This is a genomic window from Acinetobacter rudis, from assembly GCF_000829675.1.
In the GTDB taxonomy this organism is placed as follows: Bacteria; Pseudomonadota; Gammaproteobacteria; order Pseudomonadales; family Moraxellaceae; genus Acinetobacter; species Acinetobacter rudis.
Window position 1 is genome coordinate 1 of the sequence record NZ_BBRX01000009.1, and the last position, 47,954, is coordinate 47,954.

General features: G+C 39.2%; 47 protein-coding genes and 3 pseudogenes. 27 read left to right on the top strand and 23 right to left on the bottom strand.

The genetic code is table 11. The annotated features are described in order from the left end of the window. Window positions 1-47: 47 nt before the first annotated feature. Genes Aru01_RS01750 through Aru01_RS01760 form a run of 3 tightly spaced genes read left to right on the top strand, consistent with a single transcriptional unit; the run spans window position 48 to window position 1,328 of the window. On the top strand, window positions 48-326 hold the full coding sequence (locus Aru01_RS01750; RefSeq protein WP_016656341.1) for a holin: 279 nt from the start codon (window positions 48-50) through the stop codon (window positions 324-326). After that, a complete protein-coding gene (locus tag Aru01_RS01755; protein ID WP_016656340.1) occupies window positions 313-819 on the top strand; it encodes a lysozyme in 507 nt (168 codons plus the stop codon). Before Aru01_RS01750 ends, Aru01_RS01755 begins: the two co-directional genes overlap by 14 nt. Continuing rightward, window positions 819-1,328, top strand: a complete 510-nt coding sequence (locus Aru01_RS01760; protein WP_016656339.1) for a hypothetical protein — start codon at window positions 819-821, stop codon at window positions 1,326-1,328. The genes Aru01_RS01755 and Aru01_RS01760 overlap by 1 nt, the downstream gene beginning before the upstream one ends. A 191-nt stretch (window positions 1,329-1,519) precedes the next feature. On the opposite strand, the gene Aru01_RS01765 is transcribed toward Aru01_RS01760, so the two are convergent. From Aru01_RS01765 to Aru01_RS01780, 4 genes are all read right to left on the bottom strand, one after another. Further along, window positions 1,520-2,326 (bottom strand): AraC family transcriptional regulator, encoded by an 807-nt coding sequence (locus Aru01_RS01765; protein ID WP_016656338.1) that lies wholly within the window; start codon window positions 2,324-2,326, stop codon window positions 1,520-1,522. Between the two features lie 13 nt (window positions 2,327-2,339). Beyond that, window positions 2,340-2,741: a GlcG/HbpS family heme-binding protein gene (locus tag Aru01_RS01770; RefSeq protein WP_016656337.1), complete on the bottom strand. Its 402-nt coding sequence runs from the start codon at window positions 2,739-2,741 to the stop codon at window positions 2,340-2,342. Between the two features lie 65 nt (window positions 2,742-2,806). Then, the gene (locus tag Aru01_RS01775; RefSeq protein WP_016656336.1) at window positions 2,807-3,598 is read right to left on the bottom strand and encodes an SDR family oxidoreductase; all 792 of its coding nucleotides are present in this window, start codon (window positions 3,596-3,598) and stop codon (window positions 2,807-2,809) included. A 464-nt stretch (window positions 3,599-4,062) separates the two neighbouring features. Next, complete coding sequence (locus tag Aru01_RS01780) at window positions 4,063-4,980, bottom strand: LysR family transcriptional regulator (protein ID WP_016656335.1); 918 nt, start codon at window positions 4,978-4,980, stop codon at window positions 4,063-4,065. Between the two features lie 89 nt (window positions 4,981-5,069). Between Aru01_RS01780 and Aru01_RS01785 the strand changes: the two genes are divergently transcribed. After that, window positions 5,070-5,564: a GNAT family N-acetyltransferase gene (locus tag Aru01_RS01785; RefSeq protein ID WP_016656334.1), complete on the top strand. Its 495-nt coding sequence runs from the start codon at window positions 5,070-5,072 to the stop codon at window positions 5,562-5,564. A gap of 231 nt (window positions 5,565-5,795) precedes the next feature. Here the strand turns inward: Aru01_RS01785 and Aru01_RS01790 are convergent, their stop codons facing one another. From Aru01_RS01790 to Aru01_RS01815, 6 genes are all read right to left on the bottom strand, one after another. Next, a complete protein-coding gene (locus Aru01_RS01790) occupies window positions 5,796-6,539 on the bottom strand; it encodes an SDR family NAD(P)-dependent oxidoreductase (RefSeq protein ID WP_016656333.1) in 744 nt (247 codons plus the stop codon). A 495-nt stretch (window positions 6,540-7,034) separates the two neighbouring features. Further along, entirely contained in the window at window positions 7,035-8,234 is a 1,200-nt protein-coding gene (locus Aru01_RS01795) for an acyl-CoA dehydrogenase family protein (protein WP_016656332.1), read from the bottom strand. Window positions 8,235-8,257: 23 nt separating this feature from the next. Beyond that, on the bottom strand, window positions 8,258-9,553 hold the full coding sequence (locus Aru01_RS01800) for an acyl-CoA dehydrogenase family protein (protein ID WP_016656331.1): 1,296 nt from the start codon (window positions 9,551-9,553) through the stop codon (window positions 8,258-8,260). 308 nt (window positions 9,554-9,861) lie between these two features. Then, window positions 9,862-10,353 carry a GNAT family N-acetyltransferase gene (locus Aru01_RS01805; RefSeq protein ID WP_016656330.1) on the bottom strand — a complete coding sequence of 164 codons (492 nt, stop codon included), beginning with the start codon at window positions 10,351-10,353 and terminating at the stop codon, window positions 9,862-9,864. Between the two features lie 91 nt (window positions 10,354-10,444). Next, entirely contained in the window at window positions 10,445-11,830 is a 1,386-nt protein-coding gene (locus tag Aru01_RS01810; protein ID WP_016656329.1) for an ABC1 kinase family protein, read from the bottom strand. A 119-nt stretch (window positions 11,831-11,949) separates the two neighbouring features. After that, window positions 11,950-12,255 carry a hypothetical protein gene (locus Aru01_RS01815; protein WP_016656328.1) on the bottom strand — a complete coding sequence of 102 codons (306 nt, stop codon included), beginning with the start codon at window positions 12,253-12,255 and terminating at the stop codon, window positions 11,950-11,952. 170 nt (window positions 12,256-12,425) lie between these two features. Between Aru01_RS01815 and Aru01_RS01820 the strand changes: the two genes are divergently transcribed. From Aru01_RS01820 to aroC, 3 genes are all read left to right on the top strand, one after another. Further along, window positions 12,426-12,650 carry a hypothetical protein gene (locus Aru01_RS01820; protein ID WP_016656326.1) on the top strand — a complete coding sequence of 75 codons (225 nt, stop codon included), beginning with the start codon at window positions 12,426-12,428 and terminating at the stop codon, window positions 12,648-12,650. 179 nt (window positions 12,651-12,829) lie between these two features. Continuing rightward, a complete protein-coding gene (gene prmB / locus Aru01_RS01825) occupies window positions 12,830-13,840 on the top strand; it encodes a 50S ribosomal protein L3 N(5)-glutamine methyltransferase (RefSeq protein WP_016656325.1) in 1,011 nt (336 codons plus the stop codon). Between the two features lie 12 nt (window positions 13,841-13,852). After that, the gene (gene aroC, locus Aru01_RS01830; protein ID WP_016656324.1) at window positions 13,853-14,944 is read left to right on the top strand and encodes a chorismate synthase; all 1,092 of its coding nucleotides are present in this window, start codon (window positions 13,853-13,855) and stop codon (window positions 14,942-14,944) included. Between the two features lie 74 nt (window positions 14,945-15,018). On the opposite strand, the gene Aru01_RS01835 is transcribed toward aroC, so the two are convergent. Then, window positions 15,019-16,239, bottom strand: a complete 1,221-nt coding sequence (locus tag Aru01_RS01835; protein ID WP_016656323.1) for an alpha/beta fold hydrolase — start codon at window positions 16,237-16,239, stop codon at window positions 15,019-15,021. A 100-nt stretch (window positions 16,240-16,339) separates the two neighbouring features. On the opposite strand from Aru01_RS01835, the gene Aru01_RS01840 reads away from it, so the two are divergent. Beyond that, a complete protein-coding gene (locus Aru01_RS01840) occupies window positions 16,340-17,185 on the top strand; it encodes a LysR family transcriptional regulator (protein WP_016656322.1) in 846 nt (281 codons plus the stop codon). 218 nt (window positions 17,186-17,403) lie between these two features. Here the strand turns inward: Aru01_RS01840 and Aru01_RS01845 are convergent, their stop codons facing one another. Next, window positions 17,404-18,129: a glutamine amidotransferase gene (locus tag Aru01_RS01845; protein WP_016656321.1), complete on the bottom strand. Its 726-nt coding sequence runs from the start codon at window positions 18,127-18,129 to the stop codon at window positions 17,404-17,406. A 236-nt stretch (window positions 18,130-18,365) separates the two neighbouring features. Beyond that, the gene (gene exaC / locus Aru01_RS01850; RefSeq protein ID WP_016656320.1) at window positions 18,366-19,877 is read right to left on the bottom strand and encodes an acetaldehyde dehydrogenase ExaC; all 1,512 of its coding nucleotides are present in this window, start codon (window positions 19,875-19,877) and stop codon (window positions 18,366-18,368) included. A gap of 395 nt (window positions 19,878-20,272) precedes the next feature. On the opposite strand from exaC, the gene Aru01_RS01855 reads away from it, so the two are divergent. Then, window positions 20,273-21,454 (top strand): sigma-54-dependent transcriptional regulator family protein, encoded by a 1,182-nt coding sequence (locus Aru01_RS01855; RefSeq protein WP_016656319.1) that lies wholly within the window; start codon window positions 20,273-20,275, stop codon window positions 21,452-21,454. A gap of 20 nt (window positions 21,455-21,474) precedes the next feature. Here Aru01_RS01855 and Aru01_RS01860 read toward each other — a convergent pair whose 3' ends face one another. After that, window positions 21,475-22,449 carry an alpha/beta hydrolase gene (locus Aru01_RS01860; protein ID WP_040331287.1) on the bottom strand — a complete coding sequence of 325 codons (975 nt, stop codon included), beginning with the start codon at window positions 22,447-22,449 and terminating at the stop codon, window positions 21,475-21,477. Window positions 22,450-22,637: 188 nt separating this feature from the next. Beyond that, window positions 22,638-23,810, bottom strand: a complete 1,173-nt coding sequence (gene mdh / locus Aru01_RS01865; RefSeq protein WP_016656317.1) for an iron-dependent methanol dehydrogenase — start codon at window positions 23,808-23,810, stop codon at window positions 22,638-22,640. A 371-nt stretch (window positions 23,811-24,181) separates the two neighbouring features. On the opposite strand from mdh, the gene Aru01_RS01870 reads away from it, so the two are divergent. Beyond that, window positions 24,182-25,894 carry a DEAD/DEAH box helicase gene (locus Aru01_RS01870; RefSeq protein ID WP_016656316.1) on the top strand — a complete coding sequence of 571 codons (1,713 nt, stop codon included), beginning with the start codon at window positions 24,182-24,184 and terminating at the stop codon, window positions 25,892-25,894. Between the two features lie 42 nt (window positions 25,895-25,936). Continuing rightward, entirely contained in the window at window positions 25,937-26,305 is a 369-nt protein-coding gene (locus Aru01_RS01875; protein ID WP_016656315.1) for a 5-carboxymethyl-2-hydroxymuconate Delta-isomerase, read from the top strand. 75 nt (window positions 26,306-26,380) lie between these two features. On the opposite strand, the gene Aru01_RS01880 is transcribed toward Aru01_RS01875, so the two are convergent. After that, complete coding sequence (locus Aru01_RS01880) at window positions 26,381-26,686, bottom strand: Rieske (2Fe-2S) protein (RefSeq protein WP_162183596.1); 306 nt, start codon at window positions 26,684-26,686, stop codon at window positions 26,381-26,383. 11 nt (window positions 26,687-26,697) lie between these two features. Then, window positions 26,698-27,708, bottom strand: coding sequence for an adenosine kinase (locus Aru01_RS01885; protein WP_016656313.1), 1,011 nt, complete (start codon window positions 27,706-27,708; stop codon window positions 26,698-26,700). A gap of 309 nt (window positions 27,709-28,017) precedes the next feature. On the opposite strand from Aru01_RS01885, the gene Aru01_RS01890 reads away from it, so the two are divergent. Further along, entirely contained in the window at window positions 28,018-30,957 is a 2,940-nt protein-coding gene (locus Aru01_RS01890; RefSeq protein WP_016656312.1) for an insulinase family protein, read from the top strand. Between the two features lie 18 nt (window positions 30,958-30,975). Then, entirely contained in the window at window positions 30,976-32,142 is a 1,167-nt protein-coding gene (locus tag Aru01_RS01895) for a phospholipase A (protein ID WP_040331210.1), read from the top strand. A gap of 67 nt (window positions 32,143-32,209) precedes the next feature. On the opposite strand, the gene Aru01_RS01900 is transcribed toward Aru01_RS01895, so the two are convergent. The 4 genes from Aru01_RS01900 to tusD form a co-directional block, all read right to left on the bottom strand. Beyond that, window positions 32,210-32,521, bottom strand: a complete 312-nt coding sequence (locus Aru01_RS01900) for a TusE/DsrC/DsvC family sulfur relay protein (RefSeq protein ID WP_016656310.1) — start codon at window positions 32,519-32,521, stop codon at window positions 32,210-32,212. Between the two features lie 78 nt (window positions 32,522-32,599). Further along, window positions 32,600-32,893, bottom strand: a complete 294-nt coding sequence (locus Aru01_RS01905) for a hypothetical protein (protein WP_016656309.1) — start codon at window positions 32,891-32,893, stop codon at window positions 32,600-32,602. A 6-nt stretch (window positions 32,894-32,899) separates the two neighbouring features. Then, window positions 32,900-33,250, bottom strand: coding sequence for a hypothetical protein (locus Aru01_RS01910; protein WP_016656308.1), 351 nt, complete (start codon window positions 33,248-33,250; stop codon window positions 32,900-32,902). 43 nt (window positions 33,251-33,293) lie between these two features. Further along, entirely contained in the window at window positions 33,294-33,662 is a 369-nt protein-coding gene (gene tusD, locus Aru01_RS01915) for a sulfurtransferase complex subunit TusD (protein WP_016656307.1), read from the bottom strand. Window positions 33,663-33,738: 76 nt separating this feature from the next. Here tusD and Aru01_RS01920 point away from each other — a divergent pair. The 3 genes and pseudogenes from Aru01_RS01920 to Aru01_RS01930 form a co-directional block, all read left to right on the top strand. Beyond that, a pseudogene (locus tag Aru01_RS01920) lies at window positions 33,739-34,737 on the top strand (NAD-dependent epimerase/dehydratase family protein). A gap of 123 nt (window positions 34,738-34,860) precedes the next feature. Continuing rightward, window positions 34,861-36,255 (top strand): class II fumarate hydratase, encoded by a 1,395-nt coding sequence (gene fumC / locus Aru01_RS01925; protein WP_016656304.1) that lies wholly within the window; start codon window positions 34,861-34,863, stop codon window positions 36,253-36,255. Window positions 36,256-36,573: 318 nt separating this feature from the next. Beyond that, a pseudogene (locus Aru01_RS01930) lies at window positions 36,574-36,966 on the top strand (phage capsid protein); the annotation flags it as partial. 28 nt (window positions 36,967-36,994) lie between these two features. Here Aru01_RS01930 and Aru01_RS01935 read toward each other — a convergent pair. After that, window positions 36,995-37,450, bottom strand: coding sequence for a hypothetical protein (locus Aru01_RS01935; RefSeq protein WP_016656302.1), 456 nt, complete (start codon window positions 37,448-37,450; stop codon window positions 36,995-36,997). 87 nt (window positions 37,451-37,537) lie between these two features. Between Aru01_RS01935 and Aru01_RS01940 the strand changes: the two genes are divergently transcribed. The 7 genes from Aru01_RS01940 to Aru01_RS01970 are packed head-to-tail and all read left to right on the top strand — an operon-like array spanning window position 37,538 to window position 43,033. Next, window positions 37,538-38,101, top strand: coding sequence for a phage connector family protein (locus Aru01_RS01940; protein WP_016656301.1), 564 nt, complete (start codon window positions 37,538-37,540; stop codon window positions 38,099-38,101). Then, window positions 38,101-40,185: a phage nozzle protein gene (locus tag Aru01_RS01945; RefSeq protein WP_016656300.1), complete on the top strand. Its 2,085-nt coding sequence runs from the start codon at window positions 38,101-38,103 to the stop codon at window positions 40,183-40,185. Before Aru01_RS01940 ends, Aru01_RS01945 begins: the two co-directional genes overlap by 1 nt. 2 nt (window positions 40,186-40,187) lie before the next feature. Then, window positions 40,188-40,646: a GNAT family N-acetyltransferase gene (locus Aru01_RS01950; RefSeq protein WP_016656299.1), complete on the top strand. Its 459-nt coding sequence runs from the start codon at window positions 40,188-40,190 to the stop codon at window positions 40,644-40,646. Beyond that, the gene (locus Aru01_RS01955) at window positions 40,639-41,130 is read left to right on the top strand and encodes a hypothetical protein (RefSeq protein WP_016656298.1); all 492 of its coding nucleotides are present in this window, start codon (window positions 40,639-40,641) and stop codon (window positions 41,128-41,130) included. Before Aru01_RS01950 ends, Aru01_RS01955 begins: the two co-directional genes overlap by 8 nt. Continuing rightward, a complete protein-coding gene (locus Aru01_RS01960) occupies window positions 41,130-41,606 on the top strand; it encodes a hypothetical protein (RefSeq protein ID WP_016656297.1) in 477 nt (158 codons plus the stop codon). Before Aru01_RS01955 ends, Aru01_RS01960 begins: the two co-directional genes overlap by 1 nt. Continuing rightward, window positions 41,606-42,547 carry a hypothetical protein gene (locus Aru01_RS01965; RefSeq protein WP_016656296.1) on the top strand — a complete coding sequence of 314 codons (942 nt, stop codon included), beginning with the start codon at window positions 41,606-41,608 and terminating at the stop codon, window positions 42,545-42,547. Before Aru01_RS01960 ends, Aru01_RS01965 begins: the two co-directional genes overlap by 1 nt. A 30-nt stretch (window positions 42,548-42,577) precedes the next feature. Further along, the gene (locus Aru01_RS01970) at window positions 42,578-43,033 is read left to right on the top strand and encodes a hypothetical protein (RefSeq protein WP_040331209.1); all 456 of its coding nucleotides are present in this window, start codon (window positions 42,578-42,580) and stop codon (window positions 43,031-43,033) included. Window positions 43,034-43,176: 143 nt separating this feature from the next. Here the strand turns inward: Aru01_RS01970 and Aru01_RS01975 are convergent, their stop codons facing one another. Then, on the bottom strand, window positions 43,177-44,151 hold the full coding sequence (locus Aru01_RS01975; protein WP_155757958.1) for a hypothetical protein: 975 nt from the start codon (window positions 44,149-44,151) through the stop codon (window positions 43,177-43,179). Between the two features lie 190 nt (window positions 44,152-44,341). Between Aru01_RS01975 and Aru01_RS01980 the strand changes: the two genes are divergently transcribed. The 4 genes and pseudogenes from Aru01_RS01980 to Aru01_RS18520 all read left to right on the top strand — a co-directional run. Next, a complete protein-coding gene (locus Aru01_RS01980) occupies window positions 44,342-44,650 on the top strand; it encodes a hypothetical protein (protein ID WP_016656293.1) in 309 nt (102 codons plus the stop codon). Continuing rightward, window positions 44,650-46,329, top strand: coding sequence for a phage terminase large subunit (terL, locus tag Aru01_RS01985; RefSeq protein WP_016656292.1), 1,680 nt, complete (start codon window positions 44,650-44,652; stop codon window positions 46,327-46,329). Before Aru01_RS01980 ends, terL begins: the two co-directional genes overlap by 1 nt. Before the next feature lie 3 nt (window positions 46,330-46,332). Next, window positions 46,333-46,776 carry a hypothetical protein gene (locus tag Aru01_RS18515; protein WP_016656291.1) on the top strand — a complete coding sequence of 148 codons (444 nt, stop codon included), beginning with the start codon at window positions 46,333-46,335 and terminating at the stop codon, window positions 46,774-46,776. 126 nt (window positions 46,777-46,902) lie between these two features. Continuing rightward, window positions 46,903-47,954, top strand: a pseudogene (locus Aru01_RS18520) (SGNH/GDSL hydrolase family protein); the annotation flags it as partial.

Sequence of the window (47,954 nt, forward strand, 5' to 3'; positions counted from 1 at the left end):
CAACAAACCCCACTAAATCCTAAGCTTAAATGAGCTTGGGATTTTTTATGGGACAAAATAAAGTGTCTGAGAATAAAAATGCTCTGTTTGAGATGGCAACAACGTCATCACCATCAGTTGCAACACAAACAACATACTGGTCCACAGTTGGTGGCCTAGCGGGCTACCTCGCTCAAGTCGATGTTATCGCATGGTTTGGTATTGGTATCGCGCTATTTACGGCAGCAATCAACTGGCATTACAAGCGTCAAGAAAACAAACGTGCTAACCAGATCCACCAACTAAAGCTTAAAGAATTAGAGGGGCAGTGCAATGTCAAAGACTAAATATGCCGTTACCTTGGCCACTGCTATTTCTGCTGCAGGTGTTCTATTTACATCGAACTACGAGGGCTTTAGCTCTAAGCCTTATTACGACTCTGGAAAGGTGGCAACAATCGGTTATGGATCTACAGTGCATCCAAATGGCCAAAAGGTAAAAATCACGGATAAACCGATCGATAAAAAGACCAGTATGGAATATCTGCAGATCCACATGACCAAAGATGCACAACGATTTAATAAATCGTTGCAAGGCGTAAAGTTATCCCAAGCTGAATATGATCTGTATATGGATTTCACCTATCAATTTGGTACTGGAGCTTGGTCTGGATCTTCAATGCTTCGTAACTTGAAGTCTGGCCAACACGCTCGAGCATGCAAGTCATTGCTCAAGTGGAAGTACGTCAGCAAGAAAGACTGCAGTATTCGTTCAAGCAATTGCTATGGCGTTTGGACTCGTCAGCAAGCACGTTATGAAAAGTGCATGGGGGAGAACTAATGCAGATCCTCGCATTTATTTTAAATAACAAACGTTGGACCATGATTATTATTTTGTTGCTGTATACAGTTTGGCAAACCGCCCAATTAAACAGCTTAGCTGGTGATATTAAAAAGCTAAAAGTTGAATGCCAAGACAAAGTAAAAACCGAAGTGACCAAAGCAGTAAAACCATATGAGCAAGCCATAGCTAAAGCACAAGCCGAAGCCTTGGCCAAGCAAAAAACATATCAATCCAATCTATTAAAGGCAGAACAAAATGCTAATCAAAAAATCAAAGCTGCTAACGATGATGCTCTTGCTGCCGATCGTGCAGCTAACAGCCTGTCAAAGCAACTCAGTGAAGCAAAGCGCAGTTTGTCCAACGCTTCCCGAGAAACCATTATTAAGTACATCATCATCCAGTCAGACGTATTCGAGCAGTGCACAGCAGAATATACAAAAATGGCAAGAAGCTGTGATGCAGAGCGAATTGATAAAGAGAAATTGATAGACGCTTGGCCCGAATAGGCATGATATTATTGGCTTAATTACATGGTGTTAACCTGTGGATAACTATGTGTTTACGCCTGATTTACGCCAATAAAATATAAGTTATTGATTTTGAAAATAATTAAGTACCTAAATTAGGCGCTTTTTATTTGTTTTATTGCCACCTGTAATTAAGTTTCGTTTTAACTGTCCATAAGGTTTTAAAAGATTTAAATGAGTTCGGAAGTTGTCAGTCCAAACTTTTTTTTAAATACATAATAGAAATGTGATAAGTTTTCAAAACCCAAATCAAGGTAGAAATCTACAGGTTTTTCTTGATTATACTTGATACGATACATTGCTTCTTCAAGCCGCTTATCTCTTAACCATTTTCTGGGAGAGGTGTGAAATATTTTTGAAAAATCACGCTTAAAACCTGAAATGCTTCTGCCTGTTAATTGTGCAAATGTTGTTATAGGTACGTTGAACATATAATTTTGATTCATAAATTCTTCAAGATCAATTTTATAGGGTTCAGAAAAGTCAAATAGAATATATTTAAAATCTGGATTGGATTGAAGTAAAAGCTCAATTGCTTCCCTAATTTTTAATGCTGCCAATTTAGGTGTAGCTTGTTTGGTTTTATGAATATATGGACTGAGTGACAGAAAGTATGTGTTCAAAAAATCATTTGCTTCAACAATCATTATCGGTTCAATATCATATTGGTCATCGATGATGATTTTATTCTCGAAGGCATATTGATAAAGTTCATCATGATCTAGCGTGATGGAAATAAACTCATATTTTCCAGATAAGGAAGGATATTTAATTGTTCGTATGAGCTGATTTTTTTTTACCAAGATAATGGTATTTTCTTTGATGACAATTTTCTGATCTGCGTGGAAAGCATGGGTTTCACCTGAGACTTGAAACCCAAGAAAATATTCTGATATAAAATCCTCAAATCCTCTATATTGCTTAAAGGCACAGGAATACACTAATTTATCAAATATAATTTCTGTTTTTGCTTCCATCTTCTTCAATGCTTTAAATTAATGAAAAAACTTTTGCACCCGTAGCTGCAATTTCCTTATCCTGTTCAGGGGTTCCACCTGATGAACCAATCGCACCAATAATTTTCCCTTGTTTATCTTTTATAACAACGCCACCTGCTACGGTTAAAAGCCCGCCATTGCTGTTCAGCATACCATAGCTATTCATTTCTGCACTATTCATAATATTTCCCATGATATCGCTATCTAAACCGAACATCATTGCAGTTTTAGCTTTTTTAATTGCAAAATCTACTACACCGTACACACTATCGAGTCGTGCCAGTGATAATAAATGTCCACCTGTATCAACCACAGCAATGGTCACAGCAACATTGAGTTGATTTGCTTTTGCTATAGCAGTATTTAAAACATTTGAAGCATCATCATAGGTCATCGTTATTCTCATTGAATTGATCAAAAAAATACACTGATTATGGTTTTTTGCTTAGATTGAATAACTTAACTTTTAGCTATCCATGCATCTGCTTGTAATTGTTTCACAAAATCTTCAGTTTCTTTAGGATGCACATTTCTGAAATAACACTGATCATCCAATGCAACATGAATAATGGTGTCTGCCATTGACTGCGGATCCAATTGATCATGAAGTGATTCAGCTATGTCATCAAAAACTGCAGCTGGGGTAAAGTTTTTTTCAGGGTTATACCAACGAAAAATTGAATCCACACCACGATCATTAAATCCTGTACCAAATACCCCTGGATTACAGGTTGCAATTTTAATATTGAACGGAGCAAGCTCTGTTTTTAATCCTTCAGCAATAGACTCCATCGCATGCTTAGATGCACAATATGCTGCAACATAAGGCACAGTCCAAAGTCCTCCCATTGAAGTTGTAAAAACAATTTTTGCTGGTTTACTTTGTTCAATCCATTTTTTGATAAAGCCCTGTGAAAGTTTAAGACCACCAAAAACATTCACCTCAAACATAGAGCGAATCAAATCCAAGGGTTGCTCAGCAATTGGTCCACCTTCCATAATTCCCGCATTACTTATTAGGATATCGATTTCATATTTCTCTACGATATATTCAATATCACGAGCATCTGTAATATCTAATTTATCAACGACAAGCTCAAGACCTAATTCCTTGGACTCTCGGATGAGATCACTCATTTGAGGGTATACTTCTGTCGTTGCAATAACATTGTATCCTTTTCTGGCCAAGTCAAAAGCAGCAATTTTTCCAAAGCCACTTGCAGCACCAGTAATTAAAATAGTTTTACTCATTCTCTAAATTCCCTAATGCACATTGCGGCATGGTTGAATATTGATTTAGAGTATCGCATGTTGAATTGACGATCTTATTTTCAAAAAGCCCAAATATGTATTGCTAAAAAGCTCAGTAGACAGGTAAGTACTTGTTATGCTCGGATATACAATGATTTCATCTTTTTTTAATGAGGCGAGATGTATTGCTGATGTAATATGATGAGCTAATCCCTAATCAGAATAAATATTTAAACTTATTTTGGTTTTAACTAATATATTTAATGAAACAATAAATAGTGAAGCATAAGGAGTGTTGTTAAAATTTAAACAATGCTTTAAAAGCAATCACGATGAATAGATTAAAAAAATATTCGAGGTGATTTTCCTTATAAAGAATGAATATTTGGGGCAAGCTCAATCTATAACAACTATGGATTGTTGAGCAATATTTGCTTTAGAGTCTAGAGTTAAGATCGTCTTATCTATTGCCAGTTTAAATCTTTAATTTGATTGATTAGCCAAGTCTGAGCGGGGTTCAATTCGTCTTGTTTTACTGAAAATATATTAACTTGATATTCTGGAACACGAAAAGGTAATTCAAAAAATTCTATAGAATAAAAGTCTTGAAGTACAATTGCTGCTTTGTACGGTAATGTGATAATTAGATCTGAGCCTTCTATTAGGTAAGGGCTACTCATGATGTTAGGTAGTTCAACGACTATATTTCTTTTTAGTCCAATTTTCTTTAAGGATTGATCAATAATTCCATTGTGTTCATGCCATGCATTAATACGTATATGATTCGCTTGGATATATTCTTCCAAATTAATAGATTGATATTTGCCTTTAGGCGCAACTACAACATACTTATCTTTAAAGCACTTAAATGACTCTAAATCCTTGGGCAGCTCTTCGACTTGTTCTGAATAACCAATAGTAAAATCAATTTTTCCCAACTGCATATTTTTAAAAGAATTTTCTCTACTTTCATGAATAATCTTCAGGCTAATATTGGGTGCTAATGTTCTACATCTTTTAATCAGTGAGGGTAGAATACTAAAAATGGTATATTCTGTTGCTGCGATAGAAAATTTATAACTGCTTTTCTTATAATCGAATTCCTCATTGTTAAATAATTGAGTTGATAGTATTTCAAGGCTATCAAAAATTGCTGGAGCTATTTTTTCAGCTATTTTTGTTGGTTTCATTTCACCATCAACTCTTACAAAAAGAGGATCTTGTAATGCGGATCGGAGTCTATTTAGAGCATGGCTAAATGCTGATGGGCTGATAAATAAGGACTCTGCAGCATGACTGACATTTCGGTGTTTATACAAAGCACTAAATACGATGAGCAGATTAAGATCAAAGTTATTTGGAATGAAATGCATAATATTCATTTTTTAAAACAATAAATTGCATCTTACACACTCTAAAAGTATTTTAAAATATCAAGATTTCTTCTTTTACAATGAGTAAGGTGCTTTAAATGAATCTTTCAACCCGTCAAGTTACACCAAGTGATATTGATCGCTGCTTTGAAATAGAGTCTTCAGCTTATCCGCTAGAGGAGGCTGCTACTCGTGAAAAAATTAAAGTACGGGCAGAGCAATATCCAGAAGGGTTCATTGTTTTAGAATCGGATCACAACATCATAGGTTTCATTAATAGTGGATGTACAGATGAGGTTGTGATGTCTGATGAAAACTTTAAAGAGCTAATAGGTCATTCGTCTACTGCTGCGAATGTTGTAATTATGTCTGTGGTAATTGATCCCGTGTTTCAGGGACTTGGTTATTCTTCTCAATTGATGAATGCGTTTATAAAATCAGTAGTCGATTTAGAAAAGAGAGCAATACACTTAATGTGTAAGGATCAATACGTTAAGCTATATGAAAAGTTTGGCTTTAAATATAGTAAAGTTTCTGAATCAAGTCATGGTGGCGAAAAGTGGCATGAAATGCTTCTAGAAATTTTGAAATAGTTTCAGAAAAACGATATTAGATTTCTCCTATTTATTTGCAAAAAAATGCAGCAAAAACTGTCGATGGATAAACTTCAATAGCTTCTTGTGATTTACTTATTGCTGTTTTAGTTTTTAGTATTCATACGAGATAGGGCAAGATCATCTGCTAAGACAACAGAGATCTTGTCTATACCAGATATAGTGTATAAACATTTATACCCTGGTGAAATAAAGTGAAGTGAATGTCGATTATTGTGCTGTATAACCACCATCGACCAATACAGCTGTGCCATTCACAAATGAGGCTTCATCACTGGCAAGGAAAAGCACTACATTGGCCACTTCTTCTGGTCGACCGAGGCGACCAATTGGATGAAGCTTTGCAAGATTTTCTTTTTGTCGAACATCGGCTGCACTTAATAACGGTGTATCAATATAGCCTGGGCAGACAGCATTAATACGAATTCCTCTACTGGCATAATCAATCGCTAGTGTTTGGGTTAAAAGTTTTACTCCACCTTTTGCGGCTGCATAAGCTGTTACGCCTTTTTTACCCACCCAACTATGTATAGAGCCACAGTTCACAATGATACCTGTTTGTTCTTGAGCTAACCAATATTCAATTGCAGCTTTATTGAGTAAGTAGACAGAGGTTAAATTAATATCGATGGTTTTTTGCCAACGGTCTAAGGGGAGTTGGTCAATTGGCCCGTCAGCAGCAATTCCGGCATTTGCATATACAATATCTAAAGCAGCAAAGGTTTTTATTGTGTATTGGATTAAATCATTATTTTCTTGTTCATTACGCACATCAATTTTAAAAAATGTCGTGATATAACCTTGCTGATTGAGATCATCACTGAGGATTTGACCTTGTTCATTTAAATCAGCGATAACTACTTTAGCGCCTTTTGAACAAAAAGCACGGACTGTAGCTAAACCAATGCCACTTGCACCTCCAGTGACAATCACAACTTTATTATTAAAATTCATAGCGTTTTTACTCTTATATTTTAGATGATTGCTTTGATCATAACCTAGCTTAGCATTGAGTCAAATCAAAACATGTCAATCTAATGAGTTCGAAGGTGCTTTGCCTTTATTTTTTAGGCTTACAGCGAGTCACAATCCATGAAATTTCATCAATAGAGAAAATGGTACTTCGACATCATTCATTAGCATGATTTTGATTTCAGTTGTGCTTACCGCGTGTAGTTCCGCAGCAATAAATCAAACAACCGATATTTTTCAATATTATTGCTGGGAAATCTTCTGGCTATAGACATACACAGGGATAGCGTCAGCCACAAGTGAGTGCAGCACAAGAACGCCATGCCAATATTGAGGCATATTGCAAGGCGACAATAGGGCATCGTAAAGAGCTGGAATAGTTCAGGCTGTGGGGAGCATCGTTAAAATAGATTAAAAAAGAGACCAAGTTGAGTAAGTTAGGGTCTCTTTTTTAATCAATATCTTAGTGGTTTTTGCTTATTTTAATTCACTAGAGGATTTGCCCAGTTCACGGCGAGCGATAATCAATTGCTGAATTTGCTGTGTCCCCTCAAAAATATCTAAAATTTTTGAATCTCGTGCCCATTTTTCTAACAGCTCAACTTCGCTGTATCCCATCGGCCCTGCAAGTTCGACACATTTTAATGTGATTTCATTGCAAATTCGGCCCGCTTTTGCTTTGGAAATAGACGCTTCTTTTGAATTAGGCTTGCGATTATCAGCCATCCAAGCGGCTTTTAACATGAGTAAACGTGCAGCTTCCCATTCAGCCTCCATACGATAAATTTGTGCAGCAATATTGGAACAGTGTAAATAGGGGGTTGCATAGTCTGGATCTAAATCATCTTTAAAAATTTCTTTGATACGTTCTAATGAGGCTTTGGCACAGCCCACAGCCATGGCCGCAACCAAAGGTCGAGTATTGTCAAAAGTTTCCATGACCCCCGCAAAACCTTTGGCAACATCAATTTCAGCATTGCCTAACAAATTATTGGCTGGAATGCGACAGTTAACAAAACTAATCGCTGCAGTATCAGAAGCTTTAATCCCAAGTTTATGCTCAAGACGTTCAACTGTCATACCAGCTGTACCGTGCGGTACCACAAAAGATTTAATTGCCGCACGGCCTAATTTTTTGTCCAAAGTTGCCCAAACCACCACCGCATCAGCACGCTCACCTGAGGTAACAAAGATTTTTTCTCCATTTAAGATGTATTCATCGCCGTCTTTTTGCGCCGTGGTACGAATGGCCGCAGAGTCAGAGCCGCAATCAGGTTCGGTGATTGCCATTGCTGCCCATATGCCATGAAAGCGTTTTAATTGCTCTTCATTGGCGACAGCAGCAATGGCTGAGTTACCTAAACCTTGGCGTGGCATTGAAAGCAATAATGCTGTATCGCCATAGCACATCTCTATTACACTCAATGCGGTCGACATATTGACGCCATTTTTATTTTGCTCATCTTGTGCACCACGTTTGCCTACAGCAGCACCTGCATTGAGACCATCACCGCCCTCATTCATACCATCCACTAAAGCAGCAAGCATATCGAGCTCTTTGGGATATTGGTGCTCAGCTTTATCGTATTTTCTAGATATTGGGCGTAAAACATTGATCGCGACTTCATTGGCCTGATCGAGTAACATTTTAAATTTTCTAGGTGTTTGTAAATTCATGGTTATTCCTTTAAAGCTGTGAATTAGGCATGCAAGCCAGCATGTAAAATTGCAGTTGCACGAAGGTCGCGATACCAACGTTCAACAGGATGTTCTTTGGTATAACCATGACCACCTAATATTTGTACGCCATCTGTTGCAATTTTCATGGCTTTCTCAGCACAGAGTAACCTTGCTAAATAGGCTTCACGATGAAAAGTTTGATTTGTTTCAGCTAGACTTGCAGCATTGAGAACCAAGACTCGCATGGCGTCAATTTCTATTGCCATATCAGCAATCATAAAGGCAATACTTTGTCGATGTGAGATCGGTTCAGCAAAGGCAGTTCGTTGATTGGCATAATCGATACAGTAGCTTTTGACTGCCTCACAACAACCCACAGCCAGCGCACACCACATGAGATTGCCAAGATCTACAAAAGCAGCATAATCAAAATCTTCGTCGCCTAAACGTTGTGCTGGTGTTTGGCTAAAGATCAGATCTACGGTTTCGGTTGCTTTAAGGCCCATGGCAGGTGATTTTTTACATTGGATCGTTGCATCACGCTCAACAACAAAAACTTCAGGTTGTTGATTAAACTCAGCACTAACCAATAGAAAATCCGCAGTTTCTCCAAGTAATACGAGTGTTTTTTCACCATTGATATAAAACTGTCCATCCTGACAATGTGCTTGGGTATTTAAGCGAAATGGATGAAAGGCGGGAGTCGCTTCTTGCACAGCAAAACTGGCTTGCAGATTTTCTTGGTCGGCAAAAGCTGAGAGATAAGTATTTTGAATCTGTTCTGAGCCCCACTGTGAGATACAGTTAATCACACTAAAGTTGCACAGTAGAGCTGCAGCTAAACTAAAATCTCCCCGCGCGAGATGTTCAGCAATAAGTACATGGGTCACCATTTGTTTTTCTGCAGCAACACCTTGATAGGCTTCGGGAAGGGCATAAAAATTGAGTCCAAGATCTTGGGCGTGTTGCCAAAGTTCTGTTGGAAAAGTTTCATGTTGATCTGCTGCATGAGCAAGAGGGTAAAGCACTTTTTGGGCAAATTGTTGCATAGCGTCACAAGTCATTTGTTGTTCAGGACTGAGGCTAAGATCAAACAAATCGCTGTGCGTGCTGATGAGACGTTGTTTTTTTTGCTGGTTGTTAGGTTTTAAAATTTTTTGTGTGTGAGATAAGGTTTTAAAACCAGTCTTTGCGCCATGGTACAGTGATTTCTCAATGATCTTTCTCAGTTTGAGTTGGTCAACTACATCACTTCCTGCGATCTTTGAAAGAAAGGCCAATCCTATACCTTGTGCTTTCTTCGTCATGTTGGTCATCATTGAGTCCTGTGTAATTATTCGACGAGTAAGCGAAATAGTGACACGCTCTTTGTTTAAAAACTATGTCAGGCTTGACGATATATCGATGCAAATATCAGTGAATTTAATACACTTTTTAAAATTGATATCCATATGAATTAAAAGAATTAACTTGTTTTTATCTCGATGATTTTTTTTGTGGAATTGGCCAAATTGACAATTATTGAGCAGATCTTAAAAAATATTGAGGTCATTGATCTGCATTGTTAGGACAGCAGTGCTCTATAACATCGCAATTGTGTTTGAAATAGCTTTCTGTAATGCGGCTATGCAGTCGTGTGGATCCAAAACCGTTGTTCGAGCCGCTTTGTTCTTGGGTTTTCTAAAGGAACACTGCTTCGCAGCCATCCTTGACGCTCATAAAGCCTTATGGCGTTCATATTGTCGCAATAGACATTCAGATATACGCGGTTAAATCCTTTGCTTGCGGCGATGGGCAATAACGCGCTCAGTAATTTTTTACCAATATTACGCTGCCAATATAGAGGATTTACACCCAAATAGACCAGCTCAGCGGATTGTTGTTCATCTAGATGTGGTGCAAGCGCGGCAAAGCCAACAACATTTTCGTGGACGATGGCCAGCAGCAAAAATGCAAGTGGAGAGCGTGAAAGTACCTTTAGAATCACTGGACGTGCTTGTTGTAATGTGGCTGGTTCGCTGTCTGCATCACGTGCAGCTGTCGCAGCAGCCCAAATCAAAGCTGCATGATCAAGATAATCACCGCGCTCATCAACAACAATATCTATATGATCCATTCGTTGTATATATCCATTTTTAAGTTGAGCAACGAATTAAAAAAGCCGTAAAACTTGTTTTACGGCTTGAGTCGTATTTTGTTCAGCTATTTTAGCTTGTAACACCGATAAAAGGCTGGATCATTGCACGAACATTAGTTTTCGCTTCAATGACAGTCATAAAGGTATAAGCACCTATAAACTTACGACTTATAAACATGAACTCTTTCGGGGGGATGCTGAAATAACGTGAGGCCATTGATTTAGAAGCACGTTGCATAACACGACTATGCAATTGACTTTTCTTCCAATCATAGCGATGTTGTTCATCCATGACCCCCGCAGGTAGCTCTGGATTATTTTCAAGGCTACTAAATGCTTCAGTTGCCAATAAAAACACTTTTGCCATATCTGGTTTAATACTATGCGGCATAGCATCAAAAAATGTATATCCTGTCATCGCATTCACCATGGCTTGTGAATCATGGTCATAGCCTGCAATGATCAGATTGCGTGCAACTTGAAGTAATTGTGGGTCAAACTGACGTATTGCACCAAAATCGAGTAATACAATTTGATCAGGCTGCGTATCACCGTCACCTAAACGAACCAAATAGTTACCAAAATTTGGATCTGTTTGCATCTCACCCCATTCAAAGATTTCTCGAATTGCGATTTCAAGAGAAGCTTCGCCCAATTGATTCCGGCGTTGTTGTGGGAGAGAAAGCATGACTGGGCTATTAATTGGCACGCCTCGCTCAAAGGTCATACAAAGCACTTGAGGGGCACAGTATTGATCAATAATTTCAGGCACGATATAACGTGGGTCATCCGTTAAGCGTGCAGCAAAGCGTCGTGTTGTATCTGCTTCTAAGGCATAATCTACTTCACGGTGCATCATTTCACGCACTTCTTCAAACCACTGATCAAACTCACGTGTTTGCGGTACGATTCGTGTGAGTTTAAGCATATTTCTAAATAGATTCATATCTGAATCTATTGCATCTGCAACACCTGGGTATTGAACTTTGAGTACCAGCTCCTGACCATCTGATTTACGTGTTGCACGGTGTACCTGTGCCAATGAGGCTGTGCCTAATGGTTCAGGATCAATAGTGAGTTCATTTAATTTGCCACCCAGTTGCATGTGTAACTGTTGTTGAATCACAGGCCAATCCAATGCCACAGTCTGGTTGTTCAAAGTATTGAGTGCTTGAGTAACCTCTTCTGGTAGAAAATGTTCACCATACAAGGCCATCATTTGACCAATTTTAACAATTGAACCTTTAAGTTTGCCAATCTCAGAAACTAAATATTCAGCTTGTTCTTTGAGCGCTTTTTTTCGATTCAGTTCCTTATCTTCTTCACTTGAAAAAAAATGGCTTGCGCTTGATGCTGCCCAGCGGGTTCCAGCAAGTAAAGAGGCTTTAGCCAATGACAGGCGTCTATCCATAGAGGAGGTTTTTAACTGTTTCAGCTTCTCTTTTTGATCTGACATGAACATTAAGTCCTTTATACAAGCGGCAGATAAGTGGGTCTAAGGCATCTTACAGCTTATCTGCGCATAAAAAAAGTTTAATCCTCTGAACAACGCAGGCAAATTAAAAAATAGCTGCTTTAAATCCGAAACTTGATTTTCATAATTTGGCGTTGAGATAGCTGGACTTTGTGTGCATGAACAAAATCTAAAATCATATTTTTAACCAATTGATTGGTAAAACCTAACGCATAACCTTTAACGATAATGATACTGGGTAGGGAGAAAAAGAAGTATTTTGCATCATCGATACTGGCTTCAGTAAAGATTTGATATTCATTAAGCAATTGTTGAAAATATTGCTTTTCACTTTGCACGCGTTCTGAGTGTTCATCACCCCAATAACTTTGGCGCATCGCCAATAAGTCATTATGTTTGTAGCTCATTAAAAAGTTTCATTTCAAAATTTTGACTTAGTATAAGGTGGGGATGAATTTTGTGAATACAATTTATGTGAAAATAATTAATCAAATGTGTGAGCTGGGTGTATTTCATGAAAGTGTAAAATATGAATGTTATAAAATAAATATCTTGAATACACCACGTTGTTGAATAAATGAAAGATTTAAATACTGATGCAGTGAATCAACTTATCGAAGAGTCTAAAAAAGCAGGGAATACACCAAGTAAATTGGAGATAGGCTTTAAGACTTATGCACGCCTAGTTGAAGATGATCAGTTCTATGTTCATGTGACTAAATCAGAAGATTCTAAATCTCGTTTGTATAAAGGTATAAAAATCAAACTAGTAACTGAAAAATATCATTTAAAACTGAAATAAAAATAACAATAAAAAATATAGAAATTGGTGTTGAAATCGTGGTGCTGTACTTACAGCACCATTTTTATTTGAGCTGATGCATATTTTTGCTTTGTAGTTTGTGCAATAGACATTAAAAAAACACATAAAACAAGGTATGATAAGGCGTTTTGAATCACCTGATCTTGGAGACGCCCTAAGTGGATCGACCGACTATAAGCCCTGAACAATTACAGGAAGCCGCTGAACACCTCGTGAGCATACGCGATTTTATTCGTTTTGGGGTGTCTGCATTACGTCAATATGATGCACACTTGGGTCAAGGTACGGAAGATTATTTTGCTGAAAGTTCAGCTTTGGTATTGCAGACTTTATCACTCGATTGGAATGCTGATGCTGAAATCTTAGATGCCAAATTACTACCGAGTGAAAAAGCTGAATTCTTGGCACTGTTAGAGCGCCGTATCAATGAAAAAGTGCCGACTTCATATTTGTTAAACTTGGCATATTTCTGTGACAAACCATTTTATGTAGACGAGCGCGTACTGATTCCTCGTTCGCCTATTGCTGAATTAATACAACAACGTTTTGCACCTTACTGTTTAGATGAACATGGTCAAATGCGCGAAGCACGAAATGCCTTACCAGAAAATAGCAATCCACAAACACCACGTCGTATTTTAGATATGTGTACGGGTTCTGGCTGTATCGCGATTGCCTTGGCTTATGCTTTCCCAGATGCAGAGGTAGATGCAACTGATTTATCGAAAGAAGCATTAGAAGTTGCTTCAATTAATACTGAGCACCATAACATGCAATACCAGATTGCTTTGTTAGAGTCTGATCTGTTTGCTAAAATTCCAGCTGAAAATCAATATGATCTCATCGTGTCTAATCCACCTTATGTGGATGCTGAAGACATGGCTGATTTACCAGAAGAATTTCATCATGAACCTGAAATGGCTTTGGCAGCAGGTCAAGATGGCTTGGATTTGGTGCGTAAAATGCTGGCTCAAGCTGCTGACTATCTCACCGAAGATGGTTTGATTGTGATTGAAGTTGGTAATTCTGAATGGGCAATGCGCCAAAACTTTAATACCGTTGATTTGCATTGGCTACAGTTCGCTAAAGGCGGTTCAGGTATATTTGCTTTGACTGCTGAACAATGCCGTAAATATCGTGATGTGTTTATTCAATCTGTTACTGCATAAGGAGTTATGCATATGGCCGGCAATAGTATAGGTCAACTTTTTCGTGTGACCACCTGTGGTGAGTCACATGGTGTAGGTCTTATGGCCATTGTTGATGGTGTACCGCCAGGACTTGAACTGTGTGAACAGGATCTACAGTATGATTTGGATCGTCGTAAACCAGGAACTTCAAAATTCGCCACACAGCGTAAAGAAGCAGATCAAGTCGAAATTATTTCGGGTGTATTTGAAGGGAAAACTACAGGTACATCAATCGGTTTGTTAATTCGTAATACTGATCAGAAATCTAAAGATTATGGCAATATTGCTCAAACATTCCGTCCTGGTCATGCCGATTATACGTATACACAAAAGTATGGTTTTCGAGACTATCGTGGCGGCGGTCGTTCAAGTGCACGAGAAACCGCAATGCGAGTTGCAGCGGGTGCGATTGCGAAGAAATATCTTGCCGAGAAGTTTGCAATCTTGATTCGTGGCCATGTGACACAAATTGGTACTGAGAAAGCGACTAAACTGGATTGGAATGAAGTGTCTAACAATCCATTTTTCTGTGGCGATGTTGATGCAGTACCACGTTTTGAAACATTAGTGACTTCATTACGTGAACAAGGTACCAGCTGTGGTGCGAAGTTAGAAATTTTAGCTGAAAAAGTACCTGTGGGTTGGGGTGAACCTGTTTTTGATCGACTAGATGCTGATATTGCGCATGCGATGATGAGTATCAATGCGGTCAAAGGCGTGGAGATTGGTGATGGTTTCGCGGTCGCTGAACAGTTTGGTCATCAGACGCGTGATGAAATGAGCAGTGATGGTTTCCTTGCTAACCATGCAGGGGGGATCTTAGGTGGTATTTCATCGGGACAAACCATTCGTGTTGCAATTGCACTGAAACCTACGGCAAGTATTACTACCCCAGGTAAAACCATTGATATTCAAGGTCAAGATACCGATGTATTGACCAAAGGTCGTCATGATCCCTGTGTTGGTGTACGTGCCACACCTATTGCTGAAGCCATGTTAGCTATTGTATTAATGGATCATTTTATGCGTCACCGCGCACAAAATGCTGATGTGGTTCCACCGTTTATGGCAATTGAACCTTAATACTGTGTAGTCAAATGTTAAAGAAGCCGATCGTTATATCGGCTTTTTTTAATATATGTGAAAACCTGTATGGATCATGATTCGTGAATATGATTTAGGATGTTGCAGATGATTTGAGGCGATTCGCTAGGGATTGAATGGGTGGCCTGAGGAAGTACCTGATGTATCGCATTTGGAATTAGCTGAGCAATTTCCGCACCGAGTTCAATAGGTGTTGCAGTATCCATTGCTCCTGAGAGTACATAGGTCTTTGCTTGGATCGTAGTGATCTGTTTTCTAAGATCAGCCCGATGGAGTACCGCAGCCGCGAGTGCTTTGGCTAAATGTTCATGATTTGCTGTCATGAGTCGTGTAAGTTCAACTTCGCGTGTTTCCTGATGCTGATTTAAGTCTTGTTGACCATACTTGAGTTGCTGGATTTCCTTAAAAAGTTCTAGTTTATAACATGAGTTGCTGAGCAAAATTTTCTCTCGTTCACGCCAAGTCAGCAACCGCTCTGGATATTCTTCACGAGCTGATGTATTCATCAATATCAGATGAGTAATAAGCGCTGGATGTTGCGCTGCGATTCGCATTGCAATCATGCCACCTTGACTATGTCCAACAAGCGTGACTTTTTCAATGCCATATTCTTGAATCCATAACACAATATCTTGAGCAATGGCATCTAAATTGAGCTGATCACGCCAGCCACTTTCACCATGTCCTGGCAGATCAAAGCAGATGTGACGGTATCCTGGTAAGGCTTGAACGATAGGTCTCCAGAAGTTTCGATCTAAGAAGAGCCCATGCAAATAAATGATGGCTGCTCCGTTTCCAGTATCATTCCAAGCATAAGTCGTGGTGTTAATCATAATCTGACGACTTGGACTTGAGTCATTATGAACATGAGATAATAAAAGTGAATCTTCAAATATTTGATAACGTATTATTTTAGCTTCTTGAAGCGTAAATTTAATGATGTAATCACTATCAACGATGGTTTGCGTTGCTAAGACAAGGTGTCTAAATCGTCCGACAACCAAAACATCTTGTTCAGCGCTGAACATCTGGGTAATTGAAAATGTTAAGGGTTTAAATGCCTGTGGAAAATCTTCTAACCATTGTTTAATTGCTTGATGGCCTTGAATAATTCCCACTGTTTTGACTATGGGATCACCATCAATATGCCAAACAGCATTTGGGTGAATGTACTGTAGTGCTTTTGCAGTGTTATTTTGGCCAAAAGCAGACAAATAGCCTTGAACCACATTTATTTCTAGGTTTTGTGATTCTGCATTTATTTGACTATTCATTTCTCATCCTAAAGTTTTTGGGGTTTTAAAATGTTAGGTTTTTCTTATAGGTTTATAAATGGATTAAAATAAATGACTATTTTCCAAAAATGGAAAGAAAATGAATTGGGATGATCTACGTTTTTTTAGTGCAGTCGTACAGTATGAAAATATCAGCCATGCTGGAAAAGCGCTGGGTGTGAGCCCACAAACAGTTGCTCGCAAAATAACAGCACTTGAACAAAAATTAGCGACGACTTTATTTGTTCGGCATCCGCGAGGATATAAAGCAAATGCGGATGCGATGAGCCTTATTGAGGAAGTAAAAAATGCAGAAATGGTATTAAATACGCTGCAAAATAATTTCATTAATAAATCTAAGAAATTGGTTGGGACTGTACGTATTGCTGCACCTGAGTTAATTGCGACAGAAATTTTATTACCTGCTTTAAAACCATTTCTTGAATTATATCCAGCAATCAGTATTGAACTTATTACAGGTATTCATACAGTTGGGATTGCCAAAGGGGATGCTGATATTGCTTTACGCTTGGTTAGACCTGAACAAGGTGCATTAACCGTCAAAAAAGTGGGTGTGATGTCGAGTGGATTGTATTGCGCTATAGAAGGACAGGTAGATCTTGGTACCTCAAGATTAATTGGATGGGATACTCATATTGATTTACCTTCTGTACGTTGGTTGAGAAAAATAACCAGTCGAGAAGCGAACCTGAAATTAAATAGTTTGGCTGCACAAAGAACAGCGATTCAAGCGGGTTTAGGGGTAGGGATCTTACCGTGTTTTATTGCTGAGGGCTTACAACGCATTGAGCAACCTTATGTATTTGAAGAGTCTATTTGGTTGCTCACTCATGCGTCGAATATATCTACACCACGTATTCGCTTGGTTTACGATGAAATATCAGAAATTATGGCTAAAAATAGCTTTAGACTACGACAAGACTAGAGTTTTTCACATCGTCGCGATGCCACTGAGCGACAAGACAGTATTAATAGTTTTGTGGCACAGCGCAAGATTTAACCCCCAGCAATACATGTATAACGCTGGCAGGCCGATGTTTTAGAACAGGAAGAAGGCGCGGGCTCAGTTTTAAGTCACCATCAATATCGGCCTGAGTTTGACCGATTGAATTAATGTCCTGATATTGGCTGTATCCTTAAAATTCAGCCAATACTTAAATTTAATTTTTTCAAATAGCCTTCAAGAATTAAAGCAGCGGATTGTTCTAACGGTGCTGCATATTTTTGGTTCTCTTCACGCAGTTGTTTAATATCTATTTTAGCTTGATCAAGTTCAACACAGTGGCCGATGAGCCATTTTTCTAAATCCTCACCCATTACTTCAGCATGAAATTGTAAAGCAAGAACATTTGAACCATATTGGAAGGCTTGGTGTGGATAATGCTCAGAGCTTGCAAGGAGCTGTGCATTTTCTGGCAGGTCAAAAGAGTCGCCGTGCCAATGTAGGACTTTAATATTTTCTAAAGGGGCCAGTACATTATCCGCTACAGAAGCCAGTTTCAGCTGACTCCAACCAATCTCTTTGGTGTGTCCAGGATAAACATCTGCACCTAAGGCTTTGGCAATCAGCTGTGCACCTAAGCAAATACCTAAAGTCGGTAAGTTGTTCGCTAGGCGCTGTTTGAGTAGATCGATTTCTTGGCCAAGAAATGGAAAGCGATCTCGCTCATAGGCACTAATCGGACCACCTAAAATAACAGTGAGTCCGGGATGTTCCAAAGCAAGTTGCAGGTCATCTACACCAGCATCAAAATAGCGTACTCGAAATCCACGCTGATAAAATATGTCTTCAAAAGCGCCAAGGTCTTCAAAAGCCAGATGTTGGATTGCATAAACTGTTTTCATCGAATTAAGATTGTGCTGGGTCATAAATGATTACTTGTTTTAAAATGAGCTACAGTGACAGGGTAAAATAACAATGTCGAAAAGACCAATATCCGTTGTCATATCATCTGCTTTTACGATTTATTTGTCTAGAGATTTACAGCAAAACACAGGAGTTTATTCATAATTTGAGTTGAATAATCAAGCACAACCATGAAAAAGTTCTACACATAAAAAAGCGAACCGAAGTTCGCTTTGGGAGAGTACTGTTGAGTAAAAACTTAGAAGAAGCCCATTGCTTTAGTTGAATAGCTGACCAATAAGTTTTTAGTTTGTTGATAATGATCAAGCATCATTTTGTGGTTTTCACGGCCAATACCAGATTTCTTATAACCACCAAATGCAGCATGTGCAGGATAAATGTGATAACAGTTAGTCCATACACGACCAGCTTCGATTGCACGACCAGCACGATAAGACGTATGCGCAGAACGAGACCAAACACCAGCACCTAGACCATACATTGTGTCATTGGCAATACGGATTGCATCATCGTAGTCTTTAAATGTGGTTACAGAGAGTACTGGGCCAAAGATTTCTTCTTGGAAAATCTTCATGCTGTTATCGCCTTTAAAGATTGTTGGTTCAATATAGAAACCTTGACCAACATCATGACGATCGCCACCACCTGTTAACACTTGTGCACCTTCAGCACGGCCTGTTGCGATACAACCTAAAATCTTGTCTTGTTGTTCTTGAGAGGCCTGTGCACCAATCATGGTGTCAGTATCTAGTGGGTGACCAGTACGAATACGTTTTACACGCTCAACGGCTTTTTCTAAGAAACGATCAGCAATACTTTCTTGAATGAGGGCACGTGAAGGGCAAGTACATACTTCGCCTTGGTTAAGCGCGAACATTGCAAAACCTTCAAGTGCTTTATCAAGATAATCATCATCTTGATCCATAACATCTTCGAAGAAGATATTTGGTGATTTACCGCCAAGTTCAAGCGTTACAGGAATAATATTTTCAGTTGCATATTGCATAATCAGCTGACCCACTTGGGTTGAGCCTGTAAATGCAATTTTAGCAATACGTGGGCTAGTTGCCAGTGGACGACCCACTTCTGCACCATAACCGTTGACGATGTTAAGCACACCAGCAGGGAGTAGATCTTGAATCAGTTCAGCGAGTACTAAAATACTTGTAGGCGTTTGTTCTGCTGGTTTAAGAACAATACAGTTACCTGCTGCCAAGGCTGGAGCAAGTTTCCAAGCTGCCATTAGGATTGGGAAGTTCCAAGGAATAATTTGGCCAACTACACCGAGTGGTTCGTGGAAATGGTAGGCAATAGTATCTTTATCAATTTCAGAGATACCACCTTCTTGTGCGCGAATACAGCCAGCAAAATAACGGAAATGGTCGATCGTGAGTGGAATATCAGCAGCCAAAGTTTCACGAACTGGTTTACCGTTGTCCCAAGTTTCAGCAACAGCCAAAAGCTCAAGATTTGCTTCTAAACGGTCTGCAATTTTTAATAAAATATTCGAGCGCTCTGTGGTTGAAGTTTGTCCCCAGCTGGCTTTAGCCTTATGGGCAGCATCAAGTGCTAACTCAATATCTTCAACAGATGAACGAGGAACTTGAGTGAATACTTTACCGTCTACAGGAGAAATATTATCGAAGTATTCACCTTTAACTGGTGCAACCCATTGGCCACCAATAAAGTTTTGATATTGTGCTTTAAACTGAACTTTTGAACCAGGTTGATTCGGATCGAGATAGCGCATAAGAATATCCTTTTACTTATTTATGAGATAGCGGTGTCACAGACGCTGAAAAGCACTGTTTGTGACTTGAGCATATAAAGCCCTAGGTTGGAGAAAGGTAGGCATCAAGTTAATTTTATCTTGAATGATTTTTTTGTATTTTAGTAGGGCTGATCTAGGACTTAAGTCGTATGTTGAAATACTGAGCAAAAGTATAAAAGATCGTAGGTATTTTATGCATTTTTTGCAATGATTTAAAGCAATATCGATTTTGAGCAGAAAAGGGATTGACCGTTTAGAAAAAACATTGCTAAATCATAGGAAGTTTTGCGCTTTTATAATTTTACAAATGCAATCGCAAAAATACTGATCAAATGCAGTGAACTACTCTATAAACTGACATAAGGATATGAACCATGTTGAGTAATAAGGGATTATTGCAGAAGCGCCAACATATTGAACAGCTGCGCCAAAACAGTAGCTTATCTTTAGTACAAGCCGATTTAGTTGGGCAAAGCATTTTAAGCTCTTGGCAACGTTCTGAGCAGGCACAGATTCCGACTGAACGTGCAGCAGCACCATTGATCAACACACAAGATGAATTACCTAACGTCCTTAACAAAGCTTTAACTTATTGCACAGCAGAATTAAAACATATTGCAGAACAATCAAGCATGGTGGTCGCTGTTGGTGATATTGGTAGTACCATCATTTGGACTGCGGCGAGTGGGAAAATGCGACAAGCAGCAGAGCGTGTGCATTTTGTGCAAGGAGGTCAGTGGCGTGAAGACTTAGTTGGAACCAATGCATTGGCTTTATCACTTAAAACACAGCAATCTAGTTGTGTGTTTTCTAGTGAACACTATATGTCTTCGATTCACGATTGGGCATGTTATGCGGCGCCAATTATTGATCCATATTCAAAACAAGTTCTTGGTGTAATAGATCTATCAACCACATGGAATAACCATAATAGTCTGGGTTTACTTGCAGCAGAACGCTGTGCTTCGATTATTCAAAACGCACTATTAGAATGTCAACGCCAACATTTGTTTATACGCGCCTTTGCTATTCCGCAGGTATTATTTAATGGAAAAGTATTGGTCTTAACCCCAAGACAGATCGAGATTCTCACCATTTTGGCCTTGTGTCCTCAGGGCATGAACTTAGAAAATCTACATCAGGCGCTTTATGGCGAACGTAAGGTCAGTATTGGGACTTTAAAGGCTGAAATGTCTCAGCTTAGAGAAATTCTAGGCGGATTACTCGGTTCAAGACCCTATCGTTTATTGGCCACTATTGAAGCTGATTTTTTACAGGCAGAGCAAGCACTTGATGCAGGATATATCGAATCTGCCTTAAAACTTTGCCGCGGGGTATTTCTGGTTAGAACTGAAAGTCCATTCCTGTGCGCTTGGCGTGATTGTTTGGAATCGCGTTTAAGTGAAGCAATTTTTAAAGCACAAGAAACCGATGTACTGTTAAAACATTTGGCTTACTGTCCTGAAGCGATCGATGCAGTGGAGCGTTTAATTGAGCTTATTCCTGCAGGGCATCCTGCACATCAAGTATTGTTAAAATACAAAGAAGAGCAGTAGCCCATACCTGAGGCGTAGATTTAACAGCCTTTATCTTTTAACCAAGCAAAAAGTTTTTGATAGACCTGAGCACGTACTGGAACTGCTGAAAGTACGAGATCATGTAAACCATTCTTAATTGTCATTACAGTGACATCACCTTGTAATTTGTTTGCATACTTTGCAATGTCTTTGACGGATAAAATCACATCACTATTTTGTGCATCAGTACCCCAGCGCCGTGGGTTGCGGCTTTGATGTGAGTGCATGATCAGTGCAGGTACATTAAGTTTGGCTCCTGCATGGATTTCTTTTTGTGCTTCATAGATTGCATGGATAAAACTGAGGAAGACTTTAGGATAAACAGTGGGTTTCCAGTTGAGATCGAAGCTCCATTCACCATAATAGTCTTGATGTAAACTTTTGGTGTACCACGGGTTGAGTTCACTTGGAAATTTGAGTTTAGGTAGATATTTACCCAGAGCACTTACCCGAGGTAGAGCCAGTTTTTTCTTTAAAAAACTGGTGTTGAAATCGTAAAACGGACTATTATTCCAAAGCGCTTTAATCAGTGGATGATCAGGATGGTGTGCTGCATATAAGGTGGTGATCAGGCCTCCAGTAGAGTGCCCAGCCAATACAGCACTGTCATGGCCTTCAGCAGCAATGATTTCAAGTGCTGCAGTAATTTCAGCTTCATATTCGTTTAGATCACGTACATCGTAAAAGGTTTGTCCAGAGCGATATGATCGGCCGTATTTATGTAAATCAAGTGCATAGAAGTCATAACCATGCTGATTAAATTGCTCTGCCATTTCGGTTTGGAAAAAGTAATCTAAAAAACCATGGATGTAGAGCACGGCTTTAGGTGTTGCTGTTGCTGCTTTTTTTCGAACTAAGGTCGCGATGACAGGACTTTGTTGATCTGCGGCAAAAGTCAGAGTCAGCTGTTGGTAGTCACCAGCCAAGATATCGGTTTGATAAGGGGAAACGGTATAAGATGATGCGGTATTCATAGGCATTGTTGGAGTTATTGATTTTATCCTATGCTTGATGATTCGACGATATTTGTCAATCATCACGTGGTTTGCACATCACGCTTTACATTATCTATTGTATGTCTACTTTTGATAAGAAAATAAAAAAGGAATCTACGTATAGATTCCTTTGGGTCCTTAGGATGTACAAGAAGCGAGGTGTAAACTTACATCGCTGCTTCGAAGATCGCGATAACTTGTGCTTCGTTTGCTTTACGTGGGTTAGTTAACATACATGCATCATTTTGAGCATTTTTAGCCATAACTTGATGATCGCCAGCTTTAACGCCGAGTTCTGTTAAGCCAGCAGGGATACCGATCGATGCTGAAAGCTCACGAATCGCATCAATTGCAGCAAAAGCAGCTTCAGTTACAGTTAGGCCTTCAGTATTTACGCCCATCAATTTTGCGATCGTCGCATAACGGTCAGGACATGCAATGAGGTTAAATTCGCAAACGTGTGGTAATAAAATGGCATTACACACGCCGTGTGGCAGGTTGTAGAAACCACCTAATTGGTGTGCCATTGCATGAACATAACCGAGTGATGCGTTGTTAAATGCCATACCAGCTAGATATTGTGCATAGCTCATTGCATCACGAGCTTCGATATTGTCACCATTTGCCACTGCTGCGCTAAGCCATTCACTGATCATCGTAATAGCTTTTTCAGCACATGCATCTGTAATTGGGTTTGCTGCGGTTGAAACATAAGCTTCAATAGCATGAGTTAATGCATCCATACCCGTAGCGGCTGTTAAACCGGCAGGCTTAGCAAGCATCAAGCGTGGATCATCAATTGCAACAAGCGGAGTACAGCGCCAATCTACAATGGCCATTTTTACGTGAGTGTCTGTATTGGTAATAATACAGAAACGAGTCATCTCAGATGCAGTACCTGCCGTAGTGTTAATTGCAATTAACGGAGTCATCGGTACAGTACTTTTGTCTATACCTTCGTAGTCACGGATATTACCGCCACCTGCTGTGACTAGGCCAATACCTTTAGCACAGTCATGTGATGAGCCACCACCGAGAGAAACAATAAAGTCACAACCATTGTTGTTATATGCATCTACACCGTTACGTACGTTAATATCCGTAGGGTTTGGTTCAGCACCTGGGAATACAAAGCTGTCTACACCAGCATCTTTTAAGTAAGCAACAATTTTGTCCGCAACGCCGAACTTAAATAATCCTTCATCAGTGACGATGAGGGCTTTTTTAGCACCTAAATTTTGTGCTTTCGCGCCCACTTCTTTGGCACAGCCAGGACCAAAGAGTGAAACACAAGGGATGTAAAAACCGTTAGTTTGATCTGCGATATTTTTAAAAGCCATGGTGCGATTCCTTCTACCATTATTCCAATGTTGATTGTTCCAAGGGTGTATATCACCTTGAGACCGAGTATCTCCCTTGATCCAATCTTTTAAAACCTACTAATTACCTACCAAAATCATTTGTTAATTTTATTAATTAAATTAAGGTGATATTAAAAAAATCCTCGGGGATATAATCGATAAAAATGTTGTATTTTGAAGAAATTATAATGAATGTGGTGAAACTGCGATCAAAGGTGAAGTGCATAAAATTAACTAGGCGTAAAGTTCTGTCGTACCATGCGCCAAGAACAGACAATCTGTACGCTCTTGACTTAACTTTTTGTTGAAAAATCGTTAGGCTATAGCAGTTTTCAAAGTTTAGGGTTGTTATGAGACAAGACACTACACTGAAATTAATGCAAACGGGTGAAAATGTCTTTTTGACAGGGTCAGCTGGTGCAGGTAAAACCTATACACTGAATCAATATATTAATTACTTAAAGGCCCGCAAAGTCACTGTAGCAATTACTGCCTCTACAGGCATTGCTGCAACACATATGAATGGAATGACGATTCATACTTGGGCTGGTATTGGTATTAAAGATGCATTGTCAGATGATGACCTTAAGCGCATGAAAGAGCGTAAATACTTAAAAGAGCATTTAGAAAATGCCCAAGTATTGGTAATTGATGAAATTTCTATGCTTCATGCCAAGCAATTAAATTTGGTCAATCAGGTCCTCAAATATTTTAAAGAATCTGATGAAGCATTTGGTGGTATTCAAGTCATTGCTGCAGGAGACTTCTTTCAGTTACCCCCTGTAGGTAAGAATGATGAAAAGAACCGTGATAAGTTCTGTTTTATGTCAAATGCTTGGGTTGAAGCTAAATTCCGCGTTTGTTATTTGACAGAGCAACATCGTCAGGATGATTCCGCATTAAACGATATTTTAAATGCTATACGGGCACAAACAATTCAGCCACAGCATTTAAAAGCTTTAAATCAAACCAATCAACAAGACATTGGTGAGACTTTTACTCGTTTATATACCCATAATATGGATGTCGATAATATTAACTATCAACATCTGAATGCGATTGAAGGAGAAGCTCATCAATTTGTTGCAGTCAACGATGGTAACGATAAGTTGATTGAGACACTCAAGTCATCAGTACGTGCACCTGAAGAGCTGAGTTTAAAGAAGCATGCCAAAGTAATGTTTGTTAAAAATAATTTTGACATGGGATATATCAACGGTAGCTTAGGTGAAGTGATTGGCTTTGAAGATGATGATACACATGGCATCTTACCCAAAGTGAAGTTAACTGATGGTACTGAATTGGTGGTTGAACCTGAAACATGGTCGGTCGATAACGATGCTGGTAAGACACTTGCGAGTTTACAACAAATCCCATTGCGCTTGGCTTGGGCAATTACCATTCATAAATCTCAAGGGATGACTCTGGAAGCTGCTGAAATTAACTTAAGTCATACTTTTGAGAAAGGACAGGGCTATGTTGCCTTATCACGACTTAAATCTATTCAGGGCTTAAGATTACTTGGCTTCAATGATCAGGCACTAGAGCTTGATAGTCTAGCAATTAAGGCGGATCGACGTTTTCAGGAGTTGTCTGAAGAGGCTGAGCAGCATTTTGCTGGTGCTGACTTAAGTAAGCAACATCAAGCCTTTATTCGTCATTGTGGTGGCACGCTTAATGCGACGGAAATTGAACGTAATGAGAAGAAGCTTGCTCGATCAGCTAAACAAAACTATGCGACAGCGACTTTGGATGAAACTAAGGCTTTGTTTGAGTCTGGCTATGAAATCCAAGATATTGCTGTAGAACGAGGCTTAACACCTGCAACGATTATTAATCACTTGGCACGGCTGCATCGTGAGCAAGGCTTGGATATTAGTGTGGCAAGCCCTGGTGAAGAGGTGATTGAGCAGGTGCGTAAAATTTATAAACGCTTATCAAAACGACAAAGCCCTGAAAATTTTAGTGAGGATGGAAAAATTAAGTTACGACCTATCGTTGAAGCAACCAGTCCTCGAATGGGTTATGACCAAGTGCGTTTAGCCTTACTTTTTGTTGAATAAGATTGTTGTTTGATTGAGCGTTGTTGATATAGGAATAATGTAATGCCACATGTACAGGTAGAGTATTCGGCCAATATTCAGTCATTGGATAAAATCGGTTTGTTAAAGCAGATTAATCAGGCCCTAATTACAACAGGTTTGGTACAAGCACAAGATGTTAAGACTCGGATCACGGCTAATTTAGATTATGTAATCGGGCTTGGTGATACTTCACAAGGCTATATTCATGTTCAATTATCGATTTTAAGCGGTCGAAATGAGACTGAAAAAGCACTATTGCAAGATCAAGTTCTGATTGCATTACAAGAGTTTCAAGCCGCTGCTCCACAAAAGTTGCAAGTTCAGCTCAGTAGTGAGCTCATTGAAATGTCTAAACAGTTTTATCGAAAAGCTGTTGTTGAAATAGCCTAAGCAAACTTACTTCATATTTAAAAAAACCCACCTCATGATAAGGTGGGTTTTTCTATTCAGACTTAAACGTCTGGTTTAATCGAGATAAATCCCGCCATCTGAATGAACCTTAATATTGACCTTATTGAGAGAGTCACCCATACAAGGCCCTGCAATGCATTCACCTGTTTCAACATTAAACAAGGCGCCGTGGGTAGAACACTCAATATATTCTTGATCTTGATCTAGAAATTGATTTTCTAAAAACTCAAGTTCAGTCTGTAGGTGAGGGCAAAGGTTTTGGTAGGCATAAAATACGCCATCGCGTTGAGTGATGAAAATAGTGGTGTTATCTTCAACCTCAAAACTGCGTGCTTCACGCTCTGGAATATCTTCAGTCATACAAATCTTTGTCATACGGCAACCTTATCCTGTTGAGATTTTTGCATTAGTTTAGCATAGTCAGCTAATGCTAAACGTGGTCCATATTGTGCAACCACTTCACTTGAAATAAGTATTGCGAGTTCAGCAGCACTTTGTAAATTTTGACCAGCAGTAAGTGCATAGATGAAAGCACCAGCAAATGCATCACCTGCACCATTCGTATCAACGGCATGTACACGACGACCGTCGACTTGGAACTGTTCATCAGCAGTTGCAATTAAAGCACCTTTTGCACCCAGAGTAATCACTACAGTTTGGCTTAAGGCTTGTAGCTGTGTTAAAGCAGCAGCAAGATGATCTGTTTGAGTGTACATCATGGCTTCTTGTTCATTACAGAACAATAAATCAACGCCATCACCTAATAATTCATCTAAACCAGCACGTGCATATTGCACCATTGCAGGATCAGAAAGGGTGAGGGCGATTTTAACTTGATTTTCTTTAGCCAGTTGACGCGCTTGTAAGACGGCGGCTCGTGCTGAATCACTTGAAGAGAGATAACCTTCGATATACAACCACTTTGCTTGAGTCAATGGGCTAAAATCGATTTGTAAGCTAGAAAGGTCAGCAGTTGTGCCTAAAAATGTTTGCATGGTGCGTTCTGAATCTTCACTGATCAGCACCATACAGGTTCCAGTAATACCTGTACTTAATGATTTTTCTGAAGTTTGAATTTTTGCTTCGCTTAGACCTTGTAAATAAATTTCCCCCAACTCGTCTTGACCCACACGGCAAGCATAGAAGGCTTTACCTCCTAAAGCACTAAAGGCCACAGTAGTATTTGCAGCAGAGCCACCAGAAGCTTGTCCCTTGTATTGTTGTGTAGCGATTAGACTTGTATGAAGTTTAATTTGTGTTTCTGCATCGGCAAGTTGCATAGTGCCTTTTTGCAAAGCATGTTGCTGAAGAAACTGTTCGTCGATTCTAAATTCCTGATCAATGAGCGCATTTCCAATCGCAAAAAGGTCAACTGTTGCCATGTTATTCATCACATTTAAATAAAAAAGCAAAGTTTACACCAATGCTCAGGTTTTCTGTAGTGAGCTGAATGAAATTCAGCGGATTACACTTATTCTTTATGGCGATGAATATTGAGACTTGTGCGATACAGACTGCGGTTTGGCTTATATGTCATGGTTATTGTACAAAATATATCAAAATAGCCTAAGCAAAAATAGTAATTTAAAAATTGTGGCAGTAAACACAAAATAGAAATGCGAAACTATCGTAATAACAGCATAACTGTAGTTATAATGCGGATTGCTTAAATATTTTTACAAGGAGATGACATGACTGTCGATGTTACTGAAACAATCCAAAATACTATTCATCCTGCGTTTCAGTTGCTGCGTCAACATCATGTAGAAGCCTTGGATCTTAATGTTGCTCAATATCAACATAAGGTCACAGGAGCGGTTCATTATCATTTGGCCTCTGAAAGTGACGAAAATGTATTCCTCGTAGCATTTCGTACTCAACCAATGGACTCCAAAGGTGAGGCACATATTTTAGAGCATACAGTGCTGTGTGGTTCGGAGAAATTCCCAGTACGTGATCCATTTTTTATGATGATTCGCCGTTCACTAAATACATTTATGAACGCTTTTACAGCAGCAGATTGGACAGCATATCCATTTGCAACACAAAATAAAAAGGATTTTAATAACTTACTCGAAGTTTATCTCGATGCTGTTTTTGCTGCGAATCTAAATCCATTAGATTTTGCTCAAGAAGGGATTCGCATTGAACTTGAAGATGGACAACCTGTTTATAAAGGGGTGGTATTTAACGAAATGAAGGGAGCAATGAGTGCACCTTCTGATCAGTTATATCATCAACTGGCTCATCATTTATTTCCTAAAACAACCTATCACTACAACTCAGGTGGTGACCCTAAACATATTCCAGACTTGAGTTATGATGAGTTACTCGCTTTTTATCGTAGTCACTATCATCCAAGTAACGCGATATTCATGACTTTTGGTAATCAACCCGTTTATGAATTACAACAACAATTCGAACAGTTGGCTTTGCATAAGTTTGATCGTGGTGAAACCATTCATTCTGTTGCGGAACAACGTATTGCTGCACCCATAGAAGTTACAGAAACCTATGCACTAGACGCAGATGAATTAAAAGATAAAAGCTATCATATGTTGTCTTGGCTATTACCTGAATCTAGCGACATTAAGTTACGCCTAGGTATGCGTTTAGTTGAGGGTATTTTACTGGAGAACTCTGCTTCTCCGTTACGTCACTATTTAGAAACTTGTGGTTATGCGCAGTCTACTGGCCCAATTATGGGCGTAGATGACTCTAACTATGAAATGACTTTCTATTGTGGTGTTCAGGGCTCAAATCCAGAACATGCACAGAAGTTTAAAGATGGCGTTTTGAATGTTTTAAAACAAGTTGCAGAAAAACCTGTTGATCCAGTTATGGTTGAAGCAATTTTACATCAAATTGAGTTGCATCAACGTGAAATTAATGGTGATGGTACACCATATGGGTTAACACTGATTTTAAATGGTTTAAGCAGTGCAATTCATCATAGTGATCCTATCGCCGTGTGGGATGTAGATGCTGCAATTGCTGAGGTGAAACAAGAACTACAAGACCCGATGTGGTTGTCAAACTTAATCCAAACACATTTATTGGATAACCCGCATCGCGTGCAAATGACTTTAGTTCCTGATGCAAATAAGACAGCGCAAGATTTGGCAGAAGAGCAGCAACGTTTGGCCGAGATTGGTGCAGCTTTAACGGAGGCAGATCGTCAAGAGATCAATGATAAGGCTTTAGCATTACAGCAACGTCAAGACACTGTTGATGATATGGAGTTATTGCCAAAAGTAGGGTTAGAAGATGTACCAGCAGATTTAAATATTGCGCAAGGTCAATTGCGTGAAATCATCTGTAATAACATGGATACAGCTTTGCATCTCTATCATGCAGGAACCAACGGTCTGTATTATCAACAGGTATTGATTAAAATACCTGAAGACGTTTTACAATCACCTTATTTTAATCTCTTGTCGATTTTAATGGGCGAAGTGGGTGCTGGTGAATACGACTACCTAGAATTGCAACAATTACAAACTGCAGTAAGTGGTGGTTTAGGTATGGGTGCAAGTCTACGCAGTGGTGTTGATGATAAAGAGCAAATAAGTGCTTGGTTGACTTTAACGACTAAATCTTTAGCCAATAAAATGGATGCGATTCAACTGTTAAAGCTGGCATTTGAACAACTTCGATTTGATGAAAAAGACCGTATTTTGGAGTTGTTACAGCAACGTAAAACACGTTGGGCATCACGTATTTCGGGTGCTGGACATAGTTATGCTATGCAAATAGCATCACGTGATATGAGTGCTTTAGGGCGCCGTGATTATCACAATACTGGATTAGGCGCATTAAATTGGCTCAGTGATCTTGTGCAAAATATTGAGCGAGATGAACAGGCTTATGCAGATTTAATTGCTGAATTAAAAGCAATTCATCAACGATTATTGCAAGCACCAAAACAGTTCTTATTGGTTTGTGAAGAACAACAATCTGATGTGCTGATGGAAGAAGTACAAAAGGTTTGGGATAAATTACAGGTGAGTGATCTTCAACCACAGTTAAGCCCCGTTGTTGTTGAAAATAATACTGAAGATGAAGCTTGGTTGATTCAGGCCAATGTTCAGTTCTGTGCTTCAGCCTATCCAGCGGTAGAAATTGCCCACCCAGATGCGACAGCACTTATGGTCTTAGCGGCTTATTTACGTAATGGATATCTGCATAGTGCAATCCGTGAAAAAGGTGGTGCGTATGGTGGTGGCGCAAGCTATGACGGCAATGCATGTGCTTTTCGTTTTTATAGCTACCGTGATCCACGTTTAGCTGAAACATTCCGCGACTTTGAAGCCAGTATTGAGTGGTTAATGAATACTGAGCAGCATGCTTATCAACTTGAAGAAGCGATTCTTGGTTTGGTATCTAGCATGGATAAACCAGGGTCACCAGCGGGCGAGGCAATTGGCTCTTGTTATGCCTTGTTACATGGGCGTCGTCCAGCATTTAGAAAACAAATGCGTGAGCGTTTACTGCAAGTGACGCTTGAGGATATTAAACGAGTTGCAAAACAATACCTCATCGATCAAAATCCCACAAAAGCTGTGGTTGCGCCAGTGGCGAAGAAACAGGTTTTAAGTGATTTAGGTTTTAGCATAAAACAAGTTAAATAATGAGTTAATGGGGCATATATGTCGTTCAGGCCGTTTCGATACAGCAAATTAAAGCTGAGTATTTTTACAGTGCTCAGTTCTGGATTATTGAGCCAAGTGCATGCTGAAGATTTAGCGCAGCGGCAATATAAACCAAGTAGTGCCCAGGCCTGTGCGGCATTAGAGTCTAATGCCGATCGACTCTCATGTTATGACACATTATTTAAAACACCTGAGGTAGAAAGAACTGCTTTGGTATCAGAGCGTATTGCCGCAACTGATATTGAAAAAGAAGTACCCAAAGATGAGAAAAAAGGTATTACAGCAGCAATTGGTAAAAGTCTAGGCGGGATTTTTGCAGTTGAAGGTCCTCATTTTGATACCAACTCTTCGCTGCTTGATAAGCGTTGGGAGTTATCAGAGGAAAGTAAATTAGGGACTTGGAACATTCGTGCCCATCAACCCGTTTATTTACTTCCTGTGTTTTGGACCAGCAATAAAAATGAGCGTCCACATAGTCCAAACCCTGACAATACTGTGTCCGCTGAAGATGCTCAACATTTAGACTCTACAGAGTCTAAATTCCAAATTTCATTAAAAGCCAAGGCTTGGGAAAATATATTTGGCGACAATGGTGACCTCTGGATTGGTTATACTCAGTCATCACGTTGGCAAGTTTATAATGCAGATGAGTCTCGTCCATTCCGTGAAACGAATTATGAGCCTGAAGCAAGTTTAATGTTTAGAACCAATTACGAGATTATGGGGCTCAATGGCCGTTTACTTGGTGTGACCTTAAACCACCAATCTAATGGTGGTTCAGATCCAATATCACGTAGCTGGAACCGCGTCATATTTAACTTGGGTTTTGAAAAAGACAATTTTGCAATGATGATTCGTCCTTGGTATCGGATCGAAGAAGATTTTAAAGATGACAATAACCCTGATATTAAAGACTATATCGGTCGCGGTGATCTAACTACATTCTATCGTTGGAATGATCATGACTTTAGTTTGATGTTACGACATTCATTAAAAGGTGGAAGTCGATCGCATGGTGCTGCTCAGTTTGATTGGTCATTTCCAATAAAAGGGAAGTTACGAGGCCATTTCCAGTTATTTGATGGTTATGGTGAAAGTCTCATTGATTATAATCAGCGAGCAACTTATGTTGGGCTCGGCGTTTCATTGATGGGATTGTACTAAAACAGATAAAAAGAGGGGGCACTGTATCGAGGACAAACAATATACAGTGCTATCAAGTATTAGAATCTTATAAACAATTTGCAGGTTTGGGTAGGCCCGCTAGTCGACTCAAATGGCGAGCAACTAAGCCTGTATTAAATTTTTCCTGCAATAAAGCATTAGTCATGTCTGCATCTACCGTTTTAATTAAATATTTAATCAAAGCGCGTGTCGTTGGTGAATGGCCAAATTGTTGATAGAACTGTCGGACCGCCAATAAAACTTGCATATGCCAATCGCTGAGCTCCAACTCCAAGGTTTGGGCCAGTTGTTGGGCAATCACTTCATCCCAAACTGTGTAATCGACAAGATGACCATCTTGATCAAGTTCTACATTCATAAAATAGCCTAAGCAAATTTAAAATATTAAGTTTAAATTTCAAATAATCGATTACTCTTTACCACACTAAATATTAAATCATTTAAATGTAATACAACGATTATATTCCAAAACGAGATCAGCAAATTGTGAGGAGTTTAGAAGCTTAATATGTGAAGGAGCTAACTCTTCATTTAACAAACCAAGTTCAGATTCGAGAATATAAATACGAGATTTTTCTATCAAGAATTGATTCATATAATGTAAAACGGCTTCACCCATTAAGATGATACTGTCATTTTCACTATAAATAGTTTCAATACGTTCAAGTATTGGCAAGGTCTTTTCATAATCAGATTGAACTAAATATAAACTTTTATCAGGGGAGGTCATTTATAATTACCAATACAAGACATAATCAAAAGATTGGATAAAATCTTTATTAACATCAACAAACTCAATTTCTTGTGTTGATTGGGTTACAAAGGGGGCATTTTTATCTTTGCTTTGTATCAACACAGGCGTTAAATCATAGAATTCAAAACTTTCAACCAGCTGAGACGCCGCTTTAAATGCCTGTTTTAAACCGTCGAAACCTCGTTCAGTTTTTAATAGACTTAAACCAGCATCTTGAATTAATACGCTGACTTTACATCCAAAAGTAGCTAAAACCATGGTGGCTGAAATACTTTCATGAATGTTTAAGCTGGTTAAGTTGGATTGGGTTAATACAATAAGCACAGTACGCACACAATTCGCCTTTTAAAAGCAACAATATATTAAATGTTAAGACTTAGAATCTAACCAAACGGTCAGTTACTTGAATCGCCTCGGCCAATTCACCAAGTCCAACTAATTCAAACCCAGGAGCAAGATTATTGGAAGGAAGATGGTGGCGATTGGCATTTTCTTGATCTGTTATGCCTCTGGCAAGTGCCGCACTAACACAAACAGGAAGTCGAAGGCCAAGTTTAGCCCACTCATGGCTCAAATTGCGTTGATCATCAGGAACCCACTGTAATTGATTTGCAACGCAGACACCATCTTGATAGAAAAAAACACGTACTTCATGTTTTTTCTCAATCAATGATTGAACGAGTGTATAAGCATGCCAAGCGTGGATCGAGCTTGGTGCTGAAGTAATAAGAACCAGAGTACTCATAGTGCGTTCACGTCATGGAATAGCATAATTGACTTAATAGGGTATTTAGAAAACATAAGAAATAGGAAATTACACAATGATTTTAATCACTGGTGGCTTAGGATATATCGGTTCACACGTTGCACTAAGTTTATTAGCACAACGACAAGAAGTTGTCATTATTGACAATCTTGCCAATGCAAGCTTAGAAATATTGGAACGTTTGGAATATATTTCAAGGATGTATATTCCTTTTGCCAAAATTGATATCCGCAATACACCTGCATTAAACAAGATTTTTGAACAATATTCAATTGATACTGTGGTACACACGGCGTCTTTTAAATCACTTGAAGAATCAAATTTAAAACCTTTGGAATATTACAACGATAACGTTAGCTGTATTATGAGCTTATTGCGCTCAATGTAAAGAACAGGTGTACGACGTCTCATTCAATTATCTAGTTTGACTGTATATGGCGAATCAAGTTTAGATTTAAATGAAGAGATTAAGTTTAATTATGCTTATCCAAATCCGTATATAAAATCACAACAAATGATCGAGGAAATTATTCGTGATACCTTTAAAACGGATAATGAATGGCGAATTGCGATATTACGTCTTGGTAATGTCGCAGGTGCTTTTGAGCACGGTATTTTAGGTGAAGTGGTTACACCACTACCTAAAAATATTATTCCGTTGAGTATGCAGGTCGCATCTATGCAACGTGAAGCGATTGAGTTACAAAAATTTGCTCAAACAGCAGATCAAACAGTGCAACGCAGTTTTGTACATGTGCTCGATGTTTGCGATGCAATTTCAGCCAGTATTCTATGGCTACAACAGCAAACAAATGTCTGTGAGGCTTTTGATATCGCAAATGAAGTGACTTCAATTCAGTCGCTATTAGACACTATTTCGGCTGTGACTCAGGTAAATATAAAAACAATAGAACCAAGCTATGCTACGGTTACTTTAGATCAAATTGGCTCAAATAGTACCAAAGCACAGCGTGTACTCAATTGGAAAGCACAACGTTCCATTCATAAAATGATTGAAGATGAATGGAATTATTATAGAAATACAATCAAATGAAACTGATTATCATTTACTATCTCGCGAGTTTTGATTAGTATTTACGGATACATTATAAGATCCGCTTATGTTTGATTTTATTGTATAAATAGTATTCATGATCAAATCATCGCTGAGGTAGTTATGCAAACACGTATTGAACACGACACTATGGGTGAGGTTGAAGTTCCAAGCCAAGCACTATGGGGGGCACAAACCCAGCGTAGTATCCAAAATTTTAAGATTGGCAATGAACATTTACCCCGTCCTCTGATTCGTGCTATGGGTTTAGTCAAAAAAGCAGCAGCATTAACCAATGCCGAACTTCAGCAAATTCCACAAGATTTATCTCAATATATTGTTGATGCAGCAGATGAAGTGATTGCAGGACAGTGGGATGAACAGTTTCCTTTAGTGATTTGGCAAACTGGCTCTGGCACACAAAGCAATATGAACTGTAATGAGGTTATTGCAAATATTGCTAACCAAAAGTTGGGTAACCCCCTTGGTTCACAGCGCCCAGTCCACCCGAATGATCACGTCAATCGTGCTCAATCTACCAATGACTCGTTTCCTACTGCAATTCATGTTGCAGCCAGTTTACATATACATGAATTATTAATTCCAGCAGTAAAGCAACTACGTAATACATTAGAGCAAAAAGCAGTAGCATTTGCTGATATCGTGAAAATTGGTCGTACGCATTTACAAGATGCAACGCCTTTAACATTAGGACAAGAATTTAGCGCCTACGTAACTCAGTTAGACCATGGCTTAAAACGTATAGATCAAGCTTTACAGTGGTTATATGAGCTTCCACTAGGGGGCACGGCGGTTGGAACTGGACTCAATGCTCATCCAGACTATGCTGTTGCTGCAGCTGCACAACTTAAAGAAATCACAGGGATTAACTTTGTAACGGCTCCAAATAAATTTGAAGCTTTGGCGGCACGCGATGCAATTGTTTTTGCTTCTGGTGCGCTTAAAACTTTGGCTGCCAGCTTAAATAAAATTGCAAATGACATTCGTTGGTTAGCAAGTGGACCACGCTGTGGTTTTGGTGAATTATCAATCCCTGAAAATGAACCAGGTTCAAGTATTATGCCGGGTAAAGTAAACCCGACACAGTGTGAAGCGATGACTATGGTTGTTGCACAAGTGATGGGTAACGATACAACGATTAATTTTGCCGGTGCAGCAGGAAATTTTGAATTAAATGTCTATATGCCAGTGTTAGCTTATAACTTACTACAATCTATTCAGCTTCTTGGTGATGCTTGTAATAGTTTTAATGAGCATTGTGCTGTGGGTATAGAGCCAAACCGTGAAAAAATAGACTATTTCCTACATAACTCGCTGATGTTAGTCACAGCACTTAATCCTGTAATTGGTTATGAAAATGCTGCAAAAGTAGCAAAAACAGCTTATAAACAAGGAAAGACTTTAAAACAAGTTGCTGTTGAATTAGAGCTCGTCACAGCAGAACAGTTTGATAGTATTGTACAACCAGAGAAAATGGTTTATCCCAATAGCCATTAAAATGGACTGATTTACTTACAGCTCATGAAGGCCTGAATGAAAATTTGGGCCTTTTCATATATTTAAGTTAATGAAATAAAGATTTTACAATTCTGAATGACTTTATTAGAAAGTTATGTGCTTGAAATTGCTTTTGGCTTTTTATGGCTGATATGTTCACTGGTGATTCAAGGTTGGTCAACGTGGTTCGCCCGCAGATGAGATCTGGCGAAGTATGACTCAATTTAAATTATTCCCATGGCATTATGGAACACAGCTCACGTGCAATGAGTGAGTAAACAATGTCGGCTAAGGCATGGTATGCAGCAAGACTAGGTTCTTTTCCGTGAAAACGAAGTTGATGAGCATAATGGTGAAACGCTTTATGTGCTTTATTCTGCAAAAATGTTAGAGCTGATTTTAGGTGATACAACACTTACAAGTGCTGACTTCATGGCAGGTAAAATGCTGCAGGAAGGTGGTGTCGGTGGTAAGTGGATGGGCGTCAACTGGATTCCTTACGAAAAACTAAAAGCAGGTGCTACTGCAGGTACAAAACGTACAGTTATGTATTCTGGTACCGCAGTGCATTTTGGTGACGCAGACATCACAGCTTTTGATATTTCAACTCGTCCAGACAAGAAAAACATCAAACAGGTTGGTGGTGTTCATTCATTTGGTGCAGCACGTGCCAATGAAGTGAAAGTGGTTGCGATCGACTTTACAGCTTAATCAATCCTAGCCCTGCATACGTGTGGGGCTATTTTTCATATCTAGCAAGCTTTCTAATAGGCTTTTTTAGATCACTTAGAGTTTTTGAAAATATTTTTATCTGTTCTTGTGAATCTTCTGAGTATATTCCCCAAGAGTGTTCGTCCTTATTAGCGAGATCACGTAAATGTTTCAAATGATTCAAGAAAGATTTAATTGAATTTTTATAGGTTACTACATTTGGTACTTTGTCATCCAAGAAATCCAAAGTGAAAATCAACTCCTCAATTACGATGAAGGATTCCTTATAATCTAGATTTAAAATAAGATGACTACCAATTATGGTGTCGTTAATCTCCAACTTTGACCAAATAAAGTTGATTTTTTTAAGTAAATCCTTAGCTTCTATGGCTATTACTTCTGATGATTTTTGGATACGCCAATTGAAATAAATGAATAATGCAACCAAACCAGTAAAAAATGTAGCCAATGCAGACAAATCCATAAACTTCTCTTTATTCTCGATTTAAATACACAACAAAGCATACCTAAGTTTCGATAATTATTAAAAAAATAATTTCGGATATTCAATATGTCTATTACAAAAGTACATGTATGCAACCAAGCATTGAGTTTGATTGGATCTAGCCCTATCACTTCACTAGAAGACAGTCATGCTAACGCACGTCGTTGCAAGCTGCTCTATGATCAAACACGTAAAGCTTTGTTACGGATGCATCCGTGGTCATGCGCTAAGAAGCGTGCACAGTTAGCACCAGATGTTAATCATCAACTGTTTGGCTATCGCCATGCCTTTCCATTACCTAAAGATTTCCTACGTGTGATCGATGTCGGCAGCACTGCATTTGAAATTGAAAATCGCCACATCCTATCTAATGCTAATCTGATCAACCTTGTTTATATCTTCGACAATGATAATGAGGACACATGGGATTCATTGCTTGTCGAAGCTATGGCGCTGTATATGGCCCATAAAATTGCCAAACCAACAACAGGTAGTAATGCTGAGGCTGATAGCGCATGGCAACAGCTTCAAATGATTTTAAAGCAAGCACGTGCGATCAATGGCCAAGAGCGACCAAGCCAAGATTTTAGCGCCTCATATCAATCTGAATTGATTGGAGTGCGCTACTAATGGCTAAGACTTCAACGATGAAAAATAACTTTAGTTCTGGTGAGTTAGCACCTGTTCTAAGCACTCGTACTGATATTGCACAGTATGGCAATGGAGCCAAAACACTTAAAAATTGTATCCCCTTGGTCGAAGGTGGCGTGAGAAAAAGACCAGGTACTTTATTTAGATCCATTATGGCTGAAGCAAGACGTTTAATTACATTTGCCACCACATCAAAGGATTCGTATTTATTGATCCTTGGGGCTAAATCTATAAGCGTCTATGATCCGCGCAAACATACCATAGTCATTCGTTTAGATACGCCATATGAGTTAGAACAAGTTGCTGATATTCAGTATGTGCACACTCGTTATGTCATGTATTTCACTCACCCAAAACATCCAGTGCATATGCTGCAATGTTCGGAGGATTTTACCAACTGGCAATTTAGTGAACTTAAATACGATGTGCCTCCAATGGATGAGGTTATAACAACCCCGAACGTAGCATTAACACCAAGTGGTAAGGATGTAGGCGAAACCATATCTCTATCAGCTTCTAGCTATCCGACTTGGAATGCAGCAACTACATATTTTCAAGATGATCGAGTGATCCACTTAAACTCATTTTGGAAAGCTTTAAGGGATAACGTCAATTCACAGCCAACTCTTGAAAATGATGACTGGGAATCAGTTGAGGGCGAACAGGTTGATGCTTTTAAACCTGAGCATGTTGGGGCAATTATTCACATCAATGGTGGCTATGTCCGCGTGACTGAGTTTATTAGCTTTTGGCAACTTAAAGGCGAAGTGATTGTTGAATTAACGGCTGTTGTTCAAGCTATTGCTAAATCTTGGGTTCTAAAGACTGCAGCGTTTAGTGATGAACTAGGTTATCCCAAGTGTATATCGTTCTATAAACAGCGCCTTGTTTTTGGCAATACAAAGAAGTTTCCGAACAAGATCTGGTTTAGTGCTGTAGGTGTACCAACTAATTTTCTAGAGACTGCAGACGATGGGGATGCATTTAGCGTTGTATCTTCTTCTGATCAATCCCACTCAATTATGTTTCTTGTTCCAACAAAAGGACTGGTCGCATTAACCAGTGGTGCTGAGTTCTTAATTGGATCGGATGGAGTGCTTGCACCTGCCTCAGTACAGATTGATGAGCACACGACCTATGGTGCATATCCACTCACACGGCCTTGTCGAGTTGGTAATGAGCTTTTATTCGTACAGCGAGGCGGTGAGCGTTTACGTGCATTGTCCTACCGTTATGAAGTGGACGGACTTGTATCACCAGAAGTCAGTGCATTATCCCGACACATTGGCCAGATCCACGGTGGCATCCTTGAAATTACATATCAGCAAGAGCCTGAAAGCTTGGTGTGGTTGACCTTAGCAGATGGTAAGGCAGCAAGTATCACATTCAACCGCGAACAAGAAGTCGTGGCATGGGCGCAGCATGACTTTGGCGGGAAAGTAAAAAGTGTTTGCTCAGTACCTAGTGAATTGGGCAGCGATCTATGTTTCATGCTTGTTGAGCGCAATGGATCTATTGTGCTTGAGGAGATTTCATTTAATGCATTTACAGACTGTGAGCGATCGATAAGCCTTGGCAAAAATGAAAACAGCTTTTTGGCTTCTACTGTCAGCGAATTGACCAGTATCGAAGCCTATCAGATCGATGGAGAGAGCCAATATTCGATTGGATCTACACGTTCTGAAGATCAAATTATTTTAGATGTCAGCAAAGGTTTTGCTCAAACTGTACATGTTGGCCAACCTTTTGAAGTTGAAATTGTGATGTTTCCACCTGAGCTATCACAAGTGCCGCTTACCTCGCTTTCATACAAAGCTAAAGTGTTATGGATGGCTTTCTATTTCAACAAGTCACAAGCCCCAATTTTTAATGGTGAATTACTCAACCTTTATAAATTTGATGACAATATTTTCGGTGCACCAAAGCCGTTTACTGGTCGTCATTTAGAAGAAGGTGGCACTTGGGCCGATCTTTACGAAATGGATCTCACGATAACACACAACAAACCGCTACCTTTTCACTTGCAAGCTGTAGCTATCGACCTCGCAATCAATGAGAGATAGCAATGAAAATACGTGTAGCAACATTAGAAGATATTCCAACGCTGGTTGAGCTTGGCCAGCAATTCATTTTAGAAGCACCTAATTATTCTGGCCGCGTAATTAACATTGATGTGTTGACAGAAAACTTTAAAGAAATCATCAACGGCAGTGGTTGTATTTTCATTGCTGAGCTTGGTTCGTTTGCTATTGGTGGGATTGTATGTTCATCGACTAAAGATTGGTTTGATGGCCAGACAGTAGCATTTGAACAGGTCTTTTATGTTAAGCCTGAATATCGAGTAACCAATGCAGCAATTAACTTGCTGTCAGTATTCATCGAATGGGCAGAATTGATCAAAGCAGATCGTGTGCAAGTGGGTACAACTACAGGTATTCAAACAAAAGGATGTTTACGACTCTATAAGAAATTTGGCTTTCGTGAGCATGGCATTGTTTTAGATATGGAGCTTGGTAATGACTGAGATTATTCAACCTGAAAACACACAATACTTACAGAGCCTTTTAAAAAGTATGGAGCTGCAGAGTCGATCTTATGTTGAAGTTGTTCGTGATGTTCAGCAACAGATCCAAGGCAATGCAGATCTGATTGATGTTCCAGTGGTTCACCATTTTGCACCAGGCGTTTATATGCGTCAGATGAATGCAGCTGCAGGAACAATTGTGGTTAGCAAGATGCATCGTACTGAACACATGAACATTTTAACCAAGGGCTCAATCACTGTGGCCACGGAAAATGGCATTGAGTTTTTACGTGCACCGGTTGTTTTAAAATCCATGCCCGGTACAAAACGTATTGGCTATTTTCATGAGGATAGTTCTTGGATCACTGTACACCCAACCGATGAAACAGATCTAGAAGTGATCGAGCAGCAAGTTATTGTGCCAGATGATGAAATTGATCAATTCCTTGCTTCATTACCTAATCAAGTTAAGGAGATTGAATAATGTCATGGGCAGCAGTAGCGGCGGTTGCCGCAGCAGCAGGGGCAGCTATAGCGGGTTATTCAAGTTACCAAGGCAATAAAACTGCAGCTAAACAAGCGGAAGCAGATGCTGAAGCACAAGTGCAGCAAGGCCGACTTGAGGCTGAACGAATTCGTAAGGAAAAAGAAAAAACACAATCTGCAGCACGTGCAGCTGCAGCAGAAAACGGCCTTGATGTAAATGAGGGTGTTGCTCTGGTCATTAACGATGACATTGAACGTCGTGGCACATATGACGAAGAAGTTGCAAAGCTGATGGGTTACAACGCCTCACAGCAATTAAAAGGTGCAGCTAGTGTGCATCGATCCAATGCAAATGCTAGTGCAGCTGCAGGTGTGGCCAATACCGTTTCTGCTATTGGAAGTTATCAATCTAAACAGAGTGCTAAGAGCGGTGGCTATAAGGCTAATCAACCTCAAAAGAATGGGTGGAAATAATGGCTAGAATTCCAGTAGGTAACTTTGGGCAGTCCATAGTACAAGCCCATCAAACTCAATTGCCACAAGATCGTAGCGGTCAGATCATTGGTGGTATGTTGCAAGGTGCAGGGCAACAGCTTGGCGAATATGCAGAACAGCAAGACCAAGCGCAACGTGCAGCTGAGGAATCTGCAAAGCGCCTTGAACTTTTTCATAACGAGCTAGATAAAAAAGAGGGGCAACTTAAAGTTGATGAAGTTCTTACAACCGAGTTTAGTGATAAGACCACGGATCTACGCAACCAAGTAGGCAACGGCACACTGTCTGCAGCTGCAGCAGATACAGAATTAAAGAAATGGTCCAGTGATCGTTTTGCTGAACTACGTGGGGAGTTGACTCATTTTGCTCAAAAAGATTATGAAGATAGTTGGAATGCTAACGTTAATAAGCAATCTGGTTCTTTCCTACCACTGCAGTTGAAAGCGACAGAAAATAAAGATCGAGTGCTTAATGGTGTGGCTTTAGCCAATGCAACACGTATGCCGCGTGATGAGGGGCGACATTCACTTAATGAATATCTCAAAACCTCTGCAGTATCGGAAGCTGAAAAACAGCAGATCCGATGGGATTTTGAAGTGGCTCAAGATCGTAAAGAATTAGATGTAGGTATCGAATCAGCATTTGCTTCAGGTGATGTTGCAGCACTCAAACAGGTTCAGGAATCAATTAAAGATAAAAAGTTTCTCGATAGTAAAGTGGCTCAATCATATAGCTCATCTATTTCTAGCAAGATCATGACTTTAAATAACCGTGCTGAAATTGCAGAAAATAAGCGCGTAAATGAGGCAGGTAAGGTATTTAATGAGTTCAAGCGCCAAGTTTTAACAGGTGTTGCTCTAGGTAAGACAACATTCGTGCGCCAGATTTTGGAAAAGTTATTGGTAATTAGTTTGGTGTAAATATTATTATTGATTTTGAAGGGGGGTGAAGTGATTAAAGTAATAACTATATTATTATTGTTTTTCTCAACTAGTTGTTTTGCTGAGACAGAAATGGATAGGCAATTAAAAATAATGGGTTTGGTTGATAGTAATTACAAAGTTACCGATGAGGCAGAATATATAAAATTTTGGAGAAATGTATCAAAAGAAACGGTGAAAAATTTACCAATTCATCTTAGCGACGAAAGCAGAATCGTCATGATGGGCATATCTCCTGATTTATATTTTATGACTATGGAGCTGGATGTTGAAGAGGATACTTTGGAAATTGAACAACGATATCTCAACGCATCTAAGAGTAATTTCTGTAAGTCAAATTATGGAAAGAGTAAGGTAATTCGGGCTAATGGTGGGATGACTGTCGCAATAATGGTGGTAAATAAATATTATGAAAATATTCTGGATTATAGGTTTTCATCCCTAGAGTGCCCTATTTCAGAATAACTACTGATATTGAAATCTAGTACACGCTGGTTAGAAGACGATAGTATTCGTGCACCAGATTTTGAGAAAGCTATAGGGCAGTAATTTATAAAATTAATGATTAAGTAACTTTAAAGCCCCATCAATAGATAGGGCTTATTCTTTTATTGGGTGGGGGTGTCTTTGGGGTTGCTTGGATCTGCTGATTTGGCTAGTGGTTGGTTAAACCCCTTAACAACCTCAGCTGATGCTTTGACTAATTCGGTAGTGCTTTTCATTTGATCCAAAATTAGATTAGACATGTCCTTATGAGTAGATCCATCAATTTCTCGCCCAAAATATTTAAGAGCCAGTTCTTTTCGAATTGATGCTGCTTCGTTGGTTGGGATGCTCTCCATGAAGCTTGGGTATGCTTGTAGTTCAATTTGAGTTTGGTAGTTCTGGTCAGCCAGCTTTTGGTAGTGCACTGATTGTTTTACAAAGTAACTAATTAAAGTGACTCCAACAACTAGTAAAGAAACTTTTAAAACCCAGAATTCGGTATCTCCTATTTGTAAAGCACTTATAACTTTTGATTTAAACAGTAATAACAAAAAAGCTAGGATCAATACCGTGGCGACAGTTCTATAGAAATATTTTCGATATTTCTTTTCAAATTTTTGGTATTTTAAAACAGCGTTATTGTAAATACCTTCAGTTAATCCATTGTCAGCTATATTTCTGAGCCGTTTAAAGGTTTCCAGCTCTTTATTGACATCCACAATTGATTGATTTATTAGCTTGGTTGTATATTTGTTAAACTCAAGGTTTAAGTCTCGTATAGTAGAGAGGTAATTTGCTAAAACAAGTAATTGATTTGAGAAATTCTCCAGTTCTTCTTTTGTTCTGCCATTAATAAGATCAGTTTCCCAATATTTAAACTTATCATATAAGTCAGTAATAATTTTTGATATGTAGGGAAATAATTCTGGTACTTTTATTAATAAGTAATTATTTTCAATGATGTTTTTAATTATGATTATACTGTTTTGTGTGTTGTGCAAGTAACCATCTAATATATGCTCTTCCTGAGTAATAGTTTTATCTAGTATATCTAGTTGTTCTATTAATGTTTCTGTGAAGAACATTTCAGTTTGCATGTTATCCATTGGTTTAATATCAAATAATTTCCTATAGTTTTATTATTATATTTAATAATTTACCTAACAGCTATAATAAATTAAAAAATAAAATATCAGTTGCAAAATAGTGGGATAATTATAGTTAAAATCACCCAACAAACCGCACCTCAATCCCTCGTATGTTTAACCAATATAGGGGGGATTTTTTATGCGTGAAGATCAAATTAAAGAGCTTGAAGAACTGTCGGAAACAATGACAGCAGATATGATTCAAATTGCCTATGCTGCAGTCGAATGTAAGTTTGATACAGAAGAAAATCGGGGTAATAAAGTTTGGCTCTATAAGGGCTTAAATCAATGTGCATCTGCTATTACTAAGGTTGAGCAAGTATTGGCTTACCGTCGAGGCGGGCTACCACCAGTCAGTACAACCGAAGCCACTCAAGCCAAACACGAAGCCAATTTAATCAAAAAGGCAGAGATGGAAGCTGCGAAGCTTAAACAGCGACTCAGTTAATGATTCAACCTAAGGTCAGTTTTCTCGCATTTTTTATTCTTTGGGCAGAGTACCAAGAATGGAAAGTGCCAGAGTTCCACGTTTTAGTATGTATTTTCTTGGAGGGCTTTTATTTAAATGGCCGTACAGGATTACTCATGCTACCGCGTGGGCATTCAAAATCAACAATTCTAGATGTGTTCAATGCTTGGGTGATTTATTGCTGGCCACAAACTCAGATCCTGCACCAAGGAACCACGGATGAAGATGCCTATAAGTGCTCAAACGGCACAAAAGAAGTCTTAGAAAAACATCCACTATGCGTAGGAAATCCAAGCGTTAAAAGAAAAAAGGGCGAGATCGAACGATGGTGGGTCAATGGAACTAAGGACGTTCGTTACGGAACTATGTTGGCCAAAGGGATTTTATCTGGTGTGACTGGCCACCGTGCCCATTTTATTCAAAACGATGACGTTGAAACACCTAAGACAACAGCTAATCCAAAACAGCGAGAGAGCCTTGTACATAAGCTCTCAGAGCAAACACATATTGCTTACCCAAAAGCTAAAAAGCTTTGGATAGGTACACCGCATTCGCATGACTCACTGTACGAAAAAATCAAAAAGAGAAAGAGGATTGATGTCTTGATACTCAAAATGTTTGAACATGAAAAGCGTATAGAGGCTGCAGTATCAGGCACCAAGTACATAATAGATTTTGAGCCTATACATGCCTTTGCTGGTATTGGTACTGGTTCTAAATATCTACACAAAGGGCAGGATTATACCTGCAGAAAAACAGGCAATGTCTACACCATAGTTCTATCAGACAATCACCATATTGCTGATTTTTACTCAGAAAGTATTTGGTCAGAAAGATTTGATGCAGAGGAAATGGCTGCACGTCGTGAAGAATGTACCACTTTAAATGAGTGGGATTCACAGTATCAGATGCATGCCAAACCAATTGGTGATGTCCGACTCGATCCAGACAAATTAATCCCATATGAAGTTGAGCCAATCCTAAAACGAGCTAATGGCCAATACTACATGATGCTGGGTGAGCGTCGAATTGTTGGTATTACATGCCGTTGGGATCCAGCAAGCGGAAATAAGAAAGCGGATGCATCATCCGTAGCTTTGGTGCTGCACGATGATATAGGTAATAAATATTGGCATCGATCCATTGAGCTTACAGGTGAGGTTGTTAAACACAGTGAGGATGGATCTATTACTGGTGGCCAAGTCTGGCAACTATGCGACCTAATTGAACAATTCCATATTCCAAAAATTGTTATCGAAAAGAATGGTATAGGTGAGTTTGCACCTGCTTCACTCAAAGGAGCACTTAAGGCTCGTAAGCTTCGTTGTGGTGTAGATCCACAACCATCAACCAAAAGTAAAAATATGCGAATCCTAGATGCGCTTGAAGGCCCCCTAGTTTCTGGCCTTATGTGGGCGCATGTGTCAGTCCTTGATACGGAGCAAGGTGAGAATACATCACGCCAATATAAACAAATGCAGCAGTTTAATCCAGCCATTACAGATCAAGAGGATGATCACCTAGATTCTTTAGCGGGTGCAGTGGTTGAAAGTCCTGAACGTATAGGGAAATTACACAGAACATCTGTACCGAATGAGTCGCCTAATTGGAGAGAGAACAGCGGGGTCATTGAAGCCGCTTTAGATTTCCAAAGGTGATTTATGTCAGTACCCAATCAAGTGCCTATAGTCACATATACGGCCAACGGAACAACAGCAAGTTTCCCAATAACTTTTGATCTGCATGATGAGCGATATTTAGTTGTTACGGTAAACAAAGAGCGCCCTCCAGTGGGCAGCTATGCGGTCAATATGGAAGATGGTGCAGTGGTGTTTCGTACCCCACCTAACAACGGTGATGAAGTAACACTGGCCCGTGATACTGTGCCAGATCGTCAGACCAACTTTGAGTCATACAACAACAGTATGCGGCCAGAAGCATTTAATTATGACTTAGATAAGATCTGGCATTTCCTCCAAGAGCAAAATTTAATTGATGCTATTTCATTGGCACGTATTAAAGATGAGATCGAGTGGCGACGTACACATGATTTCAATTATGACATGCTGGCTCAAGTGCGTGAAAAGCAGATATTTGAAAGTTGAAAAAAGTACGTCGATACATTCATCGCTGCAACCAATCCCAATATCTTTGGTGGTGTAACTGCAGGTGTTGTATTTTCACTTGATCATAAAAGCGTACAAACGCATTTAGAGGATATTGCAGATCAGTTGGAGCAGAGTCGAGAGGATATCAAGGATCGACCGACCAATGAATTGTTTGAGCAAGAGCTTAATAAAAAGGCAAATACATTGGATGTAGAAAAAGAGTTTGAGTTGACTAATTCAAAGATTCAGGCAGCAGAAAAAGGGTTGCTCATTTTTTCATTTGAGGAGGATCTACTAAAACAGAAGCCTTTAACTGAGCCTGTTGCTGGTAAGGCGTATGACACTCGCAAAGAGTGGATCTGGGAAACACGTGCACCAGATACTCAACCAAAATGGCACGACACTGGATTGAGTGAATTGGATCAGGCAATTAATTATACAAATTCAATATTGCAAGATGTAATTCCGCTTTCCAATGGTAGTGTTAATTTAGCGAATAGAAATGGACGTTATTTACTCAATCCTAATAATCATTATAGCGATCTGCCTATAGGTTTTGTACTTAATGAAGAGTCGATCATTCATGTAACACCATCTGTTCCAGGATACTTTAGACAAGAACTGTATAGTTTTACAAAAGCTACAACAGTTTGGTCTAGAGTTTGTAGATATTCTGATGGGGTAGGAATATGGCGCGATCCCTCTAATCCATTTGATGGTGTTTTTGATGCAATTGATCCTACAACTATTTTATTTCGTGGCCGATATGTTGTAACTAATCCTAAGAATATGCCTGAGAGTTTTTCTGGTGCTGCATTAGTTTGTATTGATCGCTATGGTGGCTTTAAAGAAATAACTGTTTCACAAACAGGTACGACAACGAAGAAGTGGAAAAAAATTAATAATGGGGAATGGGAAAATGCTGCTCCACATCCATTTGTTCTTACAAATGATCGCTTCTCGTCTGGATATAATTTTAGAGGGTTATTCACAGATGCTGACTGTAACTCATGTTTAAGCGAGGGTAATTACCTTCTTAATGGGAAGTATATTAATGGGCCTAAGGGCTTTAAAGACACATTGAAACTCAATGTTAGTGTTTTCGGCTCATTTATAGTACATCGAGCAACCAGTCCAGAACATAATGGTGAAATACAGGAGAGACAATCATCATT

Bases quoted from the DNA above. Each gene is read 5' to 3' on its own strand.
- Aru01_RS01750 (WP_016656341.1), top strand. From the start codon at position 48: ATGGGACAAAATAAAGTGTCTGAGAATAAAAATGCTCTGTTTGAGATG.
- Aru01_RS01755 (WP_016656340.1), top strand. From the start codon at position 313: ATGTCAAAGACTAAATATGCCGTTACCTTGGCCACTGCTATTTCTGCT.
- Aru01_RS01760 (WP_016656339.1), top strand. From the start codon at position 819: ATGCAGATCCTCGCATTTATTTTAAATAACAAACGTTGGACCATGATT.
- Aru01_RS01765 (WP_016656338.1), bottom strand. From the start codon at position 2,326: ATGGAAGCAAAAACAGAAATTATATTTGATAAATTAGTGTATTCCTGT.
- Aru01_RS01770 (WP_016656337.1), bottom strand. From the start codon at position 2,741: ATGACCTATGATGATGCTTCAAATGTTTTAAATACTGCTATAGCAAAA.
- Aru01_RS01775 (WP_016656336.1), bottom strand. From the start codon at position 3,598: ATGAGTAAAACTATTTTAATTACTGGTGCTGCAAGTGGCTTTGGAAAA.
- Aru01_RS01780 (WP_016656335.1), bottom strand. From the start codon at position 4,980: ATGAATATTATGCATTTCATTCCAAATAACTTTGATCTTAATCTGCTC.
- Aru01_RS01785 (WP_016656334.1), top strand. From the start codon at position 5,070: ATGAATCTTTCAACCCGTCAAGTTACACCAAGTGATATTGATCGCTGC.
- Aru01_RS01790 (WP_016656333.1), bottom strand. From the start codon at position 6,539: ATGAATTTTAATAATAAAGTTGTGATTGTCACTGGAGGTGCAAGTGGC.
- Aru01_RS01795 (WP_016656332.1), bottom strand. From the start codon at position 8,234: ATGAATTTACAAACACCTAGAAAATTTAAAATGTTACTCGATCAGGCC.
- Aru01_RS01800 (WP_016656331.1), bottom strand. From the start codon at position 9,553: ATGACCAACATGACGAAGAAAGCACAAGGTATAGGATTGGCCTTTCTT.
- Aru01_RS01805 (WP_016656330.1), bottom strand. From the start codon at position 10,353: ATGGATCATATAGATATTGTTGTTGATGAGCGCGGTGATTATCTTGAT.
- Aru01_RS01810 (WP_016656329.1), bottom strand. From the start codon at position 11,830: ATGTCAGATCAAAAAGAGAAGCTGAAACAGTTAAAAACCTCCTCTATG.
- Aru01_RS01815 (WP_016656328.1), bottom strand. From the start codon at position 12,255: ATGAGCTACAAACATAATGACTTATTGGCGATGCGCCAAAGTTATTGG.
- Aru01_RS01820 (WP_016656326.1), top strand. From the start codon at position 12,426: ATGAAAGATTTAAATACTGATGCAGTGAATCAACTTATCGAAGAGTCT.
- aroC (WP_016656324.1), top strand. From the start codon at position 13,853: ATGGCCGGCAATAGTATAGGTCAACTTTTTCGTGTGACCACCTGTGGT.
- Aru01_RS01835 (WP_016656323.1), bottom strand. From the start codon at position 16,239: ATGAATAGTCAAATAAATGCAGAATCACAAAACCTAGAAATAAATGTG.
- Aru01_RS01840 (WP_016656322.1), top strand. From the start codon at position 16,340: ATGAATTGGGATGATCTACGTTTTTTTAGTGCAGTCGTACAGTATGAA.
- Aru01_RS01845 (WP_016656321.1), bottom strand. From the start codon at position 18,129: ATGACCCAGCACAATCTTAATTCGATGAAAACAGTTTATGCAATCCAA.
- exaC (WP_016656320.1), bottom strand. From the start codon at position 19,877: ATGCGCTATCTCGATCCGAATCAACCTGGTTCAAAAGTTCAGTTTAAA.
- Aru01_RS01855 (WP_016656319.1), top strand. From the start codon at position 20,273: ATGTTGAGTAATAAGGGATTATTGCAGAAGCGCCAACATATTGAACAG.
- Aru01_RS01860 (WP_040331287.1), bottom strand. From the start codon at position 22,449: ATGAATACCGCATCATCTTATACCGTTTCCCCTTATCAAACCGATATC.
- mdh (WP_016656317.1), bottom strand. From the start codon at position 23,810: ATGGCTTTTAAAAATATCGCAGATCAAACTAACGGTTTTTACATCCCT.
- Aru01_RS01870 (WP_016656316.1), top strand. From the start codon at position 24,182: ATGAGACAAGACACTACACTGAAATTAATGCAAACGGGTGAAAATGTC.
- Aru01_RS01875 (WP_016656315.1), top strand. From the start codon at position 25,937: ATGCCACATGTACAGGTAGAGTATTCGGCCAATATTCAGTCATTGGAT.
- Aru01_RS01880 (WP_162183596.1), bottom strand. From the start codon at position 26,686: ATGACTGAAGATATTCCAGAGCGTGAAGCACGCAGTTTTGAGGTTGAA.
- Aru01_RS01885 (WP_016656313.1), bottom strand. From the start codon at position 27,708: ATGGCAACAGTTGACCTTTTTGCGATTGGAAATGCGCTCATTGATCAG.
- Aru01_RS01890 (WP_016656312.1), top strand. From the start codon at position 28,018: ATGACTGTCGATGTTACTGAAACAATCCAAAATACTATTCATCCTGCG.
- Aru01_RS01895 (WP_040331210.1), top strand. From the start codon at position 30,976: ATGTCGTTCAGGCCGTTTCGATACAGCAAATTAAAGCTGAGTATTTTT.
- Aru01_RS01900 (WP_016656310.1), bottom strand. From the start codon at position 32,521: ATGAATGTAGAACTTGATCAAGATGGTCATCTTGTCGATTACACAGTT.
- Aru01_RS01905 (WP_016656309.1), bottom strand. From the start codon at position 32,893: ATGACCTCCCCTGATAAAAGTTTATATTTAGTTCAATCTGATTATGAA.
- tusD (WP_016656307.1), bottom strand. From the start codon at position 33,662: ATGAGTACTCTGGTTCTTATTACTTCAGCACCAAGCTCGATCCACGCT.
- fumC (WP_016656304.1), top strand. From the start codon at position 34,861: ATGCAAACACGTATTGAACACGACACTATGGGTGAGGTTGAAGTTCCA.
- Aru01_RS01935 (WP_016656302.1), bottom strand. From the start codon at position 37,450: ATGGATTTGTCTGCATTGGCTACATTTTTTACTGGTTTGGTTGCATTA.
- Aru01_RS01940 (WP_016656301.1), top strand. From the start codon at position 37,538: ATGTCTATTACAAAAGTACATGTATGCAACCAAGCATTGAGTTTGATT.
- Aru01_RS01945 (WP_016656300.1), top strand. From the start codon at position 38,101: ATGGCTAAGACTTCAACGATGAAAAATAACTTTAGTTCTGGTGAGTTA.
- Aru01_RS01950 (WP_016656299.1), top strand. From the start codon at position 40,188: ATGAAAATACGTGTAGCAACATTAGAAGATATTCCAACGCTGGTTGAG.
- Aru01_RS01955 (WP_016656298.1), top strand. From the start codon at position 40,639: ATGACTGAGATTATTCAACCTGAAAACACACAATACTTACAGAGCCTT.
- Aru01_RS01960 (WP_016656297.1), top strand. From the start codon at position 41,130: ATGTCATGGGCAGCAGTAGCGGCGGTTGCCGCAGCAGCAGGGGCAGCT.
- Aru01_RS01965 (WP_016656296.1), top strand. From the start codon at position 41,606: ATGGCTAGAATTCCAGTAGGTAACTTTGGGCAGTCCATAGTACAAGCC.
- Aru01_RS01975 (WP_155757958.1), bottom strand. From the start codon at position 44,151: ATGCAAACTGAAATGTTCTTCACAGAAACATTAATAGAACAACTAGAT.
- Aru01_RS01980 (WP_016656293.1), top strand. From the start codon at position 44,342: ATGCGTGAAGATCAAATTAAAGAGCTTGAAGAACTGTCGGAAACAATG.
- terL (WP_016656292.1), top strand. From the start codon at position 44,650: ATGATTCAACCTAAGGTCAGTTTTCTCGCATTTTTTATTCTTTGGGCA.
- Aru01_RS18515 (WP_016656291.1), top strand. From the start codon at position 46,333: ATGTCAGTACCCAATCAAGTGCCTATAGTCACATATACGGCCAACGGA.